Annotated in this window: 44 protein-coding genes and 9 pseudogenes (1 of these 53 running past the window's edge); 20 read left to right on the top strand and 33 right to left on the bottom strand. The window is 58.1% G+C overall.

The window, feature by feature from the left end:
- Positions 1-1079, bottom strand: partial view of an asparagine synthase B gene (gene asnB / locus IVB22_RS04075; protein ID WP_247516036.1) — the 5' portion only. The gene continues 589 nt to the left of window position 1, outside the view; the window shows 1079 of its 1668 coding nt (coding positions 1-1079); the start codon lies at positions 1077-1079; its stop codon lies beyond the left edge, outside the window.
- Positions 1080-1322: 243 nt separating this feature from the next.
- On the opposite strand from asnB (IVB22_RS04075), the gene IVB22_RS04070 reads away from it, so the two are divergent.
- From IVB22_RS04070 to IVB22_RS04055, 6 genes are all read left to right on the top strand, one after another.
- Positions 1323-1937: a hypothetical protein gene (locus tag IVB22_RS04070; protein ID WP_247516035.1), complete on the top strand. Its 615-nt coding sequence runs from the start codon at positions 1323-1325 to the stop codon at positions 1935-1937.
- Between the two features lie 55 nt (positions 1938-1992).
- The gene (locus IVB22_RS41850; protein WP_374207462.1) at positions 1993-2358 is read left to right on the top strand and encodes a hypothetical protein; all 366 of its coding nucleotides are present in this window, start codon (positions 1993-1995) and stop codon (positions 2356-2358) included.
- A gap of 74 nt (positions 2359-2432) precedes the next feature.
- Complete coding sequence (gene tnpB / locus IVB22_RS41845; RefSeq protein WP_374207488.1) at positions 2433-2636, top strand: IS66 family insertion sequence element accessory protein TnpB; 204 nt, start codon at positions 2433-2435, stop codon at positions 2634-2636.
- Between the two features lie 193 nt (positions 2637-2829).
- On the top strand, positions 2830-4689 hold the full coding sequence (locus IVB22_RS04060; RefSeq protein ID WP_247516034.1) for a choice-of-anchor D domain-containing protein: 1860 nt from the start codon (positions 2830-2832) through the stop codon (positions 4687-4689).
- Between the two features lie 162 nt (positions 4690-4851).
- Positions 4852-5262, top strand: coding sequence for a glycosyltransferase (locus IVB22_RS41840; RefSeq protein ID WP_374207461.1), 411 nt, complete (start codon positions 4852-4854; stop codon positions 5260-5262).
- Positions 5259-5630, top strand: coding sequence for a hypothetical protein (locus tag IVB22_RS04055; protein ID WP_247516033.1), 372 nt, complete (start codon positions 5259-5261; stop codon positions 5628-5630). Before IVB22_RS41840 ends, IVB22_RS04055 begins: the two co-directional genes overlap by 4 nt.
- On the opposite strand, the gene IVB22_RS04050 is transcribed toward IVB22_RS04055, so the two are convergent.
- From IVB22_RS04050 to IVB22_RS41540, 6 genes are all read right to left on the bottom strand, one after another.
- Positions 5621-5773 carry a hypothetical protein gene (locus tag IVB22_RS04050; RefSeq protein ID WP_247516032.1) on the bottom strand — a complete coding sequence of 51 codons (153 nt, stop codon included), beginning with the start codon at positions 5771-5773 and terminating at the stop codon, positions 5621-5623. The genes IVB22_RS04055 and IVB22_RS04050 overlap by 10 nt on opposite strands.
- 330 nt (positions 5774-6103) lie before the next feature.
- Entirely contained in the window at positions 6104-7231 is a 1128-nt protein-coding gene (locus tag IVB22_RS04045; RefSeq protein WP_247516031.1) for a glycosyltransferase, read from the bottom strand.
- 1272 nt (positions 7232-8503) lie between these two features.
- The gene (locus tag IVB22_RS04040; RefSeq protein WP_247516030.1) at positions 8504-9367 is read right to left on the bottom strand and encodes a hypothetical protein; all 864 of its coding nucleotides are present in this window, start codon (positions 9365-9367) and stop codon (positions 8504-8506) included.
- A gap of 36 nt (positions 9368-9403) precedes the next feature.
- Entirely contained in the window at positions 9404-10507 is a 1104-nt protein-coding gene (locus IVB22_RS04035) for a Gfo/Idh/MocA family protein (RefSeq protein ID WP_247516029.1), read from the bottom strand.
- Between the two features lie 29 nt (positions 10508-10536).
- Complete coding sequence (locus IVB22_RS04030; RefSeq protein ID WP_247516028.1) at positions 10537-11070, bottom strand: glycosyltransferase; 534 nt, start codon at positions 11068-11070, stop codon at positions 10537-10539.
- On the bottom strand, positions 11016-11468 hold the full coding sequence (locus IVB22_RS41540; protein ID WP_247516027.1) for a UDP-N-acetylglucosamine--LPS N-acetylglucosamine transferase: 453 nt from the start codon (positions 11466-11468) through the stop codon (positions 11016-11018). Before IVB22_RS41540 ends, IVB22_RS04030 begins: the two co-directional genes overlap by 55 nt.
- Positions 11469-12166: 698 nt before the next feature.
- On the opposite strand from IVB22_RS41540, the pseudogene IVB22_RS04020 reads away from it, so the two are divergent.
- Both IVB22_RS04020 and IVB22_RS04015 read left to right on the top strand, forming a co-directional pair.
- A pseudogene (locus tag IVB22_RS04020) lies at positions 12167-13145 on the top strand (helix-turn-helix domain-containing protein).
- A 68-nt stretch (positions 13146-13213) separates the two neighbouring features.
- Positions 13214-13649, top strand: a pseudogene (locus IVB22_RS04015) (transposase); the annotation flags it as partial.
- Positions 13650-14125: 476 nt separating this feature from the next.
- On the opposite strand, the gene asnB (IVB22_RS04010) reads toward IVB22_RS04015, so the two are convergent.
- From asnB (IVB22_RS04010) to IVB22_RS04000, 3 genes are all read right to left on the bottom strand, one after another.
- On the bottom strand, positions 14126-16027 hold the full coding sequence (asnB, locus tag IVB22_RS04010; protein ID WP_247516026.1) for an asparagine synthase (glutamine-hydrolyzing): 1902 nt from the start codon (positions 16025-16027) through the stop codon (positions 14126-14128).
- Positions 16028-16359: 332 nt separating this feature from the next.
- Positions 16360-17385: an aldo/keto reductase gene (locus IVB22_RS04005; protein WP_247516025.1), complete on the bottom strand. Its 1026-nt coding sequence runs from the start codon at positions 17383-17385 to the stop codon at positions 16360-16362.
- The gene (locus IVB22_RS04000; protein ID WP_308200352.1) at positions 17366-19018 is read right to left on the bottom strand and encodes a GMC oxidoreductase; all 1653 of its coding nucleotides are present in this window, start codon (positions 19016-19018) and stop codon (positions 17366-17368) included. The genes IVB22_RS04005 and IVB22_RS04000 overlap by 20 nt, the downstream gene beginning before the upstream one ends.
- A gap of 845 nt (positions 19019-19863) precedes the next feature.
- Here IVB22_RS04000 and IVB22_RS03995 point away from each other — a divergent pair.
- The gene (locus tag IVB22_RS03995) at positions 19864-20892 is read left to right on the top strand and encodes a glycosyltransferase family 4 protein (protein ID WP_247516023.1); all 1029 of its coding nucleotides are present in this window, start codon (positions 19864-19866) and stop codon (positions 20890-20892) included.
- 285 nt (positions 20893-21177) lie between these two features.
- On the opposite strand, the gene IVB22_RS03990 is transcribed toward IVB22_RS03995, so the two are convergent.
- Positions 21178-22173, bottom strand: a complete 996-nt coding sequence (locus IVB22_RS03990; RefSeq protein WP_247516022.1) for a class I SAM-dependent methyltransferase — start codon at positions 22171-22173, stop codon at positions 21178-21180.
- 461 nt (positions 22174-22634) lie between these two features.
- Here IVB22_RS03990 and IVB22_RS03985 point away from each other — a divergent pair, with 461 nt between their 5' ends.
- Both IVB22_RS03985 and IVB22_RS41835 read left to right on the top strand, forming a co-directional pair.
- The gene (locus IVB22_RS03985; protein WP_247516021.1) at positions 22635-23354 is read left to right on the top strand and encodes a hypothetical protein; all 720 of its coding nucleotides are present in this window, start codon (positions 22635-22637) and stop codon (positions 23352-23354) included.
- A gap of 24 nt (positions 23355-23378) precedes the next feature.
- Positions 23379-23843, top strand: a pseudogene (locus tag IVB22_RS41835) (heparin lyase I family protein); the annotation flags it as partial.
- Here IVB22_RS41835 and IVB22_RS03980 read toward each other — a convergent pair.
- Together IVB22_RS03980 and IVB22_RS03975 are read right to left on the bottom strand one after the other, a co-directional pair.
- Positions 23772-24782 (bottom strand): polysaccharide deacetylase family protein, encoded by a 1011-nt coding sequence (locus IVB22_RS03980; protein ID WP_247516020.1) that lies wholly within the window; start codon positions 24780-24782, stop codon positions 23772-23774. The pseudogene IVB22_RS41835 and the gene IVB22_RS03980 overlap by 72 nt on opposite strands.
- 435 nt (positions 24783-25217) lie before the next feature.
- A complete protein-coding gene (locus tag IVB22_RS03975) occupies positions 25218-26363 on the bottom strand; it encodes an IS630 family transposase (protein WP_247516019.1) in 1146 nt (381 codons plus the stop codon).
- Between the two features lie 867 nt (positions 26364-27230).
- On the opposite strand from IVB22_RS03975, the gene IVB22_RS03970 reads away from it, so the two are divergent.
- The 3 genes from IVB22_RS03970 to IVB22_RS03960 all read left to right on the top strand — a co-directional run bounded on the left by IVB22_RS03970 (position 27231) and on the right by IVB22_RS03960 (position 33094).
- Positions 27231-28871 (top strand): heparin lyase I family protein, encoded by a 1641-nt coding sequence (locus IVB22_RS03970; protein WP_247516018.1) that lies wholly within the window; start codon positions 27231-27233, stop codon positions 28869-28871.
- A gap of 115 nt (positions 28872-28986) precedes the next feature.
- A complete protein-coding gene (locus tag IVB22_RS03965; protein ID WP_247516017.1) occupies positions 28987-31674 on the top strand; it encodes a type I secretion system permease/ATPase in 2688 nt (895 codons plus the stop codon).
- On the top strand, positions 31661-33094 hold the full coding sequence (locus tag IVB22_RS03960) for an HlyD family type I secretion periplasmic adaptor subunit (protein WP_247516016.1): 1434 nt from the start codon (positions 31661-31663) through the stop codon (positions 33092-33094). Before IVB22_RS03965 ends, IVB22_RS03960 begins: the two co-directional genes overlap by 14 nt.
- Before the next feature lie 39 nt (positions 33095-33133).
- Here IVB22_RS03960 and IVB22_RS03955 read toward each other — a convergent pair whose 3' ends face one another.
- On the bottom strand, positions 33134-33304 hold the full coding sequence (locus tag IVB22_RS03955; protein WP_247516015.1) for a hypothetical protein: 171 nt from the start codon (positions 33302-33304) through the stop codon (positions 33134-33136).
- Positions 33305-33958: 654 nt separating this feature from the next.
- Here IVB22_RS03955 and IVB22_RS03950 point away from each other — a divergent pair.
- Positions 33959-34738: a methyltransferase domain-containing protein gene (locus IVB22_RS03950; protein WP_247516014.1), complete on the top strand. Its 780-nt coding sequence runs from the start codon at positions 33959-33961 to the stop codon at positions 34736-34738.
- 232 nt (positions 34739-34970) lie between these two features.
- On the opposite strand, the pseudogene IVB22_RS03945 reads toward IVB22_RS03950, so the two are convergent.
- Positions 34971-35271, bottom strand: a pseudogene (locus IVB22_RS03945) (transposase); the annotation flags it as partial.
- Between IVB22_RS03945 and IVB22_RS03940 the strand changes: the two are divergent.
- Positions 35218-35445: pseudogene (locus IVB22_RS03940) on the top strand (transposase); the annotation flags it as partial. The pseudogenes IVB22_RS03945 and IVB22_RS03940 sit on opposite strands and share 54 nt — an antisense overlap.
- Positions 35446-35469: 24 nt before the next feature.
- On the opposite strand, the gene IVB22_RS03935 reads toward IVB22_RS03940, so the two are convergent.
- The 4 genes from IVB22_RS03935 to IVB22_RS03920 all read right to left on the bottom strand — a co-directional run bounded on the left by IVB22_RS03935 (position 35470) and on the right by IVB22_RS03920 (position 38500).
- Positions 35470-36075, bottom strand: a complete 606-nt coding sequence (locus IVB22_RS03935) for a plasmid pRiA4b ORF-3 family protein (RefSeq protein ID WP_247516013.1) — start codon at positions 36073-36075, stop codon at positions 35470-35472.
- Positions 36072-37680 (bottom strand): IS66 family transposase gene (locus tag IVB22_RS03930; protein ID WP_374207459.1). Its coding sequence is split into 2 segments (ribosomal slippage): positions 36072-36144 and positions 36143-37680, totalling 1611 coding nucleotides; the frame shifts between segments, so codons are not numbered across the junction. Before IVB22_RS03930 ends, IVB22_RS03935 begins: the two co-directional genes overlap by 4 nt.
- Positions 37681-37772: 92 nt before the next feature.
- Positions 37773-38120 carry an IS66 family insertion sequence element accessory protein TnpB gene (gene tnpB / locus IVB22_RS03925; protein ID WP_247516011.1) on the bottom strand — a complete coding sequence of 116 codons (348 nt, stop codon included), beginning with the start codon at positions 38118-38120 and terminating at the stop codon, positions 37773-37775.
- Positions 38117-38500, bottom strand: coding sequence for a transposase (locus tag IVB22_RS03920; protein WP_247516010.1), 384 nt, complete (start codon positions 38498-38500; stop codon positions 38117-38119). Before IVB22_RS03920 ends, tnpB (IVB22_RS03925) begins: the two co-directional genes overlap by 4 nt.
- Positions 38501-38558: 58 nt before the next feature.
- Here IVB22_RS03920 and IVB22_RS03915 point away from each other — a divergent pair.
- A pseudogene (locus IVB22_RS03915) lies at positions 38559-38732 on the top strand (transposase domain-containing protein); the annotation flags it as partial.
- A gap of 78 nt (positions 38733-38810) precedes the next feature.
- Here IVB22_RS03915 and IVB22_RS03910 read toward each other — a convergent pair.
- The 4 genes and pseudogenes from IVB22_RS03910 to asnB (IVB22_RS03900) form a co-directional block, all read right to left on the bottom strand.
- The gene (locus IVB22_RS03910; protein WP_247516009.1) at positions 38811-40178 is read right to left on the bottom strand and encodes an O-antigen ligase; all 1368 of its coding nucleotides are present in this window, start codon (positions 40176-40178) and stop codon (positions 38811-38813) included.
- On the bottom strand, positions 40175-41350 hold the full coding sequence (locus IVB22_RS03905) for a glycosyltransferase family 4 protein (RefSeq protein WP_247516008.1): 1176 nt from the start codon (positions 41348-41350) through the stop codon (positions 40175-40177). Before IVB22_RS03905 ends, IVB22_RS03910 begins: the two co-directional genes overlap by 4 nt.
- Positions 41301-41522, bottom strand: a pseudogene (locus tag IVB22_RS41830) (hypothetical protein); the annotation flags it as partial. The gene IVB22_RS03905 and the pseudogene IVB22_RS41830, both read right to left, overlap by 50 nt.
- Positions 41523-41632: 110 nt before the next feature.
- Positions 41633-43615, bottom strand: coding sequence for an asparagine synthase (glutamine-hydrolyzing) (gene asnB / locus IVB22_RS03900; RefSeq protein ID WP_247516007.1), 1983 nt, complete (start codon positions 43613-43615; stop codon positions 41633-41635).
- Positions 43616-44174: 559 nt separating this feature from the next.
- Between asnB (IVB22_RS03900) and IVB22_RS41825 the strand changes: the two are divergent.
- Positions 44175-44315 (top strand): annotated as a pseudogene (locus IVB22_RS41825) (integrase core domain-containing protein); the annotation flags it as partial.
- 549 nt (positions 44316-44864) lie between these two features.
- Here IVB22_RS41825 and IVB22_RS03890 read toward each other — a convergent pair.
- A complete protein-coding gene (locus tag IVB22_RS03890; protein WP_247516006.1) occupies positions 44865-45317 on the bottom strand; it encodes an ATP-binding protein in 453 nt (150 codons plus the stop codon).
- 235 nt (positions 45318-45552) lie between these two features.
- A complete protein-coding gene (locus tag IVB22_RS03885; protein ID WP_247516005.1) occupies positions 45553-45732 on the bottom strand; it encodes a hypothetical protein in 180 nt (59 codons plus the stop codon).
- Positions 45733-45897: 165 nt separating this feature from the next.
- On the opposite strand from IVB22_RS03885, the gene IVB22_RS03880 reads away from it, so the two are divergent.
- A complete protein-coding gene (locus tag IVB22_RS03880) occupies positions 45898-46710 on the top strand; it encodes a bifunctional 2-polyprenyl-6-hydroxyphenol methylase/3-demethylubiquinol 3-O-methyltransferase UbiG (protein WP_247516004.1) in 813 nt (270 codons plus the stop codon).
- Positions 46711-46946: 236 nt separating this feature from the next.
- On the opposite strand, the gene IVB22_RS03875 is transcribed toward IVB22_RS03880, so the two are convergent.
- The 7 genes and pseudogenes from IVB22_RS03875 to IVB22_RS03845 form a co-directional block, all read right to left on the bottom strand.
- The gene (locus IVB22_RS03875) at positions 46947-47765 is read right to left on the bottom strand and encodes a bifunctional 2-polyprenyl-6-hydroxyphenol methylase/3-demethylubiquinol 3-O-methyltransferase UbiG (protein ID WP_247516003.1); all 819 of its coding nucleotides are present in this window, start codon (positions 47763-47765) and stop codon (positions 46947-46949) included.
- Between the two features lie 1051 nt (positions 47766-48816).
- Positions 48817-49140: a hypothetical protein gene (locus IVB22_RS03870; RefSeq protein ID WP_247516002.1), complete on the bottom strand. Its 324-nt coding sequence runs from the start codon at positions 49138-49140 to the stop codon at positions 48817-48819.
- Between the two features lie 226 nt (positions 49141-49366).
- Positions 49367-50056 carry an FkbM family methyltransferase gene (locus IVB22_RS03865; protein WP_247516001.1) on the bottom strand — a complete coding sequence of 230 codons (690 nt, stop codon included), beginning with the start codon at positions 50054-50056 and terminating at the stop codon, positions 49367-49369.
- 127 nt (positions 50057-50183) lie between these two features.
- Positions 50184-51803 (bottom strand): murein biosynthesis integral membrane protein MurJ, encoded by a 1620-nt coding sequence (murJ, locus tag IVB22_RS03860; RefSeq protein WP_247516000.1) that lies wholly within the window; start codon positions 51801-51803, stop codon positions 50184-50186.
- Between the two features lie 133 nt (positions 51804-51936).
- Positions 51937-53043 (bottom strand): Wzz/FepE/Etk N-terminal domain-containing protein, encoded by a 1107-nt coding sequence (locus IVB22_RS03855; protein WP_247515999.1) that lies wholly within the window; start codon positions 53041-53043, stop codon positions 51937-51939.
- Between the two features lie 515 nt (positions 53044-53558).
- Positions 53559-53725: pseudogene (locus tag IVB22_RS03850) on the bottom strand (IS5/IS1182 family transposase); the annotation flags it as partial.
- 320 nt (positions 53726-54045) lie between these two features.
- Positions 54046-55530 carry an undecaprenyl-phosphate glucose phosphotransferase gene (locus tag IVB22_RS03845; RefSeq protein WP_247515998.1) on the bottom strand — a complete coding sequence of 495 codons (1485 nt, stop codon included), beginning with the start codon at positions 55528-55530 and terminating at the stop codon, positions 54046-54048.
- A gap of 336 nt (positions 55531-55866) precedes the next feature.
- On the opposite strand from IVB22_RS03845, the gene IVB22_RS03840 reads away from it, so the two are divergent.
- The gene (locus tag IVB22_RS03840; protein ID WP_247515997.1) at positions 55867-57231 is read left to right on the top strand and encodes a polysaccharide biosynthesis/export family protein; all 1365 of its coding nucleotides are present in this window, start codon (positions 55867-55869) and stop codon (positions 57229-57231) included.
- Positions 57232-57352: 121 nt separating this feature from the next.
- Here the strand turns inward: IVB22_RS03840 and IVB22_RS03835 are convergent.
- Positions 57353-57671 (bottom strand): hypothetical protein (locus tag IVB22_RS03835; RefSeq protein ID WP_247515996.1); only part of this gene is annotated, 319 nt, incomplete at its 5' end.

Raw genomic sequence — 57671 nt, 5'->3', positions numbered from 1 at the left:
TGGAAGTAGAGATAGCCGCCAAATACTTCGTCAGCGCCTTCTCCGGACAACACCATTTTGATGCCCATTGATTTAATTTTACGCGCCATGAGATACATCGGCGTGCCGGCACGAATGGTGGTAACATCAAAGGTCTCCAGGTGCCGGATCACATCTGGCAACGCGTCCAATCCCTCCTGTACAGTGAAAACAACCTCATGATGGACCGTGCCGATGTGAGCCGCCACGTTTCGCGCATACTTCATGTCAGGTGAGTTTTCCAGGCCGACGGAGAACGAGTGTAGTCTTGGCCACCATGCTTCTTCGGTCTCTCCGGACTCGATCCGCTTGAAGCGGTGGCGTGCCGCGAGCGCCGCGATGATGGAAGAATCGAGCCCACCAGAAATAAGCACCCCGTAAGGCACGTCGCACATCATTTGCTGCATGACCGCAGCTTCGAGCGAAGTTCGGAGCTCGTGCAAGGACACCTTCTTGGTTGGGAGTGTATGCGCCCACTGTGGATCATACCACTTAACGAACTGTCCGGCTTTGCCGCTGTAGTAATGTCCCGGCGGAAACTCCCGGATCGTCTCGCATACGCGATCGAGAGCTTTCATTTCACTCGCGACGTAAATTGCGCCGTCGCTGCCCCATCCGATGTAAAGCGGAACTATGCCGATGTGGTCTCGGGCGACGAAGAAATCGCCACTGCGTTCGTCGAAGAGGGCAAATGCAAAAATGCCACTCAGCATATTGCATAAGGCTGATCCGTACTCGTCGTAGAGATACAGGATAATTTCGCAGTCTGATTTCGTTCTCCAGACGTGCGGCAGCTTCAATGCGTCGCGCAAAGCGACATGATTGTAGATCTCTCCGTTCACAGCCAAGGCCCGACCCGCGGTAACGTCGAGAAGGGGTTGGGCGCCGTGCTCCACGTCGACAATGGAAAGGCGTTCGTGCGCGAGTATTGCGCATTCGCTGGAGTAAATGCCGCTCCAGTCTGGCCCGCGGTGTCTGACTGTCTTTGCCAGCTCGAGAGCCCGGCTACGTGCCGACTCAAGCGGTTCGGTAAATCCGAAGATGCCGACGAAGCCGCACAAGGTGGTTACCCTCCCTATGAGTTCAGATCGTAGCCCTAACGCTGCTAAAATACCGATGATCAGCGCTAGCATTGAACAAGAATATCAGACAGTGCATTAAATCCACAAGCTGAACAGCGATCCGAATTAACGAAAATGCGTTAAGAGGTGCCTAGGGCAGATTTCGCATATCGCAATGGCAAGACAGCGCTCGTCTGCAACGTCTCGTCCTGGGCCGTTCACCCGAAGTACCGCGGCTGGGGCATGGCCCTGCTCGCCGAGGTGCTGCGGGACGAGAGTCTCACCTACACGGCTTTCACCCCGAACCCGACCGCCTGGGCTGCCCTCCTGGCGCAGCGTTTCACGCCCCTGGACTCGCACAGGATCGTCATGCCGCCAATGCTGCAGGCCGAGACGCTGTTTGGGCCGAGCCGGCCGGTCATCGACTTCGATCCGGTCACAGTCCGCAAGAGACTGACTGGTCAGCAACGACAAATCTTCGACGATCACGCGCCCTATGATTGCCTGCAACTCACCGTCAGCGACGGGTCCGATCATGCCTATCTGGTGGTCAAGCGCCGTACGTACCGGCTCAATACGAGCCGACTGGGAGGACTGGCGGGAGTTCTGCCCGTGCGGATCCCCTATTCGGACATCCTGCATTGCAGTGCACCGGAGCTGCTGTCGCGGCATCTCGAGCGCGTCAAGCTGGCGATCCTGCGCCGACAGCGGACGGCGGCGCTGGTCGCGGAGATGGGCCTCTTTCTGGTCCGGCCACGAGGCCTGATGCGCTCGATGCGCACCTGTTATCGCTCCCCGCAGCTCGCGCCCGGCGAATTCGACAGGCTGTACTCGGAAATCGTGCTCCTGCCGATCTGAGCCTGGGATTATTGCATCGCACCGGCGCTTGGATGAAAGTCGTTACCGGGTGCCGATGAGCCGCCAGGAGCGCGGCTGGCCGGTGGACGGGCTTTTGAAGGACGCAACCCGGCCTTCGCGCGTCAAGCCGTTGAGCCCTGAGACGATCACGCAAGTGGTGCAGATGACGCTGCCCGAGAAGCCTCCGAAGGCAACGCATTGGAGCGGGCGCAGCATGGCGGCGGCGGCAGGCATTTCCTACAGCAGCGTCCAACGGATCTGGCGTGTGCACGGGCTGAAGCCGCATCTGGTCAAGACGTTCAAGGTCTCGCGCGATAAGCACCTCGCCGCGAAAGTCGAGGATGTGGTCGGGCACTATCTCGATCCGCCGACAAGGCGCTTCTCTGCGTCGATGAAACGAGATCCCACGGGGAGTGGATAGCGACCGACGCTCTGGCAGAGTGAGGTTGCTGACCCACCTACTCTGGAGGCGACCATGCAAATTATCACTGATCGATCCCAAGCGCTGACCGCTATCGGCACCGATCTTGGCGCGATCAGGTAGTTTGGTGGGACAGCAGCGGGATATGCCTGTTTGCCAAGACGCTCGAGGAGACGCGGTTCTGCTGGCCGAAGATTGCGCCGACTCCGGGTGCAGCTGAGCCAAGGATCGACTGGCGGCTGCCGCAGCGAACGTGGCGGCCGGAGGCGGCAGGCTGAACGTGGGATTGTGAATCGGGCACGATGAAGATGCGCACAAGTCGCGCAGATCGAGAATGGGTAATCCGAAAGGGTCGAGCCGCGGACCGGTTGAAAAGATTATGCTCGTGGTGTGAGTACATTGCGCATCTCGGTTTCTTGGAGATTGTCGGATCCGACACCCGACGACCGCCGCCATACCGGAGAGGCAAAAGTGCCTCAGAAAGCATGCTTTATTTTCAGTAAGCCTCCTGCCATGAAAACGTTTATATGGGGGCTATTTGCGCTCCTTTTGGCAGGCTGCGGCCAGGGCTTTCAATCGGCATCTTTAGAAGAAAACTCACCGGACTTTTCTTCAGCAGCATTGGCATCACAGATTGTGACTAACGGAGCGAGTTTTAACTTTAAGTCGTTTTCGGCGGCACCAGCTCCAGCTCCGATCGAAACCTATTCTCCGACTTCGGTGAATTTCGGAACGGTCAACGTCGGCCAATCGAGCGCCATTCAGACTCTGACGTTTAAAAACACCGGCAGCAGCAACCTGGTTCTCTCTTCTGTTGCGTTGAACGAAAATTTTGGATGGGGTCCTGCGACTTCAACCATATGTTCGATGAATACCGCTTATGCACCAGGTTCGAGTTGCACGATGGCAATCTTCTTTTCGCCGCAAAGTGCGGGAAGTCTTTCTGGATCGCTAACTGTGATGGACAATACGTCCAATTCCACAAAGGTGATTCAACTGGCAGGGGTAGGTGCTTCGGTATCTCCTAGTCCGAGCCCCGCTCCGGCTCCAGCACCTGCGCCCGCTCCATCACCCTCTCCAAGCCCATCATCAATCTTGCTAACGAACGACTCCTTCGAGACAGCGCTCTCTTCATGGTCCATGTATCTAAACAACAGCGCCATGGGCACCTTTTTACGGGATTCGTCGTCGGCAGCACCAAACAAAGGAATCGCATCAGGGCTAATTAGCGTCACTCACAGTTTTGGAAACATCTGGGACGTCGGCATTGTTTCGGAAAGTATGCATCCGACTGTGGGTCAGCAGTACTCGGTTAGCTTCTATGCAAAAGCGGACACCTCGGGTCGGCAGCTCATGGCCAGTATCTCGCAAAGCTATTCACCGTTTGGGCAATATTTCACTAAGCAGTTTACGCTTTCTACCACTTGGCAGCAGTACACTTTCACGTTCACGCAACCTGTGAACGACAGCGTGGCTCTGGTATTCGCATCTGGAGCGCAAAACGGCAAGGTCTCTTTGGACGCGATTAGTTTCACAGCTGGCGCAAGCACTCCTAGTCCCACTCCGACTCCGAGCCCGGCTCCACCGCCTTCTGCGGTTCCTGCTCCGACCGGCGGTTTGATCACCAATTTTACGTCCGAGCGGTATAACCAATTTCAAATCGACGGCGTCCCTTACAGCGTCTTGACGGTGAACAAGAGTTATAACCTCGAGCAAATCGATAACCACACTATCCGCTTCGGAATTCAACAGGGCGATTCAGTTTGGTGTTGCAACAATGAAACCTCTCTAATTGAACGCGGTCAAAAGTGGGAACCTGGAACTCCTTTGACCATCGCATATCAGTTCATGCTGGAGCCCGGAGCTGCAAATACGGCTAACTGGTTTGTGCTCGCTGAAATTCAAACTGATCTTTCTAATAGCCCGTTCCCCAAAGCAGGGGCTTCGGCTTCTCCTGTCGTCACGATCGGGCTTGGAGGACCGACGACCGCACCGTGGTCAGGCGGCGAGCACTTACAAGTTTGGTCTCAGTGGTGCCCAACAAACCTAAGTCCCGCGAACGGTGCCGGAAACGTCAAGAATCAAATTCTATGGAGCCAGCCGACTGATATCGTTCGTGGCAAGTGGTACGATATTAGAATTCAGACTACCATCATTAATAGCAGCGCGGGGCACTTGAATGTTTGGATCGATGGCACTCAAGTTGTGAACTACAGTGGTCCCGTTGGCTTCGGATACCCGAATTATTTTCTATACGGAGTTTATCGGCATACCTCACCTCAGAATACGGCCGCCCAGTTCAAAAATATGACGATTTCTCCGTCGCCATAATTTTTTCTGCCAGGCTCATTCGAGAGCCTGGCAGATGGTACGTTAGCAAAAAGGTGACACAGAACGAACCACAAAAAAAGCGACCTGTTGGTCGCTTTTTATTTGGTGGCTCCTCTTTGGTGGCTCCTCCGAGACTCGAACTCGGACAACAGGCTAACTTGCATGGACTCGCTCCTTGTCCGGCGGGCAGACGTTCAACAATTTCTATCAGAAGCGACGATGCTTCTCTGCACATCGGATCTCGAGGGCTTCTCGAACGTGCTCCTGGAGGCTCTGGCTACGGGGACCCCTGTTGTAACTCGGCGACCTGTCGACCCAGATCTGATCGTTCTGCGCCATGCCCTTGGCGCATCGGCTGAGGACGAGTTGGCACTTTCCAAATCCGTGAGCGAAATTTGGGACATGGACGCGAACGAATACAACGCGATCGCGACACGATGTCAGATCTATGTTAAGGCCAATCACTCGCCGACGGCAAAAGCTCGCGAGTTAATTGCGGCTTTGACGCCTCTTGTCGCTAAGTCAAAGCGCCCAGGGCAACCACTAGAGCAACCAATTCCGATAGGCCGATGAGTACATCTTTGAGTCATAGCGGCCGAGCGCCTTATCGTCTCACGTTGCCGCATTCAGGCGCGCAAGCTGGAACCTTTTTCTTTCTGTTGTTCGTTTTCGTGTTGCCCTTCCAGCGAGTGCCATTCCTGACGGACAATCTGTTCGGCATCCAAGGGTTCAAACCCTTCAACTTATTATCAGCAGTAGTCTTGGCTTATCTGGTGTTTGACACTGCGTGCCTGCACGCGACCGACAAAATCGAACGAACATCCATCAGAATTTTTCTCATGTACTTCGCAACTCTTGCCATCGCCCTCATTCGATCAGTTCCAAACGCGCCCCTTTTGCATAGTCGCTTCCCTGATTCATTTCCAGAGTCCTACTCGTAGACCGCGCCGAACCGTTCCTCCAGGAACGTCCAGTCGATCGTCCGCGCCAGCTTCGCCGACGCATGCACCATGTCGACGATCCCGTCCAACCGCGACCGCAAAAGATCGCCCTGGCCCGTATCTCGTCGTTCCTTGGGTCGCATCGTCCCCTCCGACGCGACGACGGGATCACGACTCACGATTTGAGGGAAATCCAAAAATGAAATTGCAACTTTCCGGGCATCGAGCCCCAAAAGCTTGCAATCTCAAACGTCGCTTCAAACCGAAAATCGACTCCCGCTCAATGGCTTGGGAGATTTTCACGGCCGACTCACTCCGGCCCACTCGCCCTGAGCCACCTACTTTTGCAGGCAAAGCAGCCGAGAGCTTCGCATGCCTAGCGCGCAGCTGGCGCCGCTATCACTTCGCATTTCGACCCCCCTCGCGTCTAAGCCTTATCATGGCAGACCTCCACGCCCGCATTTGTGGCTCTGTTAATCACTCAAAGTCGCGCGTGCCCTCCTATCCGCCACCCTCCGATACAGGCCGAGATACGCATTGGTCATCGCGTCGAGCGAAAATGTTGTTTCAATACGCCGACGCGCTTCCCTGCCGAATTCGTTAGCAAGCTTACGATCATCGAGGAGTCTGAGCACACGATCGGTCAAAATTCCAGCGTCGTGGCTCGGCACAAGAAATCCTGTGTGTCCGTCCAGGACCAATTCAGGAGTGCCCCCTTCGTTCGTTGCTACGATTGGCTTACCCAACGCCATGCATTCGGTTATTGCGTTGGAAATACCCTCACCGTGTAGGCGGCTGTTGGTAACGAGAACTCCGACAGTGAAAAGATTAGCGATACTTTCTACATCGTTCCGCTCACCTAGAAATTTTATGCGCGGCGAATGTTCTGGTGGGACGCTATCGCGCACTCGCTGCAACGTTTCTCCGGCGCCGACCGCCAGAAACGTAACATCGTGCCTAAGATGGCAAATGCGGCATGCCATTTCGACAAAGGTTGCGTAATCTTTTCTGGGAGCGAAGTTCGCAACCATCCCCACGATGTGGGGTGTCGTCACTCCCAGAATGCTGCGAAGCTCTGCCTCGTCCGTCAGGTTAGAGACTCTCTCAGGATTGAACCCATTGTAGATACATAAACCTTTGCGCTCGGGAATATGGTAGGCAGCTAGCCCCGCGCGCGAATTGGCGACAACAATGTCTGAAAATGGGATAGTCAGCTTGCCGCTGAAATACTGTTTATTCCACAGCGCCAAATGCGGCGGCGCGTCTCGCACAAAGCCATTAACGAAGGCTGCGCCGCACAGTCTTGCAACCGGAGCTGCATAAATGGAGCACATCGAGCTCCAAGAGTGAACGACATCTATTTTCAAATTGGAGACCAGCTCGTACAAACTCCTGAAAAGGCGCAAATCTCTCTTGCCTCTCCGAACGAGCTGGATGACTTGCGCGTGGTCGCGGTCAATGTCGTAACGAACCGTCTCCTCGTCCATAACTGCGACGAATGACTTTATGTCACGGTGAGCGAAAAGTCCCCTCAACAGTTCGACGATTTGCCGTTCTTTCCCTCCCCGACCTAGACGGTCGGTAAGGTGCAATATACGCATCTCAACGCTCTCCTGAGTGGACTGATTCAGTTACGAGGCGTTCTGGGCACGCTTCAATGTCCGACCGCGTTCTATGTAAAGCCCTCCCATCTTCTCCTAGACGCCATTTCAAATCTGGACCGTCAATGGGGCGACCCAGTGCAGAAGCGAATCCCTCGACATCACCTGGTTTGACAATCAGTCTAGTCCTCTCGTGCTCAATAATATCTGGAAGCGCCCCACCGGAGTACAAATGACGTTTTATGTTTGCGAAGCGATCTATTTGTAGCGCGCCGCGCAATTCGTCCATCATACGATCGATCCCCCGTTAACCCCTGCGTCCAGGGGAGTAAAAATGACAACTTGAAGCGGACGAGCCATCTTCATTGTATTTCGTTTCGCTTTCATGAGCCTTGTCTGTTTGTTTCCGTTGCAAGCCAACGTGGGAGTCATACGTGTCCTGCACGAAATCACGGTAAGGGAGTCTGTACCATTCCCCGACCGGCTGGTCTGGGCTTCTCCTGTGATCGAGAATGAGTAATCCGAAAGGGTCGAGCCGCGAACCGGTTCAAAAGACTATGCTCGTGGGTGTGAGTACATTGCGCATCTCGGTTTCTGGAGATTCTTGATCGAATGGTTTTATCCTGCTGGCGACCACAAGATGCTTAATTGATCAATGAATTTCCATTCCGAGTGATCCTGTATGGAAGACTCGAGCCGAGCAGAAGGTGCAGTACATGACGGTCCTGACGCGCCTCTCCGAAGGTTAAGCAGTTCAAGTATCCCATTAGGGACAGGTCTGACCGACGAGACCGCGGACGATTCGTCGAGACGAGGTGACGAGGGCTGCCGCAGCTCCAGAACTTAATTCGTCGGTGAGCAGTCCACACGTTCAACGGACACGCGCCCGAAGCCGGTGAACAATCTCCGCCGCAACTCATCGCCGCCAGACGGTCAGGGTACCAAGCTAATCGGCCCAAAGCCAAAAGTGCCTCACATCATCGATGTAATTACGCCTTTAAGCATAGCGACAAACGAAAAAAGAGCAGCGGCGCCGCCGGCCCGTCTCAACCACCTCTCGGCGTCCCTCGGCAAGGGGGCCCCGGCCGGATGAATCTCCACGCAACGTGAAGTTATTCGCCTCGCCTCCGTTGACGGCCAACTCGCGCCGGGAATCGGCGCCCGCTTGTGTGTGAGGTGTCTGACCTCGACACGCTATAAGGTGCTGTCCGAGGTGCACACAAACTCCAACAGATCCTAGCGGCTATGATTGAGAGCTTGGCCGTACGGAGCCTACGCGACGCTATACTCCTCGATGAGACGTTTCGTGTTCAGAATATTGCTCTTGCTTGAAGCTCCGAACACAATTGATTTGATGTCCTTCTGGCGGCAGACGTACTCGATAGCCTCACGCGGGTTGATCGCTCCCGAAGCCAGGACGGACATCGCCACCGGCCTGAACTTGCGGGATGCAATGGCTTTCTCGTAAAGCTCGATACCGCCACACATCCGAAAGCCCAGCTTATTTATGTTCGCGCATACGATTGGGTTCTCTATGCCAACTTCCTCCAGAACATCGAGAAGACGCGGCATGTTCATCGTTATAAAGCCCGGCTCGGCCTTGTAGCGGTCCCGCACGTGGTCGGCAAAAATGCGAAACCCGTCCTTGATCCCCATCCCAAGCAACAGGTCGGTGACCACGTTCTGGAGAAAGATAACCGGCGTCTTCAGCCCACTGAACATTTTCATCTCAGCGTCGATCAGGAGCCGCGCCATACCCTCCACATCGCGCCTGGCTACAGATACACCACCCCTCACCAGCGCAGAAAGGGCACCCTCCGCGGGCAAAAACCGCTTCAATGCCTCCATCGTTCCGTGCTCGGTCACGGCATTTGCGTATTTGTGGGCGTACGGCATGCAGGGATAGAATTCGAGCTTCGAATATCGCTCCGGGTGCAAACGGACATGCGCGCAGACCTCAGCGATTCGATCATGCGTCGTGCACATGAAGACATGGATTCCGCTGTCATAGGCGGCATCCAGCAAATCAATGATTTCCTGGATATCCGCAAAGCGGATGGCCTGCGCACGCGCCTTCTCCTCGGACATGTGATTGATGCCGAAGAACTGATTATCGCCGAACAATACTCGATCCACTGGCCCCTCCTCCCTTGATGGGAGAGCATATCTATCTCAGCGCCCCATGACCGCAGACAAGAAGCCTCCAGACCCGTTCGGGCTCAGAGTTGGGCTCCTGGATCCGGAATCCACTTGCCGCCACGCTTCTCCCGCATTCTGCAACATCGCGGACACGACACAATCAGTCTGAACCGCAGACTCGAAGGACGAGATATTCTCCCGGCGACCTTCTACGATGCATTGGAAGAAGTGGTCGAGCTGCGCAGAGTATTCCTCGCCCCGCAGGTAATACCAGACATCGCTATGAAAGTCGGTTGTATGACGAATATCCCAACCCTCTTTCGCCGCAACAGCGCCGCCCGCCGCGTTTCGAATGAATGTCTTCACTTCCTGACGGTCGACGACCATACGTCCATTCGTGCCCCAGAGCGTGACCTGCGTCGACATTCTGCGCAAACTGTCGTCGCTCCAGTTGGCCGCAATCATCCCCGTCATGCCGTCGGCAAAATGCATCGTCGCGTAGACCTCGTCGTCAACGTCCCGGGAAAATATCCTGTTGAGCACCGTCCCGGACACAGCATCGGGCCTGCCAACAAGATAGTTCACGATATCGATTGCATGGCATGCGTAGTCATAGAGGCAGCCGCCGCCCTCATTGCCCTTCGATCGCCATGTCGCCCCTTTGGGTCGCAACACCACCGGGCCATAGGCTTCAACTCTGACGTGATGAAGCCGGCCTAGCGCGTGCGCATCGAGTAAACGCTTGGCCTCGTTGAACGCCCCGACGAATCGGTAGTGATACCCCACTTGGTTGACGACACCTTTCCTTTCAGCCAGCTCCGCCAGATCGAGACCGTCGGACACATCGAGGCAAAATGGCTTTTCGCAAAACACGTGGAGGCCTCTATTGAGGGCCTCGCGGACCATTTCCCCATGAAATCGCGAAGGCGTCGCAATGATGACCGCATCGAGCGATTTCTTATCGAGCATTTCCCGATAGTTGGAGAAGACCTCGATGCCCGTATATTTGTGGAGGATGCTGCACAAATAACTCGCGCTATCACAAATTCCGACCAGCTTGACCGCAGGATGCGTGTTGACGATCGCGAGATGGGAAAGTCCCATCTTGCCAAGCCCGATCAAACCAACATTGACCATGGAAGTCTCCCCAAAATAATCAACGGCTCTCAATCGACCAAAAATTCTCGCACCCGCCTGACAAACGGCTCCGGCGCAAAGCTCGTGAACCCGGCGCCGGCAACACTTCCGCCTGTCATGGCCTTGGCGATCGCAAGCTCGAGCTCTTCGTCCGACATGGCAGCATAAACGCCCGGCCTCTCGCGAAGCCACTTGAGGGTGTGGAGCTGATGGTCCGTTGTGTGCTCCCGATTCACTGCGAGCCGCGGCAGCATCACGATAGGCTTGCGCATTTCAGCGGCGACGAAGTAGCTGCCCATTCCGGCATGGGCGACCATAATCACGGCATTGCGGACGACTTCCTGAAATTTGCTCGGCGGAAGCATCCGCGTCCAGCGCATGTGGCTTGGCCGGTAAGTGCCGTCGCCAATCTGAGCCAGGACTTCACTATCGGCATGCGCCTGCGCCCATTTGTCCATCGAAAGGATCAGGCGATCAAACGCCATCATCGAGCCAACAGTCACAAAAATCAAAGGACTGCTCCCCAGTAATCCGGACCGCCTGTCCGCCGCAGGTGTGGCCACTGGGTAAGCCACACATCGCAAAAACGTCTCGCGCGTGATCCCGACAGCGACATCTGTTCACAATTGGCAATGCTGTCGATCCACATCGTTCTGGCACGCAACAGGCATTTGGCAAGCGCCAGGGCGATCATGCCGGGACCCGACCCCGTCGTGACGACCACATGCGGACGCTCACGCATCAGGATAAACGTCAGCTGAGCGACCAGTATCGCCAACCCAATTCGGTCCCAGCGGGTTACATCGCGGACGGCATGGAAGCGATGGCCGGGGACCTCCTCGGCATACGCCGACCGAACACCTACAAACACTACGTCCAATCCATCGAATGCCGGTTGTAGCCGACGCATTTGCATCCAGTGTCCCCCTCCGGATGCCACGACGAGGACCTTGTTGGACACGATGGCACTCCAAGCCCTGATACGATGCCGCTCGCTAGCTGCCTATCTATCGGCAAAGCCACCACGGCTATGCTTGATAAGCGCCAGCAGAAAGCGCGCGCTCTCAATTCTCCTCCGCCAAAGCGGTCTGCGGACGAAAATTGACCGTGCCACTACACTAATAGCAAAACTCCCCGCGCGGGATTGCGAATCAGGATTACCCAAATCGTGACACGGGTGTTCGTAGATATAGCTGGCACATCAAATGGGCTGGATTGGTCAGATTGGCGCGCCGTCCATGCCTCGGAGCGAGGTGTCGGTCATTGATCAGCGACAGAGTTTGTGATTGCCTTGCAAGAAGGAGCTCACCTGAGGGAGGCTGGCCAACGTTCGGGATCAGTCCTGACTTGGGCTATAAGTGGCTGAGGCGGTGGCAGCCCGGTGATCGGGATTACAGTCGTCGCCCGAAGAGGATGCCCAAGCGCAGCCACGCTTCGGTGGAAGGCGCAAGTGGGTGGCTGTCCACTACAAGCATCCAGCATAGGAATTCGCAAGACCGCCAGGCGTCTGGTTCCAATGGAAGATGTATTGGCGCCAGACCGCTCGACTTAATCTAAGTTTGGATTGGTGGGCCAACGAGCCGGCGGGGCGAGCGGGGGCGTTCACCCCAGATGGCGCTCCCGCGCTGCCCCGCCGGCTCCTGCACAGGAGCTTACCTCATGACGCAAGAACAGAAGGTCATCCGGGCCAAGGTCGGCGTGCTGGAACTCGCCGAGCAGCTGGGCAATGTCAGCCAGGCCTGCAAGATGATGGGATATAGTCGCGACAGCTTCTACCGATTCAAGGAGCTGTATAAGGTGGCGAGCTGGCACTGCAGGAGATCAGCCGCAAGAAGCCAATCCTCAAGAATCGGGTCGCGCCCGAGGTCGAGGCGGCCGTGAGCAGCCGACCTGAGGTCCAGGAGCGGGTTGCCAACGAACTGAAGAAACAGGGCTTGTCGATCTCGCCGTTCGGGGTGCGGACCGTCTGGTTGCGTTTGGCGAACACCAAGAAACGCCTCAAGGTGCTCGAAGCCAGGACGGCTTTGTCCTCACCGAAGCCCAGGTCGTGGCGCTGGAGAAGGCCAAGACCGAGAAGGAGGTCCGCGCGAGTTCGAGAGAGCGAATGTCCCGGCTATTGCGGTCCAGGACACCTTCTATGTCGGCCACATGAAAGGCATCGGCCGCATCTATCAGCAGACCCTTCGTCGATACCTACGCCAAGGTGGCTTCGCCAAGCTCTACGACCGCAAGACGCCGATCGCGGCGGCGGAGATTCGAGGAGCACGGCATTGCCGTGCGCCGGGTGCTGACCGATCGGGGCACCGAGTATTGCGGCAATCCCGAGCATCACGACTACGAGCTCTAGCTCGCCGTCGAGGACATCGATCACACCCGCACCAAGACCAAGAGCCCCGCAGACCAACGGCATCTGCGCGCGGTTCCATCGAACCGTGCTCGACGAGTTCTATCGCGCGTGGCGTTCCGCAAGAAAATCTATCGGACCATCGACGAACTGCAAAGCGATCTCGATGGTTGGGTGGCGGCCTGCAACGAAACGCGTCCGCATCAGGGACGATGGTGCTATGGAAAAACGCCGCTGCAAACCTTCCTTGACGCGCTGCACATTGCGAGGGAGAAATTGCTGCCGGCCGCGTAACGCCGGACACAATCTTCGTCGGACACCCGCCACGACGAAGCGCCATTTGTCAGGTCAAGTACCGACGTTTACACTTTGCGGCCTGCATGCGCGACCTCGTCGACATCCATTATCCCTGAGCCGAGCACATCCGCCTCGTGCTCGACGATCTTTCAACCCATTCGGCCGGGCGCTCTACCAGGCCTTTCCGGCCGACGAAGCACGGCGAGTCCTGCGCCGATTGGAGTTCCACTACGTCCCAAAGCACGCCAGCTGGCTGAACATGGTCGAGATCGAGATCGGTGTCCTCGCCCGCCGACGCCTCGATCGGCGCATCGACAGTTCGCCCGCCCCGTCGCCGAGACCGCCGCCTGGGAGAAACGGCGCAATGCCGACCGCGCCCGCGTCAAATGGATGTTCACAACCGAAAAGGCCCGCGCCAAAAAGCGCCTATCCAAAGCCCTCAGCCAAATCAGGCCAATTTCAACGAGTCAAAACCTCTGTGCCGAGGTACTAGTAGATTGAGCTTGAATGATTGTGTACGTCACTGGCGACGCTGACTCTGAAGTTTTCAGCACCGATCGGCGGCTCTCGCCCACCACAACAACCCGCTCCCGCAAGCCAAGAATCGCCCATCGGATGCTGAGTTCCAGCATCAGCCAGCATGGACCCTGCTGATTTGGTAGTCCCCAATCGGTTCAGGCCCGTCACATCTAGAGCATGACGGTTGATTCAGAACCGATGCTTTGACGCGTTTTCGTCGTGCGAACAGGCCCTCGAAAGCGCTTTAGCCAATCGATGCGGTATCGTTTTTCCACGAGCACGCGTCAAAACAGTTCATCACTTCCCTCCTGACGCATCGCTCAAATTGGAGCTGGGGAAGCCGTTTCGATGCAGGCATTCAGACTGAAGTTTCACGACCGATATGAGTTTGTCGATGTCTTCGCGCGCGGTGCGCCCAGCGAAACTACAAGCAGATCGAGCGGTGCATGGCATGATCATCATGCGCGCCCGATTGCTAGATTTTCCAGACCTGACGGCTTGAAGGTACGCAGAAACATCTCAAGGTTGAGCAGAGACCAAAGCATCTTTTCATGGTTTTGACGGCGGGCGAGATGCTCGTGGACAAGGCGCTTCAAGATATTTCTGTTGCAGAAGGTTGCCACACGCGCACCATCGCAGAGCAACAAATCGGCAACAAATTCGTGATACGGACCGCGAAACCACTCCTCAATCGGCACGCGAAATCCGATTTTTTTGCGCGTCAGAATCCCTGGCGGCAGCGTGTGCTCCATCGCGGTTCGCAATACTGACTTGCCGCCCTTCCGGCCGACTAAGAAGTTGTCCGGAAACCGCGCAACAAGCTTGGCGAGAATAGTGTCCATGAATGGCATCCTGCCCTCAATCGAGGCTGCCATCATCATGCGATCGCCACGCTCAAGGAGATTGTCGGGTAGCCACGACGTCTGATCGAAGAACAGCGTGCGCCGAACGTTGGAGCCGATGCGCATCGAAAACGGATGGGAATCCGGAGGTATCACAGGTAGTGGACGCCCGAAAATCCTGTCCCGGTCGTTCATGGAGACCCCGCCAAACCAGAGTTGCATGCGACTCGGCCAATCCCGCTCGCCCGCCGCGGTGGTGAGGGTTTTGACGCGACGCATATCGTACGGAAGTGCGTGCATGAAGGGCGATATGATGCCTTCGTGAATGATCCGTGGCACTAATCGCTGATAGAGCTCGATCCACAACTCGGCTCGGTGCTTGGGATAGCCGCCCAATAGTTCGTCCGATCCTTCTCCGGTGAGGACCATTTTCACCTTGCTTGCCGCCATATGCGACAGCATCATGATTGGAATGTCCGCCGTTTCGGAAACAGGAGCGCCGCGACGCAGTATGGCGGTCGGCCAGCTTTTCAGAAAGTCGTGCGGCTCCAGCACGAGTTCCTCGTGATTCGTGTCGAATTGGCGAGCGATGGTGCGGGCGTGATCGAGCTCGGAGTAGGCAGCTTCACGAAAGCCCACTGAGAAGGTGCGCACGCGCTCAGAGCTATGGCGGACCATTGCAGCGACAACCGCAGACGAATCGATGCCGCCGGATAGGTAGGCTCCAAACGCAACGTCGCTTCGCATGCGGATGCGTACGGCCTCATCGAAGGTCTCCTTGAACATCCGAACCGCTTCGTCGAAATTTGTGATGTCGGGCTCTCCCGACGCCAACGGTGGTGTGAAATACCGGGTAATGTTTGTGCGACCATCGCGCCACACCAAATAGCAGCCGGGTGGAAGCTTGCGAACAGCGCGAAAAAATGTCCCGGGGCCCGGCACATAGCGATTGAGGATATAATGCTCGACGGCATGTGGATCGATGCGGCGATCCATGCCTGGAAACTGGAGGAGTGGCTCGATTTCTGAGGCGAACAGGAGACCTGATTTCTCGGCTATGAACAGCGGCTTCTTGCCGAACGGGTCGCGCGCCAGGACGAGGTGTTGAGCCGTCGCATCCCACAATCCGAAAGCGAACATGCCGCGGAAACGTCTAATCGAATCGAGTCCCCAAGCGCGGTAGGCTTCGATTAGCACTTCCGTGTCGGAGGACGTGCGAAAAACATGGCCGAGCGCGATGAGCTCATCGCGCAGCTCAACATAATTGTAGATCTCTCCGTTGAAGATGAGAGCGATGGAGCCATCAGCGCTCCACATGGGCTGGGTTCCGCCCTCGACATCGATGATGGAGAGGCGCCGATGCCCAAAGCTGATTTGATGGCGCCCGCCCGCAGTATCGGCCTGCCAATATCCCGAGCCGTCGGGGCCCCTATGATTCACAAGGTTGGTGAGGCGAGCAAGAGTTTCGTAATCTTGCCGGTGCTCTCCTCGGAGTATCCAGCCAAAAATCCCGCACATCGCTCATCACCAGCTTCTGCGTTCCGAACAGTGCTGGAGCTACGAACGACCCTCAACGGGTAAAACGGATTACCCTATTTGTGCTCACGCAGCCGATCAGCACGCTCCCTGCACGACAAGGCTGGCCCATGCGCTCCCGTTGGACATCGCCTTAAAAACCACCGCCAGACGGATCGAAGACCAAGCCATCCGACTATTTGATGCGCGGGTGCACATATCCTGACTGGCATCGAATGTGGGAGCCGGCAAGCAGCAGCAGAGTGAGGACCATCGCCACAGTTCTTGCGCCGATGGAAAGTTCTAACTCTCTCTGCATTTGCACCCACCCATGTTCAAGTTGCGGCTAGCCCCTTTGCCAACTCTTGCAACCGTGCCTTTGCGGGCATCTGCTCCAGACGGCGGAGGTTGAACTCCAGATGCTCTTTCTTAAACATCGAAAAAAGCGTGATTCCATCTTTGTTGGTCGCAAGCGCGTAATCCGCCAGGAACGCCGCGGCAATCTCCTCGCTGCTTCCGCGATAGCCGGCTTCGTGCAACACCTGCAGCCTGATCGCGTTCGACTCGATCAGTTCGCGCAAGCGATCGAGAGCCCCAAATGCGCCGTAAGCGCTATGCGTTACAAACGTGATGGGTCGTCCCGACGGCTGTCGTCTGGCTGCCTCCGCCAGGGACGGCTCGAAAGGGTTATTCGCAACTTGAATGATTTGATAGATGCTCGAGTGTGCAACACCGAGCAAGCCAGCCTCTAAAGAAGAGGCAATGGAGATCGTTTTTGCCTTGCCGCTTCTGACGATTCGTTCCAGCACCGTCAGAATATCGTCACGCACCACCTCATTCTCATCGGCTTCGTGTAAGGCGAGAACTTCGACGTGATCCGTCCGCAGCCGCTGCAGGCTTTCGTCGAGACTAGCCGAGATTAGCTCCGCGGTGATCGGCAGACTCTTCGCCTTCGGACGCGCGCTGGTTATGTATTTTCGAGCCATTGGAACGGAGTCGACGATAGCGCGTACCACTGGCTTTGCCGCGCGCAGCAGTAGCGGCGTTCGTGCCGGCCGGATCCCCACCTTCGTGCAGATCCTCAACTTGTCTCGTCTTCCTTGCACAAAGTCCCCAAGTATCGCCTCGGCTCCAGCATCGCCGTATGACGGTGCCACATCAAACCACGTGATCCCGGCATCGCACGCGCGAGCAAGCGCGTTGAGACCCTCCCGGCGACCGACGCGCGAGCCGAGGGAGGCGCATCCCATGCCGATTTCGGATCTAGGACCGGCATCCTTTACACTGAGCTGCATCACTATTTGTCCGTATTGCTTGCTTCCAGGATGGCGCACTTTGACTTCATCGGCACGGTAAACCATGAACTTTCCAACGTTCCGCAAGGCGCATGCCAAGGGCAACCGCTGTTAAGGTGGGATTGGCTTGTCCCGACGTCGGCAGCACTGCTGTGCTGACTACGAAGAGATTGGCGGAATCGAATGCGCGCAGGTTTTTATCGACCACGCCGTCATTCCTATTGGTCCCCATTCGAATTGTGCCAATCTGATGTGCGCCGTGCTTAGCCTGGCTGAGAATTGCGCCCACGCGCTGGTCAGCAGGGACATTCCATTCCAGGTAACCGAAACCAGTTCTGGTCAACCAATCAGAAAGCAGCTCATGCGTACGCACCATGGAGCGCGCATCGGTTTCGTCAAATCGAAGGTCTACGCAAATCTTTGCGAGGCCGGTGCGATCGGTATCATTTGAAAGCGTCACTCGGCTATTCGGTTGCGGCGTCTGTTCCGCATGATACGCAAGCCGGTAGCGGAAATCCTTGTTGCGAATGAAAAAGCCAGGCAGCCGCGACTTCGTCATGTAACGGCGCCAGACGAAGTCGGTCGAAACGGCTATCGCGCTCGGGAATCCCTTCAAGACATTGAGCATATGGGCGGGGATGTCGACCGGCTCCGGCGAAATGTGCAACTTCCTGATCACCTCTGAGACGATAAGGCGGCCCACAGGAGGGTAAGCCAGAGCTAAGTAGGCCAAGGACAAAATTGCACTGCCATGTCGGGGATCGTATACAGCAGGCACTACCGGATACATTGCGCTGTTTAGGATTCCTTCGCGGAGCTGCGTTGCTTCGCTAGGAACAAACCGGCGCCTGACATAGGAACCATGCGAGTCGATAAAGAAGTCGAATGCGCCAGCGAGTGCCGGATTGCGAAAGACGATCTCGCCAGTGTGGCCAGTTACGTGGGCCATGTAATAGCGGCCAAGCGGACCATTGCTGCCGCCGAACCGATCGGGCGAATTGCGTTTGGCGGCAAGGAGCAGCCGGGTGCTCTCTAAGCCGCCAGCCGCGATCACGAGATGACGCACCGGTAGTCGCAGCCGCTGCGAACCGTCGGAACGGACGATCTCAAGCGCTGTGACGAGACCGTTCGGGGCGAAATCAATGCCCGCCACCGTTGCGCAGAGGCGAACATCGATGCGGCGGCTGGTTGCCAGGTTTTTCCCATGAACCTGCTGCAACTTCTGGCGGTTGACTGCGCGCTCCAAGGTATGAAAACTGAACGTGCCGTCGTTGGTCGTAACGCCGGGAACCCGCAGTTCAAAAATCGGCTCGCCCGATTGAGTGTACCGGCAGGCCTTGCCGTAGTGCGGAAGCAGTTCCTCGTAGGTGATCGGCCAGCGCGCCCCAACCAGCCCCGGTCGCTCGGCGAAATCGATCGGGTCAAATCTTACACAGATACCCCCCCATATATTCGATGTTCCGCCGAGTTGGCGTGATATCGCAATGCCCATGTCATCGTGGATGTCGGGTCTGACAATATCGGCGTCGGAAAGTTGTTGGATGTAAGGATCCGCCGCTCTACGACCCGATTCAAGAACCAGGACCCTGAACCCCAGGTTCTCGAGCTCCACCGCGAGACATATTCCGACGGGGCCAGCGCCAATGATACAGACGTCATGCGATGCGTCGGCCAATCCATCAAAGGTTGTGCAGATCACCTTGGCTAACCCTTATATCCAAGCGAGATCCCCATCGAGCCGGAGGGAGATGAGCTATCTAAAAACATAGTCCAACAGAGAATGGCTAAGCGAAAAAGCAAAATGCAGCGACATCCAGTGACGCCGCACCGGTGCCGAACGAGCTCAACGTTGGACGAGGGCACGAGGTACCATCGTTGGGGCGGAAGACTGACGGATTGCCGCGCAGCATGCTCCGTTACTTCGGAGGGGAATCTGTGCATCCACCCGTCGCCCTGCTTGCGAAATTCCACCGTATCGGCCATCGTCAGGACATCAATGGGGCATCCTGGAATGACGCATCGCCGCCCGCGGCATGTCGACTTAGCCAAGTCCAAATAGCCAAGTCCGAACACCGCAATATTTCATCCTGCTACAATAGCCTCGGGAGAGCTGAGCAGGTAGGGTAAAAGGGCTGTTACCCTGGACTGAGTGGCTAGCCAATTGTGAGTAACTCGGTGATGAACCGAGTTTCGTTCGCTTCCGTCCACGTAATCCCGCAACGTGAACGCCGTCCCCACCACATCCGCAATCTCTCGGACCGTAGCTATAACGCAGGCGGTCTGTCATCTCGATCCACGCTTGTGATAGAGAGGGGATTACGACCTTCAGGCCATCCACCGCCACGGAAACTATCGCGCGTCGGTGCGCCGCGTCTCGAGCGTCGGATTGATCTTCGCCACCAAAGCCCGCAATGTTAGGCGGGAATTGCCGGCGATGGCTCCGCCTCAGCGTCATGACGGATTTCGGTGTATTTGATGAGTACGACCCAGAATGCCCTTCGCTTGTTGGTAGCTACACCCCACGGCGCGCATGGGGAGGGAGGAATGGATCGCGTAACGGATCTCATCATTGATACAATCGACCGACGCGAAGATCTTGGCGTCAAGGCCGAGCGACTGATAACAAGGGGACAGAAGAGCACTTATTGGGCACTGCTGGTCTTTGTGCGGGCGCTGGTCCAATTCTGTGTCGCCGCAGCGCGCGGTAACGTTGACCTAATCCACTGTCAACTCGCATGGCGCGGGAGCGCGTACCGCAAGCTGATCATCGCGGCTATAGCGCGCTATTTTGGAGTGCCTTACGTCGTTCATCTTCACGCCGGCCAGTTTGACGAATTCTGGGCAGGTGCCGGCACATGTTTGCGTCGAAGCATCAACCGATTGTTTGCGGATAGTGCGGCGATTATTGTGCTGGGCGATTATGGTGCGCGCGTCATTCTCGATCGGCTTCCCAGCCTTCGAGATAAAATTTCGATCCTTCCGAATGCGAGCACGACCCCGAGCCAACAAAATCGGAGCCGGTCGGAATCCGGGCAAGTGCGCATCACCTTCCTCGGTTACGTTCGTCCAGAGAAGGGTGTGCCACAACTCGTTGATGCACTCGGAAAACTGGCGTGTCGCACCGATTGGACGGCGACCATAGCTGGAAGCGGAGAAGTAGAGCAAACCCGCGATCAGGCTCGACGGCTGGGAATCGTCGATCGAGTGGAGTTGCCGGGCTGGCTTGGTCCTTCAGAAACCGCCGCGTTGCTGCAGCGGACAGATATTCTTGCGCTGCCATCCTTTGTCGAAAATCTTCCAATGGTAATCATCGAGGCCTTCGCTTACGGCGTAGCTGTGGTCGCAACACCTGTTGGTGCGGTTCCCGAAGTCATTGCTCATGAACGCAACGGGCTCCTCGTGCCTGTTGGGGACGCCGATGCTCTTGCCAAAGCGCTCAGTCAATTACTCGAAAATGGAGGGTTGAGACGAAGTCTGGGCGACGCCGCCCGTCGTGACCATGCAGAGCGATATGAAATCAACACCTACATCACGCGCCTCGCATCGATCTGGCGAAAGGCGGCACGATGTTGAGACGCCAGAATTTCGAGGACAATGTTGCCGGCAGCGACGACGTCGTCGATCTTGGTCCGGGCCACGGCGGTCACGGCGGGCGGCCCTCATCGGACCTCACCGGGGCTTAAATACGCGGCGACAATATCGGGCCTGTACTGGGCGAGGTGCGCGGCCAGCAAGGCGCGCAATGACCGACGGACTGATGAAAGCACACGAGGTGCTGAAAAAGCCGGATGACGAATAAGCTAATTGTTGTTCTGCCTCAGCTCAACGCGGTCCCGATTTGGCGTGAACCAGCTGGCCCTATGGTTTCCGGATCGCAAGCTGAAGATAGGATTCATAAAATGCATTGCCTACTCGCGGACCGTGGCGTCGCAGCCATTTCTCGAACGAGCGATCGACAGCGAACCATTTTGCAAATTGGAGCAGATTGCCGCGGTTCCAGCGATTCAAGCTGCTGATCTGGAGCGCGGAAAGACCCCCCAATGACAACTCAAATTCATGGTAACTGGCTGCCCGGCCTGTTCTGGTCAAACTTAGGAGCGTTTGCGCGGTTACCGGTGGCCTCAATCGCTCATTGAAGGGGAAGCGCGGACTGAACCGTGAATAGTGCGTGGCCAGGTCATCTGGCAGCCACATATAGAAAGGCAGCAACGCGGTATGTGAATCGAACCACCAAAGGCGATTGGGAGTTTCCACCACAATCAAATAGGCGCCACTGTGCAGGGAGCCCCAGACAGCGGAGAATGAAGACAGCTTTTCGTCAAGGGTCATATGTTCCGCTGTTGCAAAATATATAACAGCGTTGACCTCCGCTATCTGCGCCGCGGGAATCTCAGTAGCGTTCCCCTTTATCAGGTCTGCTTTAACACCGTAGATGGAAAGACGCTCGCTGCCAACGGCCAGACTAGCCTCGTCTATATCATAACCAAATACCTCGGCTCCCTGTTCGGCAAGGGCGACAGTTGAGCTGCAGGTACCGCACCCGATCTCTATAATCTTAGCGCCATCTAAACGAAACAGCGTATCAAGCCAAGGAACGATGGTTCTGCGATCTACATAAGTTCGGCCAATAACATGGTCGTCGAGGTCTTTCTTACCCGCCTGTGTGCTGAGATAGTCTGGTGGATCGCGAAAGTAGTGCTTTGTCAAAGCAGCTACGAGACGCTCCTTGCCAGGAGGTGAAAGAGGACGCTGGCGCGCTCTCAAGTGCCGGCTTAGGTGGCGATACCTCAGAACGCTGACAATCCGACCAACTCGTCCCGCCCGCGCGAGGTTCAGAATAGACTCCATGGTCATCGCATCGACTTCCAGCCCTTTTGCATGAACTATCGCGTTGCAGTCATCCACGACGACGGGTGGGTCATTGGATCATCCAAACTAACCTCGAACTCAGCAAACTTCCGAAGCGGGGGCAACTGTGAGTTTCCGCTCTTTCGAGTTAATCAGAAATGGAAACAGCAGCTTGTTGTTCATCGCACGCGCAATCCTCCTTGCGGAGAAGCCGAGCGATGCTTAGGGACTTGCAGTCATCGAACCCTGGTGCGGTTCCGAAGTCATTGCTCGTTAACGCAACGGGCTCCTCGTGCATGTTGGGGAAGTGTGAGACACCAGAATTGTGAGGACACTGCTTAGCGACAGAAATGTGTGATAGCAGGCACTATGCTGGCATCCTGCGCTTCTGGCGCCGTGCCCGACCTGGTTTCAAGCCATGACGCTGTGAACATGCGTGCGGACATGATTGGTGGAGGAAGACTAGCTTGATAGTCGCGCGGGTGATTGTGCCATTCTTGATCACCTCACTCTCAGCCAATGCGGGTATCATTGGCGACGGACTCGCCAAACCCCCGATATTGCTGGTGCCCAGCATGGATAGGGCGAACAGCCCGATGAGTGAGTCCGATGCCACGCCGCCACTCGAATCGGAAACAATAAGCGACAGGGGTTGGTGGACCCCCGCCACCAGCAGATTGTCGGGCGGCGCCCACTGGTTCAGTTCGGCGGACGCCGCTTCCGGAGGCACACGCCGACCGTCGGTACTCTCGGGCGCGACGGGTGCACCGAACATCACCTCGTTTTCAGGTGCCAATGGCGCTAGATTCACCGTCGATGGAATTGGCGCGCAAGCCCAGAATGCGAACCAGCCGTGGAGCCTGACACAGCGCGATGCCAACACGCTCCAATTCTCGGTTCGGTCCGGGGATCGTTGGAGTGTCGGCAATTACAGTGATAATGGGGCGAACCGTTCCGAGATTCAGTTTTCGCCGCTCTATGCAGCGGGCACTCAGATCAACATGTCTGAGACGATTACGATTCAACCGGGCCCTACGAATACTGCATCGTGGCTGCGCCTTACCCAGTTGCACGCGACCACCAATGTGGCGCCAACATATGCTCCGTTCTCGGTCGGGCTGGACGGATCCGACCACTTGGTGGTCATTCTCCAGCATCCGAATCAATCATCGGATACTCTTGTCTAGCGTTCCCCGCATCCCGTTGTACGGGGTCAACCGATGGACCTGAACTTCCAGGTGAAAATGGGCCCGAGCGGGGGTGGCTACGTCGGTGTCTGGCTAGATGGAACTCAGATCGTCAACTATAACGGCCCGGTCGGAGCGACCAACTCCGAGTACTACTGGAAGATAGGCCTTTACCGCGGGTCGGCGGGGGAAACAATGACGGCAGATTTCAGTAATTTGCGGATAACGACCGGTCCGCAAGCTGCGCCCACGAGTGGCACGAGTTCATCGGGGACCACCACCTCGGGCGGCACGACATCCCGCGTACCCCCGCCCCATCCAACGGGACGTCCTCGGGCAGCACCTCCTTTAGCGGAAGTACCGGTTATCGCCTCAACGGTGACGAATGAATTGACGGTTGCTCTTCAGGATCCCGGTCTACGCCCGGCCGAGCCGGGCGCCCAGAGTGAGCATTGCCGACTGAACACCGCTCATTCGTGCCGCGAATGACGTTTCTGAGTCAAATGAACTACTAACGCCAATGCGGGGAAGCGCGAATTCATTTGGCTGATGGTCGCTTAGCTGAGCGTGTCGCGTTGTCACGGCGCTCACATACCCCACTTCATTGGCAAGATGCTCTTCTCGTGGGCCGTAGTCGCCGTACGGATAGGCGAGATGCCGAACGGACAACTGAAGTAAATTCTCCAGATAGTTGCGGTTATCGGCCAACTCGTCTCGCGCTGAAGTCGCATCCAGGGTTGCTAGCGCCGCGTGTGAAGTTGTATGCCCGCCAATTGATGCGAGGGGGTGACGCGACAGACCCTGGAGCGCGCGCACGTCCAGGAAGTATCGGTCGTTCAACGCAGACATTGAAATACCAGCCTTATTGAACGTCATCGTGAGCGTTGCGACACGTTTGAAATCCTGGTGCACCCACTGCTCCACTTTTCTCAGCGCGTATCGCTTGCTCCGAGGGTCAGGACAGCGAAACCGAAACCCCATTGAATCGATTGTGACATCTTCTCTTGAGCGAATTAGTTCGCGCAATCCCAACCACCACGACTGCATGGTCCGCGTTAAGGCGGCGGTAGGCACGTACACCATGAATGGAGCGTTGTGGCGCTCGAGGATGGGAAGCGCTACCGAGACATTATCTCGATATCCATCGTCAAACGTGAGGACCGCATAGCGGCGCGATCGGTCATTCCTGGCCAGTTGCGCAAGGCACTCCTCAAGGCTGACAATCGCCCATCCTTCTCGCTGCAGCCAACTGAGCGAATATTCAAAAAGATCAACCGAAGTGCCGGTCATCAATTCTGACCGACAATCCCGCTGAATTTCGTGGAACATCACGATGGCTGCCCTACCAGCGAAGAATCTGCGAAACACTGGAAACAGTCCAGCGGACCCGATCCCATAGAACAGGCTATTTTTCAACAGCTGCTTCACTTAAGGCCACCTCCGCAGCAGAAATCCGTCCAGCCAAGGGTCTGAAGCCATGCTGCAAAACCGCCTCTCCCAGATTTCCGACGCAAGTTCTGGCGGGTGCCACTTCGCCGCAAGTGTAGGCAAAAGGGTTGAGGAGTTCACCGGGGGCATAGTGGCTACCCAATGGTGAGTATTCAGCCCGCCGGGCGATTCCGTTTGCCGAAATGCTCCGGTCGAGCCGATATCAGACGACGGTTTTTCGAAACCGACGACGGAGATCCTGCTGCGCGATGTCATTCGCCGTAATGGCTTGCGAGACGTTTGCGCTGTTTCGATGTTTCGGGGCCGCTGCGGTGGTCTACTCTGCGGCGGCGCGCATGTCATCAAGATCACGATCGCGAGCGCCGGGCCAGCTTGCGCACCAACTAGATCAGCGTTTTCTTGGTTCGAATCATATCAGGCGGCCTCGGCGAGTTTGTAGGACCACGTGTGGATGACCGGATGGCGATTGACGTCGTCGATACCGGCCATGATGCGCTCCTTGGGTTCGTATTTTGAGGCCACCCGGATATGGCGCAGGACTGAACGGGCGAACTTGGAGAAGAACCCCTCAATGAGATTGAGCCACGAGCCGTGCTTGGGGGTGAAGGTGAGCTCGAAGCGCCCAACCGGTCGAGTGGCGAGCCAAGCTCTGGTTTCTCTCGAGATGTGCGCGGAATGATTGTCGAGGATCAATTTGATCGCAGTGTTCGGCGGATAGGCGGCATCGATAAGCCTGAGGAGTTCGATGAACTCTCGACTGCGGTGACGATCTTTGACAAGGGCGTGGACCTTGCCGGTGAGCAGATCGATCCCAGCCAACAGGCTGAGCGTGCCATGGCGTTTGTATTCATGATCGCGCGCAAAGGTGGCGTGGACGCCAGGCTTGGGCGGCAAATCCGGCGCCGTCGTTGCGATAGCCTGGATTCCCGGCTTCTCGTCGCAGGAGACGATCGTCACCGGCTTTCCCCGCCTCCTTCCTTTGGCAGAGGCTTTCTTCAGGACCTGGACTTCACGATAGACGCACAGGATCTCCGCCATCTTCTGTTCGAACTCGGCGTCGCGATTTTCAAGATAGTAGCGCACCTTGTGCGGCTTGATTTCCTCTTGACCGAGGATCTTGCACACCGTTCCCTGGACCAAATTGGCCAAACACGCATGTCCTGCCGCCGGCCCGTGCTCGCGTGCATGGCGTGCCAGCAACCGCGTCGTCCACAACTCATGTGGATAGCCGTGGTCCTTGGCCTTGTCGCATGCCAACGACACCAACCAGGCTTTGGCCTCAGGCGTGATCGTTGGCTCCTTGCCCGGTCGCGGACGATCGTCGAGGGCTGCCAGCGGGCCATCGGCCAGTGCTCGCTCGACACAGCGCTGCACCGTCTGATGATGGACCCCAAGTCTCTGGCCCACCGCGCAGAACGAAGGATTTTCCCGATACGCCAGCAGCATCTGCGCGCGCGATACCCGGCTCGCCGGCTCAGTTCTCGACCGCGAAAGCGCCGCCAAGGTCGCTATCTCTTCATCACTCATTGCCAATTCGACCGCTCGCCGCCATCCTGCCATGATACAGCTCCTCGTTTCGCCGACCGCAAACGAGGAATCCGCCAACAACCCGTCCGTTCCACCAATTCAGCCTGCTCCAGCAGCGCAGGTTTCATGGAATCGGTCGTCTAGGGCCGGGCCGCCTTGGCTTTCGAAGGTCCGTTACTTCCTGGATTTCTGGATCTACTTGGGCGCCCAGCACATGTGGGCTTCGGTCGCGCCGTTGGCGCCATTGAGCTCGCAAGGACCTCGAACTCGATAAGACCGACTCGGTTATCTGCCGCTCGCCCGGTCCCGTATGTTCTCATCAGTCACGAGCGCAGCTCGGCGCTCGTGAGCCAGCAACCTGGCCTTCGCGGAATGGCGGGCGTCTTCACAGACGTCACGATGATGACCGGGCGGCTGCATCGCCAGCCCCATCACTGTGACGGACGCGAAACGACAGCTTGCTCTCCCGAAGTGGGGAAGACTGATCGCGCACTCGTCGCAATCGCGACTTCGGCGAGACACGAACCAGCTCCGGTGCTGCGAGCGCTGGCGCCAAACGCTCGCCAGAGCGTCAAAACTGAGGGCCAACCAACTCAATTTTGGCCGAGACGAATAGGAGGTTCCGCGCCATACGTGGGGCACGTATTGGGCCGACATACGTAAGTATAAATCATATTTTGAAAGTTTTTTCGCCATTTTTGCTCTCTAACCAACCCAGCACCAGCAGTCGGGGGGGCCAATCCCACTGCTTTGAAATGTGCTCGCGGTCCGTGACTGCGATGTATTGGAATCTGCTCGCGGTCCGCTGCGAAGCATTGAAATGCATTGGAATCTGCTCGCAGTCCGAGACTGCGAAGCATTGAAATGTGTTTGCGGCGGAAGACGCTGCGAGCATCGAGTATGTCGCGCGTCATCGCATGCGCGGCACTGGAACTCCTTTCGCAACTTCAAGAGGATCATCGAATGGCGATATCTAATGGCTCTCAGCTAACGATCGACGGAATTACGGCGTATACGGACAACGCGGGTAAGCCGTGGAGCCTGAATCAACTCGATGCCAATACCTATGAATTTTCAGTCCGCTCCGGGGATCACTGGATCAACTCGAGTTACAATGATGGGACGGCGGAGCGTAACGAACTTTCATTTTCACCACGCTATTCTGCTGGCACGCAGATCAACCTGTCTGAGACGATTACGATTCAGCCGGGCCCGACGAATACTGCATCGTGGCTGGTCCTCACCCAGTTGCACGCGACCACCAATGTGGCGCCAACATATGCTCCGTTCTCTATCCAGCTGGACAAATCCGACCACTTGGTGGTCTGTCTCCAGAACCCGAGCGCCGGTAATATTTATGTCTACCGTTCCCCGAATCCCGTTGTACGGGGTCAACCGATGGACCTGGACATCCAGGTGAAAATGAGCCCGAGCGGGGGCGGCTATGTCGGTGTTTGGCTAGATGGAGCTCAGATCGTCAACTATAATGGCGCGGTCGGGGCGACTAATTCCGAGTACTACTGGAAGACAGGCGTCTACCGCGGGCCGGCGGCGGAAACGTTTACGGCGACTTTCAACAATGTGGACTTCTCGACCGGGGCGGCACCGGCTCCTAGCGCACCGACGACGCCAACCACGCCCACGTCGCCAACCACGCCCACGTCGCCAATCACGCCCCCCTCGCCAGTCACCCCTCCGAGGGGAACCACGCCGACGACCCCAACCGCGCCGACGACCCCAACCGCGCCAACGACCCCCACTACGCCAACGAACCCTAGGTCATCCGTGACCACGCCAGTCCTCACCGTTGCGGATCCCACGCTGTCGGTAAGGGGCAGAGGCGGATCGGTCGGCTTGGGTGTCAATGTCTCAACGACCGATACCAACGATCGCGTGACGGTACGCGTCACCGGTCTGCCGAGTTACGAGACGATCACCAGCACTGTCGACGGTCGGACGCACAGGGGGAATAACATCACCTTGACGGCTGCGCAGGTCGATGGCGGATTGGTGCTGAACTCGTACGCGCGCAGGAGTCATGAATCTACGCTCACGCTGACCGCAAGCGCGAAGGACCCGGTCACCGGGGCCGTGACGTCGGCTGCGCCGCAGACCATCGACGTGGCAACTTCGCGATACGCGGCTACGAGGACAACTGCGTCGCAGACCACCAGTGTGACAAGTGCCCCCGCGACCGGCGCGACCACGACCTCGCAGGTGGACCGGGCCCTGAGCTCGCTGAACCAGAATCAGGACCAGGCCAGCACGGCCGTGGCGAACGCCGCGCCTGCTCTGATGAGCCAACTCAGGGGCGTCCTCGGGGGCGGCGTTGCTACCTCGGCGCCGCAGGCGATTACCGCGACGAGTGATGCGCGCTCGACCGGCACGTCCACCGCAAGCCTGGCAAACCAGAGCTTTGCGCTACTGAACCAGTATCTGGCCGGTAGCACGGGCCGGGGAGATTCCGGTCAGATCGTGGCAAGCCTGTCGAACGGAGCTAGTGCGGGTCAAGCATCGTTCCTGACCAGACCGCAACATTGATCAGCTTCCGCACCCAGGCGCATCAGCGCCTGGGTGCGGCATCATCAAAGTTTGGGAATGCAGAGAAGGAACATCAAGCGCGGCCGGTAGCCGCGAAGGGTTGAGTTAAAACATTATGGCGAACCAGAACGGGAATGCCCACGCCGCAGACCACGGGCTTCGAGCCTTGGCTCTGTTCCTGCGCCTTCATGGCGTCCACGCCGAGCCCGACCAGCTCCGCGATCGCTGCGGAAGCAGCACAGTAGGTATCCGCGGCCTGCTTCGTTGCGCGCGCCAGTTTGGACTCGAGGTCCGTTCGCGAACGACGCGCTGGACCCAACTTGCGGGCCTCCAGCTGCCCGGGATCGCATCGCTGCGTGACGGCGGGTTTCTACTTCTCGGTAAGGTCGACGACAACGGAGCACTCGTGCTGCATCCGACAGCGTCGCGTCCGGAACTGATGACGCGCACGGAATTCGAGGAGATCTGGGACGGTCGTTTGATCCTCACGGGGTCGCAAAACGTTGCCAATCGGATACTTCGTATCGCCACCGACGTGGCTGCCCGCGGACGTGAGCTGGTCGGACGTGGCAGCAAAGCCTTGGTGCACGCCCGCGATACATTGGTGGGTGCGCGCTTCGGCGAACGAAAAGATATGGCCGTCGAGCCGGCCAGCAACATCGAGGTTGTGAGCGCCGAACCTGAGAGCGGCGACGAATCCGGGCTTGTGGCCGTGGCAATTTTGCTGCGTTGCCATGGCATTGCGGCCGACCCGGCCCAGATCCGGCATCGCGTGGGCGCGGCTCGGCTCGGCGTTACCGAGATCCTGCGCGTTGCCAAGGAATTCGGGCTCAAGGCGCGGGCACAGAAGACGAGTTGGGACAGGCTCGCAGTTACTCCGCTGCCGGGAATCGCCCTGCTGCGCGACGGCGGCTTCCTGATCCTGGGCAAGGTCGTCGACGACAAGCTTCTTGTTCAGCGCCCACTGTCTCCCCAACCCGACACAATCACGCAGGCCGAGCTCGAGGCGATCTGGGACGGCGACATCATCCTGATGACGCGGCGCGCATCCCTGACCGATCTCTCCCGCCGTTTCGATATCGGCTGGTTTGTCGGCGCGGTCCACAAGTATCGCCGCCTTCTCGGCGAAGTGCTGGTCGCATCATTCTTTCTGCAGATATTCGCCCTCATTTCACCGCTGTTTTTCCAGGTGGTCATCGACAAGGTGCTTGTGCATCGAAGCATGAGTACGCTCGACGTCCTGATCATAGGTCTTGTGGCGCTGACGTTGTTTGAGGCCGTTCTCGAGACGCTCCGGGTCTATCTGTTCGCGCACACCACGAACCGTATCGACGTCGAGCTCGGCGCCCGGCTGTTTCGTCACCTGATGGCATTGCCGATCGCATATTTCCAGGCCCGGCGGGTCGGCGATTCCGTCGCGCGCGTCCGCGAGCTGGAGAATATCCGTCAGTTCCTGACGAGCTCGGCGCTCACGCTCGTCATCGATCTGTTGTTCACCGTCGTCTTCATTGTGGTGATGTTCTACTACTCGACGACGTTGACGCTGATCGTTTTGGCCTCATTCCCGTTCTACATCGGCATTTCCGCGGGCGCTGCGCCGTTGTTTCGCCGGCGCCTCGATGAGAAATTCAACCGGGGATCCGAGAACCAGGCCTTTCTGGTCGAAAGCGTCACCGGTGTCGAGACGCTGAAGGCCATGGCGGTCGAGCCGCAGATGCAGCGCCGATGGGAGGAGCAACTCGCCGGCTATGTGGCCGCGAGCTTCCGCGTGCTTAGCCTGAACAATACGGCAAGCCAGGCGGTTCAGATGATCAACAAGCTGGTCACCGCGGCAACGCTTTACTTCGGCGCCCGACTTGTGATCGGCGGCGATCTCACCGTCGGCGAGCTCGTTGCGTTCAACATGCTGGCCGGGCGTGTGAGCATGCCGGTGCTGCGTCTCGCCCAGATGTGGCAGGATTTCCACCAGGCCCGTCTGTCGATCGATCGCCTCGGTGACATCCTCAACACGATGCCGGAGCCGAGCTTTAGTCCGGGCCGTGCCGCACTGCCGCCGATCCGCGGGCAGGTCACGTTCGAGCATGCGACGTTCCGCTATCGCATCGACGGTCCCGAGGTGCTCCACGACGTATCATTCAACGTCCAGCCCGGCCAGGTCATCGGCATCGTTGGCTCGTCCGGCTCGGGCAAGAGCACCATCACCAAGCTGGTCCAGCGCCTCTACGTACCGGGGAGCGGACGGGTGCTGATCGACGGCGTCGATCTCGCGATGGTCGACCTGACCTGGCTGCGGCGCCAGATCGGCGTCGTCCTGCAGGAGAACGTGCTGTTCAACCGTTCGATCCGCGAGAACATCGCACTGGCCGATCCGGCCATGCCGATGGAGCGCGTCATCGAGGCGGCATCGCTTGCCGGCGCTCACGACTTCATCCTGGAACTGCCCGAGGGTTACGACACCGTCGTCGGCGAACGCGGCAGCACCCTGTCCGGCGGGCAACGCCAGCGTGTCGCGATCGCGCGCGCGCTCATTACCGATCCGCGCATCCTCATCCTCGACGAGGCGACCAGCGCGCTCGACTACGAAAGCGAGCGTGCCATCCAGCAGAACATGAAGCGAATTGCCGCCGGCCGGACCGTGTTCGTCATCGCTCATCGGCTCTCGACGGTGCGCAATGCGAACCGGATCATTACGCTCGAGCATGGCCGCATCGTCGAGGACGGCAGCCATGATGAGCTGATCCGCACCAACGGGCGTTACGCAAACCTCCATTATCTGCAGGCCGGTATCCATGACGTCCGCTAGCCGAAATATCGTCCCGTTTCCGAAAACCCCGGCTCCGGCTCGCCGCCGCGAGCAGGAAATCGCGTTCCTCCCAGCGGCGCTCGAAATCACCGAGACGCCGCCGTCGCCGATCGGGCGTGCGATCGGCGCGAGCATCATCGCGGTCTTCTGCTTCGCGCTACTGTGGGCGACATTCGGCAGCGTCGATATCGTCGCGAGCGCGACCGGAAAGATCGTGCCGGGCGGGCGCACCAAGCTGATCCAGCCGTTCGAGACGGGCGTCGTCCGCGCCATCCACGTCCGCGACGGGCAGACCGTAAAAGCCGGCGACGTTCTCATCGAACTCGATCCGACGATGACGGAGGCCGACAACGAACGTCAGAAGAGCGATCTCATCGCGGTCGAACTCGACGTCGCCCGGCTGCGCGCTGCGCTCGCAGAGGATCCGCTGGCCGCCTTCCGGCCACCGCAGAGCGCGAGCGCCGCGGAGGTCGAAATGCATCGCCAGTTCCTGATCAGCCAGCGCGCCGAACAGAACGCCAAGCTCGCCGAGATCGAGCGTCAGCAGGGCCAGAAGGAAGCGGAGCGGGCTACCACTTCGGCAAGCGTCGCGAAGCTGCAGGCGACGATACCGGTGCTGCAGGAGCGCGTGGACATCCGCAAGACTCTGGTCGACAAGGCACTGGCTTCGAAGGTTGTCTATCTCTCCGAATACCAGGAACTGGTCAGCCTTCAGCAGGACCTCCTCCTGCAGCAGAGCCGGCTGCGCGAAGCCGATGCAGCCACTGCGCTGCTGAAGGAAACGAAGGAGAGGACCGCCGCGGAGTATCGGCGCATGACCTATGACGCACTCGCGAAAGCCGAGCAGAAAACTGCGAGCGCTGCACAGGAGGTGATCAAGGCAGAACGGCGCACGAAACTCCAGCGTTTGACCGCGCCCGTCGATGGCGTCGTGCAGCAGCTCGCCGTTCATACCGTGGGAGGCGTGGTGACGCCTGCTCAGGCGCTCGCCGTGCTGGTACCGAGCGAGAGCCAGCTTGAGATAGAGGCCATGCTTTCCAACCGCGACATCGGATTCGTGCATCCGGGACAAAAAGCGGAGATCAAGATCGATACATTCAACTTCACGCGCTACGGGCTGCTTCATGGCGACGTGCTCAGCGTCTCGTCCGACGCTATCACCCGCGACAGGCAACAGGGCACTTCGAATGACCGGGCTATGGGCGCGGCGACGAACAGCAGCGAGCCCAAAGGTCAGGAGCTGGAGTATGCCGCTCGCATCTCGCTCGACCGCGCGGCCATGCAGGTAGACGAGAAACTCGTCAAACTTGGGCCCGGAATGGCCGTGACGGTCGAGATCAAGACAGGCTCGCGAACAATAATCAGCTACCTGCTCTCGCCGCTGGCAAGGTACAAGCAGGAGTCTATGCGGGAGCGGTAGGACGCCGTCTTCCTTCCGGCGAGCCCTAGCAGCGTAGCGTCAGAAGGCTCCCACGGCCGCCACAATCGCTTCCGCCGTCAGCCCGTCGTTGGCCAAAAGCACGATCCGCGCTCTCCAAACCACCTTCTGGGGCGTGTTCCCGTTTCGGACCAGCCCCTCCAATCCTTCACGATCAGCGCTGCTGATCGAAATCCATTCGATCGTCCTCATCGGCACAGACTCGCAGGTCTGAGCCGATTTGTGAATCGTTCGTCAGCATCGGAACACTAGCATGATGCTCCTGGCAGATCGCTTCCTGCTCCGGCGGACTCCGACGCCTGACCCGATACGTCGCGTTCAATCGGTCGTCACTCGGCCTCCCGCGCGCCCCGTCGGATCTAACATTGGGACGGAAAATTGATGTTGCGTCGGTGGAATGGTATCGTCTCCCGCATGGCGGCACCGCGGATCAGGCATTGTGTTGCGGAAAGGTCGAACGGCGATCGAGGTACAAGATGTGTAACCTCGCTGGAGGGTGGCCGCGAAGCCAGCAAGCGCCTGTGGCGCGAAAGAGATTATGCAATGAAGACTGGGCGCTGCTCTGGTCTCGAAAGGGCATTGCTGCCGCCCCTTGGCGCGCTGGTCCGCGCAATTATGCGCACGCAGGCGGCGGTTTTGCGCGCCGCCGGGAGCACGTGTCAGAGAAGTCAAAAGGACTACCCCCAATTCGCAGAGTCCACGCAGTATTGGACGCTTGCATATGAAGCATGAGACGGCGAATCTCGCGCACTATCTCAATCTGGTCACGAATTTTGATCCCGATGGACTTGTCAAGCGATGGCTTCCTACCTCCTGATGGATCCGAAGCGTGCGCACCACTACAAGGTGGAAATCGCGCTCGCGGATCGGTTGCGCAATTCTACGCGCGCGGAGCGCAAGCATCTTTACAGCTCGGTGTACGAAGAGCTGTTTCGCGAGGTGCCGCACCACCCGGGGCTCGTGCGAAAGAGCCAGGGGGCGGAGATGCGGGCCTTGGGCTTGCGGGACCTGTTGGAGACGCTCCGTCCATTCCTGAATCCTGACACGGTCTATGCGGAGATCGGAGCTGGCGACTGCGCACTTACGATGCTCGTCGCGCCGCAGGTGCGGAAGGCCTACGCGATCGATGTCTCCGAGACGGTGACGCGCGGGGCGAGCGCACCGAACCTTGAAGTCGTGCTCTCCGACGGCATCAGCATTCCAGTAAAGGCGACGCTGATCGTCTCGAACCAGCTGATGGAGCATCTCCATCCGGATGACGCTCGCGATCAGCTCGCGAACGTGTTCGCCGCGCTAGAGCCCGGCGGAAAATACTTCTGCATCACGCCGAACCGTTTGAGCGGTCCGCATGACGTCTCGGGCGGCATCGATGAAGTGGCGCGCGGCTTTCACCTGCGCGAGTACACGAATGGTGAACTGGCGGGCCTGCTCCGCTCCGCGGGTTTCGCGCGGGTGCAGGCTTTCGTGCGCATCCGCAATTTCCAGACGACGATGCTGCCGCTGGGCGTCGTGATCGCGCTCGAAACCGTCATCGGCTGCCTGGGGCGGACCCTCGGAAGGCGCGTTTCGAACCTGCCGATACTGCGCCGCATCCTCGAAGTCCAGCTCATCGCGACGCGTCGCTGAGGACACGTCCCAGACGCTCCGATGCAGTCCTGCCAGGCGTGATAATCAGCACCAAGTGACGCACACTCAAACTCCCAGCCGGCGCGCGAACCTAGCCCAATGGGCTTGATGCGGAGCATACGACCTGTTTATCGACGGGATAAGACGCCTTTGTCATCTCATCATAGGAGGGCACGCGCGTCGTTCGTGAAGAATCCGGGTTCCAACTTGGGACGAGCTGAAGCCGGAGAATGAGCTGGGCGAGGATTTGGCGCAACAGGAGCTGCAGCCGGCGGAGGAGACGCCGGAAGTTGTAGCCGGCGGCGGCAAGGACGGCATTGGTGGCGTTGCCTTGACGGTGCCAGAGATAATTGCGGCCCATCCGGTGTTCGGATTTGAGATGGCCGATGACCGGCTCGACGGCCGAGCGGCGGCGCAGACGCGTTTGATCTTGCGCGTCACCCGCCGCTTCTGGCCTGAGCGAACACCCTGAACTTGTAATCGGGCGGAGCATTAATGGTCCTGCTCCCAAGAGCGCCTGCGTGCGCCAGGAGCGGAGCCGCCCTCTGGTCATCGAGCTGGAGGCGTGGTTACGCGAGCAGCGCACCTAGCTCTCCAGAAACAACGACACGACCAAGGCGATCAATTACTGCCTCAACCGCGGGCACGCATTCACTCGCTTCCTCGACGATGGGCGCCTGTGCATGTCGAGCAACGCCGCCGAACGGTAACCATCCGGCGAGGGCCGCGGGTTAGCGAGGTTTGGGGCGCTTGCCGGCGGGTTTTCGTGACCATTTTTTTGCGAGGTCGGCGACCTCCGCGGTGAGCCACTCGGCCTCGTCTGCGGCGGGATCGAAGTCGTCGCCGATCCATTCGGGGAGGTCGGCGTGGCGTTCGTGCGTTGGGTCCTTGATGGCGTCAAGAAGTTCGGCATAGCCCCAGGGGCCACCGCAGTCCTCGGGAGGACAGCGTCCGCTGACCTCGATCAGGCGCGGATAGAGCACACCCGGCTCGGGATCGGCGAGACGCTCGATTTTGATCGTGTGCTCCCAGCCGTCGCCGAAATCGTAGAGGTACACGAGCTTCTTCGTGCCGATGTCTGCAAGGACGTCGCCGAGCCGGGCTTTGCGGGCGTCGAGGAAGTCGCTGGACCAATCAACATCGGGAAGTGGCGTACTCCAGCCGACGTCGCCGGCGCGGAGCTCGTAGAGATGGCTGTTGGTCCAGCCCATGGCGGCCTGGATGATCAGGTGCAGCCGATCGAGCCGGATGTCGAACGGCACGTCAACGCGGCGCAGGACCGCGGGCTTGACGTGGTCGAGCGTGATCTTGAGTCGGGCCAAGGTGGCGGCACTCATGCCGCCACCTTACGACGCTCCATCTTGATGGCCCAGTTCCATGGCAAGAGTTCGTCGAGCCTGGATAGCATGTTCGTTGATGCGACCGAGCACGTCGGCCAGCCATGCTTGCGGATCGATGTCGTTGAGCTTTGCGGTCTGGATCAGTGTCGCCATGACGGCGGCGCGATCGGCGCCGCGCTCTGAACCTGCGAACAACCACGACTTTCTGCCGAGCGCAAAGCCTCGAAGTGCGCGCTCTGCGGCGTTGTTCGTGAGGCAGATCCGCCCGTCGTCGATGAAGCGGGCAAACCGGTCCCAGCGCTTGAGCATGTAGTCGATCGGTGCTGCGACCGAGGACGAGTTCGACAGCCGAGAGCGCTGGTCGCGCAGCCAGGCTTCCAGTTCCGCCAGCAACGGTGCACTCTGTTCTTGGCGCACCCGCAGTCGCTCTTCGGCGCTTTGGCCGTTGATGCCGCGCTCGATATCGAACAGCGCGTCGATGCGCCTGACCGCCTCCAGCGCAACCGGAGAGATCGCCGCGGCGTTCCTGCCGCGCCGGGCGTTGGCCGCGATATCCGCCAGCTCGAAGAACTGCCTGCGGGCGTGCGCCCAGCACAAGGCCGGCGTGATCGCCCCGGCCGCGCGAGCGGGGTCATAGAGCGGATTGTAGCCGCCATAGGCGTCCGCCTGCAGGATGCCGCTGAAGCCTTGAAGGTGCCGCGCGGGATGCTCATGCCGCCGATCGCGCGAGGCGTAGTAGAGCGCCGTTGGCGGGGCACGGCCACCGAACGGCCGGTCGTCCCGGACATAGGTCCAGATGTGCCCCCTGATCGTCCGGCCCCTGGCCAGGATCGGCACCGTGGTGTCGTCGCCGTGCAGCCGCTCGGCGGCCAGCACATGGGCCTCGATCAGTGCATGCAGCGGCTGCAGGATCGTGGTGCAGGCGCCGACCTGATCGGCCAGCGTCGATACACTGAGATCGATGCCCTCCCGGGCACAGCGCTCGCTCTGCCGGTTCAGCGGCTGGTGCTGCCCGAACTTCTCGAACAGGATCATCGCCAGCAGATTGGGGCCGGCAAAGCCACGCGGCGTCACATGGAACGGCGCCGGCGGCTGGGCGATCGTCTCGCAGTCCCGGCACGAGAACTTCTCCCGCACCGTTTGGATCACCTTCCATTGGCGGGGAACCACCTCCAGCGTCTCGGTGACATCCTCGCCCAGCTTCGACAGCTTGGCCGACCCGCAGCAGGGACAGCTCGCGGGCGCCGCGATCACGACGCGCTCGCGCGGCAGATGATCGGGGAACGGCTTGCGGGAGGGCCGCTTGCGCGCGAACGATTTGCCCGTTTGCGTCCGCGCCGCCGCTTGTTCGGCGGCCAGCTCGTCCTCGGTCGCGGAAGCCTCCAGCTCTTCGAGCTGCAGCTCCATCTGCTCCAGCAACCGCGCCGTGCGCTCCGAACGGCTGCCAAACAGCTGGCGGCGCAGCTTCTCGATCTCGAGCTTGAGATGGCTGATCAGTGCCTGCGTGCTCGACAGGTCTGCTCTCGCATTGGCGGCTTCGGCGCGAGCCTCGACGAGCCGGGCCTCCACCTCAACCCGCGCGGCGCGCTCGGTGAGCAGCATCGCATGCGCGGCAGCAAGATCGGTGGGCAGCGATTCAGAGGCGGTCACGTGGCGATGGAATCACATCCATCGCCATCCGCAAGCAAAAAGCATCAACCGACCGATGTCGGCCGCCAAGTCTGCTGTGGATGTCGCCAATCAATGCCGGATAAAAGGTAGCCGAGCTGCGCGGAAGAGATCGTCACCACCCCGTCGGCGGCGTCGGGCCACAGGAAGCGGCCCCGCTCCAGGCGCTTTGTGAACAGACATGCGCCCTGGCCATCGTGCCAAATCACCTTCAACAGGTTGCCGCGGCGCCCCCGGAAGCAGAACAGATGACCGCCCAGCGGATCGCGATGCAGGATCTCCTGCACCTGCAAGGCCAATGACGGAAAGCCCTTGCGCATGTCGGTGTGACCCGTCGCAAGCCACACCCGGACGCCGGTCGGAAACGGGATCATGGCAGGGCTTCGAGCCCGCGCATGATCCGCGCCAGCGCCGCCACATCCACCGCGCCATCGACAATGAAGCGCAGGCCGTTGGCGCTCACGATCTCGAGCCGGCCGCAGCCGGAGCCGGCCGCTTCACCTGGCTCCGGCGCGATCGTCGCCGGCACAAATCCGGCAACTATCCCGAGCCGCCCCTCGCGATACGCCTTGCGCCATGCAAACAGCAGCTGATTGGAAATCCCGTGCCGGCGCGCCGTCGCCGATACCAGCCGCGGAGCTGACAGGCTCTCTTCGACGATCCGAAGCTTCGCCGCATCCGCCCAGCGACGCCGCCGACCCGTGTCAACAACGTCAAGCCGGCTGATAAGCCGAGTGTCAGTAAGGCTATCCATACCGACAGTCAGCTACCGCCAGAACTCTTATGCAAGACGGCCTACGCCGGAGGGTTACGCCGAACGCGAGCTACAGGCGGTCGCAGTAGGCAGAAGAAACTGGATCTTCGCCACCGATGAGGGCGGCCGGCGTGCGGCTGCGGTCTACACCCTTATTGCCAACGCCAAGCTCAACGATATCGATCCACAGGCTTGGCTCGCCGACGTGCGGCCCCGCCTGCCGGACCACCCCGCCTCAATCGGCAAGACGGCCTCGCCGGACGGATACAATCGTCTTGGAGTTCACGTCAGACCAATTTTGTCGACTGGATCAACTGTGACAGGCATCCAGATAGCGCAACCGCGCCAAGTTGATCATCATCGCAATGATCGGAAATACGTACATGTTTTCATATGTTGGCAGGATGTCACGGCCAGTCGCCATACTAATCCCATAACCAAAGATGCTCGCGAACAGAGCCCAATATAGGTCACTATTCAACCTTCGCCCAACTCGCCAGGCGGTAGCTATTCCAACGAGAAGGAAAATTAGAAGCACACCGGTTAAAATCACCCCGCAATCAAGAAAGAATTCGACAATTGCATTATGCGCTACATTGGCCTGTATCAGGGTTCCTGTGTCCCAAAGTTGGCTCGTCGCCATTCCGTGGCGACCAGCGCCAAACAGGAACAGGCCGATATTGCTCGTCCACTCCTCTAGCAGCGGACCCCAAATGGAATCAACCCGGCCCGTCAGCACGGCATCGGCCGAGAAGCCGGCACTGCTACCAAGCCCGACCGAAAGAACAGCGTCAATGGTTGGTCCGATCCAAAAGAACGATGTGACGCCAGCCGCCGCAGCACCAAGAATTAAAATGTCAAACCTGCGCCGCAAGATCAGAAACAGGGAACACGAAGCTACTACCGTGACAAGCGTGGTTCGTGACCCGAGGAGAAGAACCGCCAGGAGCGATAGACACAGGGGTGTGATCCAGAGAGCGCCGCGCGTAAGAGCTCGATAGAGCAACAAGGGTACGGTAGAAACGTACATGCTTCCAATCACATTGTAATGGGTTCCAAAATACGCTGCGCACAACTTGGCCATTTCGTCCCGGCTAGCTAGATCCAGCCCAGTCATTCCGCTCGAGCGTTCTGAAAGCAGAACGGACGGATTCATCAGGACGAGCGAGACGACAGCGATCGATAGCAATAGCATCGAAAGGCAGATCACGGTCGTGATCCTCTCGAGCTCCTGAAAGGAGCACATACGCTTAAGGATAAACAGGAAGGATAGAGTGAAAAAGGTCGGCACAATACAAGCCGAAAGTACAAAGTCAAAGTAGGACTCTGGAAATGAATCAGGGAAGCGACTATGCAAAAGTGGCGTGTTTGGAACTGATCGAATGAGGGCGATGGCAAGAATTGCGAAGTACAGGAGAAAAATTCTGATGGATATTCGTTCGATTTTGTCGGTCGCGTGCAGGCACGCAGTGTTAAACACCAGATAAGCCAAGACTACTGCTGATAATAAGTTGAAGGGTTTGAACCCTTGGATGCCGAACAGATTTTCCGTGAGGAATGGCACACGCTGGAAGGGCAACATGAAAACGAACAACAGAAAGAAAAAGGTTCCAGCTTGCGCGACTGGCAAGGTGAGATGATAAGGCGCTTGGCCGCTATGACTCAAAGATGTACTCATCGGCCTATCGGAATTGGTTGCTCTAGTGGTTGCCCTGGGCGCTTTGACTTAGCGACAAGAGGCGTCAAAGCCGCAATTAACTCGCGAGCTTTTGCCGTCGGCGAGTGATTGGCCTTAACATAGATCTGACATCGTGTCGCGATCGCGTTGTATTCGTTCGCGTCCATGTCCCAAATTTCGCTCACGGATTTGGAAAGTGCCAACTCGTCCTCAGCCGATGCGCCAAGGGCATGGCGCAGAACGATCAGATCTGGGTCGACAGGTCGCCGAGTTACAACAGGGGTCCCCGTAGCCAGAGCCTCCAGGAGCACGTTCGAGAAGCCCTCGAGATCCGATGTGCAGAGAAGCATCGTCGCTTCTGATAGAAATTCTTGAACGTCTGCCCGCCGGACATAGCCAACCATTTCCACGTTTGGCAGATGGCGCAGGCCATTCACGGCTTCCAGCGTCGATTGATCAGCATCTCGCTCTGGCATCCCTGCCACGCGGAATTTGACGGTCGGATGTTCCTGGGCGATTCGAAGCAGCAATGGCAAGTTCTTTCCATCGCGGAAGACACCAAGCCAGGCAACATATCTGCGTTCTGCGCGCGGCAAAGGAGCGGCCGCCTCCTCTGCTACTACAACGGCGTTATGAATGACGTGAATCGGCTTGCCCGGAAAAAACGCTGCCAATTTTTCGCGTTGATACTCATTTTGACAGAGAAATGCGGCTGCTCGATGCCGAGCCCAAGAATAAGCTAGCCATTCATAAAATCGAAAACCGATTTTGCATCGTTCATCGACGAGTGCGTCGTTGACAATGCGGTGAACGAACGGAATCCCTAGTTGGCCGGCGACGAAAGCCATGATGGCGGTATGGACCCCAGCTACGCCTTGGATCACAATATCTGGATTATAGGCACGGGCGGCTGCCAATACTTTTGGGATATATGAGTAGAAATACTTCGCAACCCGCACCCCATGCGCGGGATCATAGGTTTCGATAAGTTTGATTTGCTGGCCCGAACCTACATGGGCCAAAGCACCCTTCCAGGTAAGGAGAGCGGCTTCGTGACCGGCGTTTTCAAATGCGCGAAGCCATATTGAAAGTTGGACGGCAAAGCCGCCGATCGGATGGTCATCATCCTTCAATAGATAGGGAATGGTAAAATCTATCGAGAGAATTCGCACGTGACACCCCAAGCTTGATGGGACCGCAATATGAATGGCAGTTCGGCGACTTTCGAGTAGATATGCCAGTATATCCGAGAAGGCTGGTCTCGCCAGGAAGTACCATTTCGGTAGCACGATCGACGTCGCTGACAACGACTGGCAGCCCCATCGCCATCATTTCCAATGCGGCAAGAGGGCTCCCAAGAGACTACAGAGGACGCCAACGTCAAAAGCGCTCGTGTAAGGCCGCACGCCCTCCTGGAGTCAGGCAAAAACGATAAAGGTGTCATCGCCATATCTTCAATTCAAAAGGGATACCAAGCGTCTTGTTCCGGTGTCCGCCACCGACGCATCGCCCCACCGACGATGCCACGCCTGAAATATTAGAACATTCCAAATGAGGAAATACCGCTCATTATCTCCGCTCAAGAATTCGGCCCAGAGCGAGCGAATGGCCTCGACGTGAAAAATACCACCGGCGCTCAGGCCAGCTTCGCTCATCAGGTCTTCCGCCCAATCCCGCAACGGACCGCGCAACCAATCTGCGAGCGGAACCCCGAAGCCCATTTTCGGGCGCTCGACCAAACGATCGGGCACATGGCGGGCAAGAACACGTCGGAGCAAGTGTTTGGGGCGCCGGGCACGCGCATTCTGAAGTGACGGCAGCTTCCAGACCCATTCGACCACGCGATGGTCGAGCAATGGAACGCGTACCTCAAGAGCGACAGCCATGGAGGCCCGGTCAACCTTAGTCAGGATGTCATCGGGCAAATACGTGCACATGTCCAGGTAACGCATACGGTCCACCGGATCGGGCAAGAAGATCTTGAGGTCTTGACCCCAGCAGGCCGTCCGTACCTCTCGTGACCCCTTCACAAGACTCTCTGGAGCTCGGTGGTGCGAGATAAGGTGATAGTACATGGAATCGATCGATGAATCAGAGAGGATTTGCGCCAACCGGTGGGCCTTTTGGCCAACACGTGGCACGCGCCGAAAGTATGGTACATAGCGCGCTATGCTGTTGTAAGTGCTAGGCGGCACAGTGCGAATGCTTGAAGACGCGAGGCGGCGGAGCGCAAGCGGCATCTTCGCACCCGGTCGCCAAACGTTCTCCGACCATCGATACCGGTCGTACCCGGTGAACAATTCGTCTCCACCATCTCCTGACAGAGCCACCGTGACCCGTTCTCGCGTCAATGCGGAAACAATATGGGTCGGGATCTGCGAGGGGTCGGCGAATGGCTCGTCATACATCTCGGCCAACTTCGGCACCACATCGAGAGCGTCAGCGCCGCTGACGGGAAACGTTGTATGCTCCGTCCCAAGATGCCGAGCGACAGCCTCAGCGTGTTTCGATTCGTCGAATGCCGCGTTCTCAAAGCTGATGGTAAACGTCTTGACTGGTCTCCGAGAAGCCCTTTGCATCAGTGCGACGACAGTAGATGAGTCATAGCCGCCCGACAGAAAGGCGCCAAGCGGAACATCCGCTATCATGCGGCGCGATACTGCATCATGCAGTAACGCCTCGAGGTCATCGACCAGTCCCTCTTCGTCGGCTCGAAGCGTATTGCGTTGCCCCTGCGAAACAACACCGGCCAGATCCCAGTACACGCCCACTTCGGGGCTGCCGCCGCTCGCAATTTTGACGAACCCGGCGGGCGGCAGTTTGTAGACACCTTCATAGATCGTGAATGGACCCGGCACATAACCATGCCGAAGAAAGGCGGCGATCGCTCCACGATTGAGGCTTGGCCTCCAACCAGGATGAGCGCGCAGCGCCTTCAATTCTGATCCGAACAAAACTAGTCCATCGAAGATCGCCCAATAAAGCGGCTTTTCGCCCATTCGATCACGAGCTAGGAACAGTTGACGCTCTCCGGCGTCCCACGCTGCAATTGCGAACATCCCGTTCAAGCGGGCGATGGTCGATTTGACGCCCCATTGGGCGAATCCTTCGACAATAACTTCTGTATCTGAATGCCCACGAAACCGAACTCCGCAACGCTCCAATTCGGTCCTCAGCTCTTGGAAATTATAGATTTCACCGTTGAACGTTATTGTATATTGCCCGTTGGCCGAGACCATTGGTTGATGTCCCATTGGGGACAAGTCGATAATTGCCAGGCGACGCTGCCCGAAGGCAATGCTGGCTTGCTCGCTTAACCAAACTCCGCTGTCGTCCGGCCCGCGGTGGCTCAGCGTTTGCGTCATTGCAGACGCCCGGCTTTTCAGATCTTGCAGGCTGCAACCATTACGCTCCCAAATACCGGAAATTCCGCACATGCTTGAAAAGAGCTCCCTAATGAGAGGACGTCAACGCATGGCATCCAAACTCACACGCTAGCAGCATAGTATTTTGAACCGGTCCGCGGCTCGACCCTTTCGGGTTACCCATCCTCGATCACCAGAAGCCCAGACCAGCAGATCGCGGAATCTGGTAAGCACTCAGCCGGGACGTCAATCGGCATGGAGAGCTTTGGATCGCCGAGCGAGGGAAGTGGCTCTCCGCCGAACGGCCCCGGAGCTCGTGCCGAGTCGCGTGTTCGCCAAGGAATACGAGCGAGCGGCCAAGCTGAGCGCTCTTGGGAATGCAGTCGATCCACGCGATCGAATCGGTTGAACTGTCGCCGGCGCCGAGGGCCGCCATGGGCGCCGCGAGATCGCGCGCCACGGGTCCAGCCGGTCTCGACCCAGCGGAGCCGAATGGTACGCTTGAAGAATGGTGTGCCTGTCAGCCCATGCCGCCGACAGGGGCCAGAGGAGCTCGGGTGCTCCTCTGGCGAGGCACCCATGATGCCGTCGGCACCCGTCAGCAGGGTCAGACCCACTGCGTATTCTCCGCCTAGTGTTGTCCCGGCCTGGCAAGCCCACCGACAATGCGTTCATCGAAGCCTTCGACGGTCGCTTCCGGGCCGAATGCCTCAACGCCCATTGGTTCCTGCCCCTTGCGGACACCCCCAGGAAAAAGTGGAGAATACACCATCTTTCTATATTGTTGAACAGAAGAGACTTTGCTGATTGGGATGCGATCCCGTGGGGTATCTTGGGTTCTGTCGCGCTCGTTCGGCGATAGATTGAGCGGCAGTTGTTATCCGTGTGCGGGCGATGATCCACGGGCCGTCCGAGAGCGGATGATGGCTTTCGATCTCGCCGGCTTCGGCGGCTAGCCGCAGCGTCTTGGGCGCGATCTTGAGGAGCTTTGCGGCATTGCTGAGGTTTAGCCAGCGCTCGATCCCCGTCCTCGGCGGTCTTGAACACCGGGATGCGATAGTTCGAGCGCATCGAGGTGACACGCTCGCGCGTCCAGCGATTGCCGTTACCTGTCTTGAGGCCGTTGCGGTTGAGCAGGCGGGCGATCAAATCGTCGCTGGCGATCAGCACCAGTTGGCGCACAGCCTCGATGATGTTGGCGGAGGTGCTGTTACGCTGCCCGCGCCGGCGCTTGGGCAGGCGTATCTCGCTGTGAACGCGGCCGACCCAGTGGACGATGAGGACGATCTCGGAGGCCGCATCGTCGATATCGGCCACGACCTCATGGATGAGGGTGCGCACAATGCGCTTCTTGAGGCGCGCATCCGTCGTCGGCGCATCCCAGACCGTTTTGAGGTTCGAGGCCAAAACGCCGAGAGGCTGAATCAGCAATGGGGGCGTGCGTCGCCGCATCATGCGTGGCGATCTTGCCCTCGACCTCCACCGCGTGAGCGAGCGCCCTGTTCCAGCGCGCTTCCAGCTCGCCCGCCACCAGCCGGTTCGCGGGGTCAGCGACATCGTATTGCCGGAAAGCCCGGTCGGCGGCATAGCGCGCCGCTTCGAGGTCGCGACTGAGGGCCTCGCGCACCTGATCCCGCCGTTCCCCGGCTTCCCTAGCGGCAGCGGTTGCCGCGGTGATAGTGCCCGGACCGACGACGCCGAGCAGCGCCTCCTCGATTGCATCATCGACGCGCAGTCCGCCGAAGCCAATGCAGTGGGGACCGCCATTGTCCATCCAGGCGTTAGCGCGGAGTACCGGAGTGTGAGCTTGCGACCGCAGCGCTTGCACCGGATCAGACCGGCCAGCAGCGCCTCACCATGCTTGGGCGCGCCGTGATGCCGACCGGTGGGAACGTTGCTGCTGACCATGGTGCGGATCGCCCCGAACCTCTCCCAGCTCACGTACCCTTCGTGGGTGTTGGGCTTCAGCACCAACCATTCGTTCCGTGCCTTGCGGCGAATCTTCACGCTCATACCATCGGCGCTGTATCCCGCCGCGACAGCCGTCGGGCATAGGTGCCGCCGTAGACCCGGTTCTCAATGATCCGGTGGATGGCGGAGTAGCTCGGTCGCCGCCAGGCCGTGTCGCCGTTGATCTGCTTCACCGGCAAATCGAGATTGTACTCGTGTAGCCAGCAGAGAGAGCCCATACGGCTTCTATGTGGAGGGAACTAATCCAAAACTCGCGCCCCATGGGCGCTCTTTGGGATTACCCACATCGGCTACCCTGGCAGGCCGCCTCAAGCGATTGATAATTTGCGCCCGGAACATTTTTGCGCTTGGATGACGCATGCGCCATCGGATGGGGTCGCACCATGAGCCTTACTGAGCGTTCACAACATTTCGAATTTGGTGAGAACTGGCGCGAATACGCCAAGACAATCGACGACCGGCGTATTGCTGACGCGATTGCCGGACTGGAGAAACTTTTTCCCGATGGCGTGAGGGGTAAGAGCTTTCTCGATATTGGGTCTGGTTCCGGGTTGCATTCGCTTGCGGCTCTTTCGCTCGGCGCCGAACGTGTCCTCGCCGTCGATATCGACGAGAATTCGGTAGCGACGACGCGCCAATTGCTCTCTGCTCGCGCGCCATCTAAAAACTGGAATGCAAGAATTGTTTCGGTTTTCGAGACTTCCCCTCAAGAGACCGGAACGTTTGACATCGTCTACGCTTGGGGAGTTTTGCACCACACTGGCGAGATGTGGCGGGCGATCGAGAAAGCGGCTTCGCTTGTAAAGCCTGACGGACAGTTTGCTCTCGCGATCTATGGCAAGACGCCATTCGATGCAGTTTGGCGAGCGGAGAAGCGGATCTACAAGTCCTCGCCTCACGCGGTTCAATGGCTCATGCGCAAAGGTTTTGTCACTACAATGATCGTAGCGAAGCTCGCTCGCGGCAAAAATCCGATGTCTTTGTTTCGCGACCGTATTGCTGCGCGCGGGATGAACTCTTCCCATGACCTCCACGACTGGCTCGGCGGGTATCCATACGAGACGGCTACAGTCGACCAGCTCTCGACCAGAATTGGCGCGATGGGTTTTAGACAGACTCGCGCATTTCCTATGCGTGTTGCAGCTAAGGGACTTTTTGGCTCTGGTTGCCATGAGATCGTATTTGCGAGGGGGTAAGAAAACGCCGCGCATTGCTGGAAGACGCGGCCAAAGTAGATGAAACCAACGCAGTCCTCATTTCGCACATCTCGAACAAGGCGTTGAACGGACTGTCCAACTAGCGCCGTCGCAGCTCCGAGAGAGCATATGACTATTAAATCGCTACGCTCCTCACGGGCATTGTATGAAAAATATCGTTACCTTACCTAAAGACACGAGTGATGATAAGAGAGCACCCCACTCATGACTTGCCCTCACTTAGGCGATGCCAACCTTATGAACAAAAACTCCGTGTTCGCCTCACCGGTCGCGATCCTCTGCAAGCTGAAACCGAGCTCCTTGCAAAAGGAGACGGCATCTTTGTCATAGACAAATTCCATCGGCCAACCGCCAAGCCAATCACGAATATCCGTAAACATATTCATGCCGCGACTCTTTTTGTATTTGTGCATCCTCCACAGAAACAGAGGTAGCCGCAGCGGATTATAGCGCATCTGAAAGCGCCAGACGTACCAAAGATCCATGTAGCGTCGCTTCAGCCATCCCGCCGTAACATACTTTTGCTTAACGTCGAGCCAGAATTCCGGCGGCGGGTTGACTTGAGCATCCGCTGAATAGAGAGCAACATAAAGCATACCACCGGGCCTAACGCACGCTGCGGCATTGCGAATTGCTTGCCAGACGTCTCCGGTGTGATGCAGAACCCCCCATGAATAGACGAGGTCGTATGTCCCCAAGTTCTTCACAAATGTGTCGTCAAGAACGGAGCCTTGCTCGACGGTCCAATTAGAGGGATTGCCTAGCTGAGCCTGCACGTATCGGCTCGTAGCGACTGAATTTGCGTCGTAATCAAAGCCACGAACTGACACTGCGCCTGCTTCCAGGGCGGCAACGGAGTGAAGTCCGCTTCCGCATCCAATATCGAGGAACGTTAGCCCCTTCAGATCGTCCCGTTCGATAAAATCGAGAAGGTGTTTCTTGGAAATCCGCACCCTCTCGGGTCCGAAATTCTTTTGAATGAAGTGGTACCAATTATTCCCAAACTCGAATCTCTGCCTCTCTTCATCAACCATGCTACTCACCACCCACTCCTCCTGACGCAAACCCTGAGCTACCGCGGGCCGGACGACAGAGCAGTTTGGTTGAGCAAGCAAGCATTGCAGACGCCCGTTTTCAGATCTTGCAAGCTGCAACCGTTACGCTCCCAAATACCGGAAATTCCGCACATGCTTGACAAGAACTCCCTAATGAGAGGACGTCAATGCATGGCATCCAAACTCACACCCTCTCGCATCATACTATTTGAACCGGTCCGCGGCTCGACCCTTTCGGATTACCCTTTCTCGACCACCAGAAGCCCAGACCAGCAGGTCGCGCAATGGCCAGGCGTAAGCAGGGAAGTTAATCGGCTTGGAGAGCTTTGGATTGCCGAGCGAGGGAACTGCTTCTCCGCCTGGTCCCGAAGAGCTTCGCATGCGTCCCACGCGCCTGGCGCCCGCTATCACTGAGCGTTTCGATCCGCCTCTCGCATCCGATCCTTATCGTCACAGATCCCCGTAAGCGTCGATACTGCCTTTTTGGAGTTGACCGTCTCGTCCACGCGGCTCTTGATCGTTTGCGGCAAACTGCTGAAGGTATGATTCGTGTTACCGCTTTTTGGGCGCCTCCAAGTACATCGCGGCCCTCACTGGCCCTCCCCGGCTTTCAATTACCCACAAATTCTCCTCCGACCACGGCGCCTAGCGGGATGTCGGTGAGCCGTGACAGCCCGCGCCACATGACGTATTGGCGGGCGGCGGATCGCTGGCGCGCGCGAGATAACCGCCGAGCCGGGCGATCTTGATCAGATAGTGCGAGAGTGTTTTCTGTCGTGCTTTTGGTTGTCGTTCACAAGACGATCGAGCACGCCGATTTCAGTCGCCGATCCTGCTTTCCGATCAGCGGCAAGACGCCAATCTTGCGATCTCTGAACTCAAGAAGAGGATCCGGTCGACCAGGCGACTGAGTTTGTGTCCTGCGTCGGTATTTTCAAACGTTCCTAAGGCGCTTCTTCACTCGCGCCGCGAACGAGAGATATCACGGAGCGATGGACTTTTGTGAGCACGAACCCAAGCAGCACGGTCATCAAGCCGAAGACTTGGCCACGCGTCGCAGAAAAACGGATGCGTCTAGCTCGGCGGAGATGATGTGAGTGACCACCACACCGACCGCGACCACAAAGGCGACTTTCCAGGTCTGATCGATCGGTATCACTTTAGCGATGCCCGTTCCAAGCGCCGTGGCGGCTTTGGTCAACGACCAGCACTCCCAAAGGGAGACTGCCGATACTTCCTGCCAGCGCACCGGCGAGGCCGAATAACTGTAGGCCGAGGTCAAGGCAATTGACAGCAAAAGCGATGTCGCGCCGATCGTCGCGGCCTGCCAACCGAATCCAAACGCCCAAAGCACCAGCGAAGCCGGGTGAGCAGCTCGGCGAGTTCGCTAAATAGGTTGCAGTCACGTGTCACCATCCCGATGAAGCTGAACGATGTCCTCTTCTTCGCTCATGGCAAGATGCGGTCCGAATCCCTACACACGCCAAGCATAGAGCCAGACGAGATATTTCGCGCTCGGTGCCGAGAAAAACGGCGTGGGCATGGGTGGCCCTGGCAGTGCATCACACACCCTCGCCTCCCTAACCGTGATGCGGAAGCCCGCTTGCGAAAGCGCCGTCCACAGTTCCGCAACCTGGTCTTGCACAGCAGGACTGCAGTGCAATTCGCACGAAAGATACTTGACCAACCCCATTTTGCCTGTGGCGCACAGGTCTTTTAGCACGCCAAATTCGCTGCTCGACCTTGAGATAATCCACCGGCTCGGTAATCAGGTCACTTAAACGCACCGCGTCCACCAGCACCCCTGGCCCATCGCCGACATGGCCGCCCAGCGATCCCTCAGGCACAAACGATACCTTGCCAGCGGCATCGCTGACGGCGGCGCGAACCACCGTGACCGAGGTGAGGCCCAGCGCGCGCGCATTCTCTTCCAGAAGGTCGGCGGTTTGCGGGTCGGCTTCAAAGACGGTGATGCGGGCACGCGGATAGCGCTGCTTGAACCAGATCACACCCATGCCAATATTCCCACCGCAATCAAGGATCACGGGCGCGTCGCCTAATCCGACGACCTCATAGCCGCAGTCCAGAAAAATCTCACGATAGAGCGACAGCATCACCCCGGCGCCCATACAGCGCACCGGCCCGAAAGGAAAGCGAAACGCGCCGGGGACGCGGCGAGGGTTGCGCTCGCCCAACCAGAAGAGGCGCACGCAGGCCCACGAGCGTTTTTGTCTGATGACATGGACCATACCACTGATGACATGGACCATACCACGCGCCTGCCTCACCAGGTCTGCCAGGGTAAGGCCTTTGGGTGGGGAGCTAGCCGGCTTGAACACTCATGGAAGTTCTTCCTTCCTCGCAGGGTACGCAAACATCGATACGCTCATCTGCGGCCTATGCTGGTTTTGCCCGCGCGCGGCCCCAGGGCAGCCGACTGCACAGCATGCCCCAGAGCAGGCTGACCTCTGGCACGCGCAAGGCCAGCAGCAGCGCAGCATAGATCACCAGACCCGCGGCGCTCAGCAAGACGATCTGTACCAGCAGCGGCAGCGCGGCCACCTGGGGCAGCATCGCCAGCAGCGCGCATGTCAGCCACAGGAACGCCGCCGCCACCGCGGTTTTGCCCAGCGAAAGGCAAAGCTGCGGCAGGCGTAGCCCTTGCAGCCGCTTGTTAAGAATGAGCAGCAGCATCAGCGCGCCAATCAGATAGGTCAGCGTGGTAGCGAACGCTATACCTGCCACGCCCCAGATTTGCATCAGCAGATAGTCAAGGACGGCGTTGAGCCCCAGTTGAAGTACGGCAATGTTGCGCAGCGTGCGATTATCTTGCAGGGCGTTAAAGATCCGTCCGTTGATAAAGCCGTAGGTGACGATGAATATACTCGGCGCGAGAAACATCACGGCGGACGCCACCACATCCGTAGCCTGCGCGCTAAAATTGCCATGGTGATAGAAAATCTCCACCACCGGGCGCGACAACGAGCTCAGCAGCGCGCCAGCGGGCAAGAGGATGATTGCGGAAAAAATGACCACCTGGCGGAAGGTGGTGGTTAAGAGCGTAAATTCGCGGCGGGCCACTTGCAGCGCGAAGACCGGCAAGAGCGCCGTGGAGAGCGCCGTATAAAAAATCCCCGAGGGCATATCCACCAGCTTGATCGCGTAGCTGAGCGAGGCAATGCTGCCCGGCGGCAAGAGCGAAGCCATAAACTGATCGACCAGACTGTTGCCGTTGACCATCAGCGCCCCAATCAGCGCGGGCGTGCAAAGCGCGGCAATGCGCCGAATGCCAGGATGCCGCCAGGAAAAATCGAAATGAAAGCGCAGCCCCAAGCGCAGATAGGCAACGACGAGCAGCAAGAAATTCAGCGAATAACCCACAATCGTGGCCCAGCCCAGTGCATAGATGCCCCAGGAACGCGCAAACAGCAGAAACGCGATAATGCTCAGCGTAATCGTGACGGGAGCCAGCGCTGGCAGAGCAAACCGCCCATAGGCATTCAGAACGGAGCCAACCAGCGTCACCAGCACTTGCAACAAGAGCACGGGCATCAAGAAGCGCAGGAGGATGACCGCCAGCGTCTGCGTGGGGGCATCCATCTGCCGGGCGAAGACCGTCACTACCAGCGGCGCGCCCGCGACCAGCGCCACCGTCACCACCAGCGCAATCAGCGTGCCCAGCGTCATCGCTGCCCAGAGCAGGCGCATGGACTCCGCCTCGCCTTTGTTTTCGCGGTAGTCCACAAAGACCGGAATCAATGCCGCGCCTACCGCCGTGGTCAAGATGGCAGAAATGGTCGTGGGCACGATCAGCGCCACCGTATAGGCGTCCATGGTTGGGCCAACGCCAAAGGCCGAAGCCGTCAGCACCTGGCTGACGATGCTCAGCAGCCGGGCGGCAACGGTGACATACAAGACGACCGAGATGGCGCGGCCAGTGTGAATCACGGTCCCCTGGCTTTTGGGCGCGCCATCGCGCGGGGGAGCCGTTTCCAGAAGGTTTGTGGATGTACTCATGCTTAAATTGTCTCATCTGATGCCGCGCGCGCCTGTCGGCCGTCAATGAGACGCTGCCTAAACGCAACGCCTTGGTGTTCAGTACGAATCGACCGGTCGGGCGGATGCCGATCGTCGCTGAAGATGGCGCTCTTCACCCAGAACCCGTGAGGCGTACTGGCGTTGCCTTTGCCGATGCTTGGGATTGATGATCTGGTCGAACCGCGTCCGGAAGCGGTCGATCGATCCTGTCATCTGGAGCACTTAGACGAGATTCCTGCCCGCTGGTGCGGATGCCTCGATCTAAGAGATCGCGCAGAAATGCGATAGCGATGCCAACAAGTAGCCCTCCAACGATCGCTATTCCAAGCACGATTCTAGCTTTTGGCGAACTTGGTCTCAAGGGTGGCGACGCCGCAGAGACGAGACTCGCCTCGAACACCGGCGAGGATTGTTGTTGCGTCGCTACTGTCTTACGCAGCACGTAGCGAAAATTATCATAGGCGTTTTTGGATGATTCCGCAGCGGCTGCCAATTTATCGATGGTAGCAGCGGAATCCGCTGGCTCTTTCCTATTCTTACTATAGTCCTCCAATGCCGTTTGGGCAGCTAATGCTTGAGTGCTCAATTCGTTCAGTCGGTCCTTAACCCATTGATCGTCTTGCAAGCTGCCCTTGTCCATTTGATGGGTAATATATTTTTCTGCAACGGCGTTTGCGATCTGCGCCGCTCGATCAGGATCTCTGGAACCGAAGGTAATCTCGACAAGATACGTAGGGCCGACACGCTTGGCCGAAAGCTTGCGTTCGAACGGTTCCAAGGCATAGCGCGCGGCGCTAGCTTCCGTCGCCGGTTTACTCCAACCGAGCAGCCGGGATATCATGCCGCTACCTTGGCCGGTCGTAAATTCCAGGTCTTGAGCAAGGCCGAGCTTCTCGATCACGGCGCTAGCGATGCTCTCAGACTTTATGATTCCGATCTGGCTTTCCACGGCCGTTGACACCGACGCAGCGTCCGCAAAGGTCGCTTTCGCGTTTACGATGAGTAGCGCCTTGGCGGTGAACGTAGGTCCCACGGTGATGAGGTAAAGTGTAGCAACGCCAAGCGCCGCGAAACATGTCAGCGATATGATCGGTACATGTCGTCGTATGAAGGCCAGCACGGCCAGCACGTCTGCCAGCGACACGACCGGCCCTGGACGAAATTCAGGCGGCCCATTGTCGCGATTTATCCAATTATCGGTCCTGCTGTTCTGCAACATTTCCTACCAGCCTGATAGTGGATGCTCAATCACGTGCGCAATTTAATAACGAAGAGGTCGGTTAAGATGCAGGAAACGAAGGCGCGTCAATAAACATTGCAACTAGCCTTTATGTTAAGGAAGTACTTGGCCGCCGGGACGGTGAGTACAGCAGGGACGAAACGATGATCGAGGACCGCCAAAGCCGAAGGAGCCGACGCAAGCCGCTACTGACAACGCATCTAAATGCCTTCTAGCAACGCTCGCTGGGGCCGCGCTGCCGCCATTGACAAAATGTGCCTGGAACTTGGTAGGGCGCGGCAAAAAAGTGGACAACGCATAACTCATGGTACTCTACGACCCAGTCGCTCATCTCCAGCGAGAACAGTACAATCCGGATCACTGGATGGGAATGGATGGGAATTGGCAATAAGTGGGTAACTACGACGGTCCATTGAGCCGCGGCACTGCCGGATCAAAGCTCGAGCCGCAATCCGCTTGCGTGCCATCCCAATGGGTCTGGCGGTGGCCTGCCAGCCGGACCGGCCGTTCTCGCTGTAGAGCGGTGCGATCTCGCGGTCGATCCAGTCCCAATCGATCTTCCCGGCAAGCAGAACCAGCTCGTGCTTCAGATTGATGATCTGCTCCAGCGGCACCCGAACAGATCGTTCGATCCCGTCGTCTTGCGCTTCTTCGGCCGCATCGTCCCCTCCGATGCACCACAGAATCATGGTTCGCAGCGAAGGCGAATCGACAAACGAAATTGCGAGGTTTGGGGTTCTCAAGCTCCATATCCCTGCAATCTCAAATGCCTCCGCATCCGAAAAACAGACTCCCGCTCAATCGCTTAGAGGCTTGTTCACGGACGACGAGTTAGAGTCCGGCCCGAAGAAGGACGGACAGATGAAGCGGCAGGGTTCAGATTGACTTCGACCACTACACTCGGGTGGACCTTCCGGAGAGACAACAAGTATTTGCGAATTGCATCGCCTTCGGCTGACGGAGGATTGGCCTTTCAAATCCTCAAAAGGCGTTCGCGTAGACCTCTCTGGAGAAAAACGTGAGCAGAATGATTCGCAGGTCGAAAAGAAGCGACCAGTTATCGATGTAGTACAGATCGTGCTCCACACGACGCTGCATTTTCTCGAGCGTATCGGTGTCGCCGCGATAGCCGTTGACCTGAGCCCAGCCCGTAATGCCGGGCTTGACGTTGTGGCGACGGAAAAACGACGAAATCAGCTCAGCGAACGCCTCGTTTTGCGACGTCGCGTGTGGACGGGGCCCGACGAGTGACATGTTACCGGCCAGGACATTGAACAACTGCGGAAGCTCATCGATATTGGTACGGCGCAAGAAGCGTCCCAGACGGGTCACTCGTGGATCATGTCTGACGACAGGTTTGAAATTGTCGCCATTCTCCATCACTGTCATCGTTCGGAATTTCAGGACGCTAATGGGCTCATTGTTGTAGCCATGCCGTGTCTGGCGAAATAGCACCGGACCGCGAGAATCGAGCTTGATTGCGAGCGAAACGATGACGAAAAGGGGACTAACCAGAATAAGGCCAGCGATTGAGGCGGCAACGTCGAATGCTCGCTTGATTGCTCGGTTGAAAGGAGTGAGCGGGCACTGGCAGACCCGCATTGTCACCATGTTGCCGAACTGAGTGATCCGCGACACGGCCATGAGATCGACGGATCCAATAGGGACGACGTGAACGTCAACTGGCAGGTCTGATAGAGCGCTGGCAAGCGCGAGAGCAGATCGAACATCCAGCTCCGAAGTCAAAATGACAATGTCATCCGCTCGGAGGGGCCGGCAATTTGCGACCAGTTGGCGGATATCAGGTAGCGCTTGCACCGCGCCGGGACGAGCCACTACTGAGGTGTCGGTGCGAGCCGTCGGAAAGTCGAACGAGCGGATAGTCCGAAGTCCCGTGACGAATGCTCGAGCAGAAAAACGGGAGCAGTGACTTGGATCCCCTATAAGTATGATGCGCCTGGCGTCGATCAACCCTGATGCAATGGCAGGCTGTAGTAGTGAGAACCATATTGCCCGCGTGCAAAGTACCGTAATGAAAACACTCACGGCTTGGGCTATGATAGTAGCGCGCGAGTAGTCTCCCGAGACTTTCAGGAGGAATATCGTCGAGATGAAGAAGGCGAATACGAAGAGAACGCTGCTGGCGCCGCTCCAGATGAAAACGTGTCGAGGCTGCGTCTGGATCCGCGAATATTGCCGGAGCCCTACAGAAACGAGCAAAAGCATTGTGGAAATCAGAAGTGATTCCGGAATGTACTTGGCGTCGTCCGAATTCAGCAGGATCAGCCGATGATAGAGGACGGCTGCGAAATAGGCCGCGACGGCTACGAGCACGAATTCGGTACTTGCTACCAGTACCAATAGCGCAGCTAATCGGCCGCCCTTGCCCGCTGAGACGGCCCTGCTGCCAGCGATCAACTGGGTCGGAAGCTGGGTAGAGGCCGGCGAATTGGTAACATAACTCACCAGTCACTCCCAATCGTTCCCAGTCATCCGCCTCCCAGCAAATCATTAGCAGTCGGGTAACTGGGGTGAAATTGGCTATAAATGGGTAGAGAGAGGTAACCACGATGGCCGGTTGAGCCGGGGCAGTGCGGAGTTAAATTGCCGAATAATCAAGAGGACAGATCTGGCGAACATGGCGAGGAAGGCGGTGAGCGGCCGCAGCGCCAATGAGGAAACAGAACGTTGGTTTTGCGGATGGTCTGTTGGGACGGCTTGCTCCAACGGGAGACAAGATTTGAACGATTTCACGGGATGAGCACGTTGGTGATGAGCACGTTAGTACAGAGAGTTTCCGCCATGACGAACTCCATGCTGCGCAATTGTTCCCAGTTCGACGTGTTTGGCAGTAAGTCCGGTCGTTGCATCAAATGGGGCCTGGTGGCTATTGCCGTGGCAATCTCTACCCAAGCAAAGGCCGAATATCGAGTAAACATCGGAGATGTCCTGGAGGTGGCCGTGGCGGGCGTACCGGAGCTACGGCATCGTGCAACCGTCCAAATGGATGGCAACATCTCGTTGCCGCTGGTCGGAATGCTTCCAGTAGCCGGCCTTCCCGTACCGCAGATTCGAGCCAAAATCGGCACCGCACTGGCCGGCAAGGTGTATCGACAGAGGACTCCGGATGGCCGTGAGGCCGTCATCGTGATAGACGCGAATGAGGTCACGACGACCGTGGCGGAATACAGGCCCATATACATAAATGGCGACGTATCGAGGCCGGGTGAATATCCTTATCGTCCAGCAACTACCGCACGCCAACTCGTCGCAGTTGCGGGCGGCTACGACATCATGCGTATCAGAATGAACAACCCGTATCTCGAATCAGCAGACCTGAGAGCCGAGTATGGATCGCTTTGGACGGAGTTCGCCAAAGAGCAGGCGCACTTGTGGCGTATCAAGACGGAACTCGGAGAGGCGACCCAGATCAGTCCAAGCGCTGTGACGGACGCACCGATAGCTCGATCGGCGATTTCGGAAATCGTCAATGCAGAAACGGAGTATTTGAAGACGAAGCAGAGTGATTATCAGAAGGAAAAGACGTTCCTTCAGCGCGGCGTCCAACAGGGAGAGAACCAGGTCCGCGTGCTCTCAGAGCAGCAGAAGAAAGAGGAGGAGGGATTTCAGGCAGACCTCGAAGAACTGCAGAAAGCGTCCGACCTCTACGGCAAGGGTTCATTGACCAGCCCTCGCGTGACGGATGCGCGGCGCGCGGTGCTGCTGTCATCAACTCGGAAGCTGCAGACCTCCGCGCAGCTCATGCAGGTAAAGACGCAACAGGACGAGCTCACCAGAAGGCTGGGAAGGCTCGACGACCAGCGGAGGCTCGACTTGCTCCGTGAGCTGCAAGGCACCAGCTTGAGGCTCAACCAAATCCGCGAAAGGCTGCAGAGCGTCGGCGAGAAGCTTCAGTACACTGCGATGGTTCGATCACAACTCGTACGAGGAGCCGGCAGTAAGCCCGACATCGCCATCATTAGAAAAGGCGAGAAAGGGCCGGAACGGATTATCGCGAGCGAAGATACCGAGTTGCAGCCGGGTGACGCCATCGAGGTCAGCCTGCGATACCAGGACGGTCCTGACGCGCCTCCCCGAAAGCTGAGCAATTCAAAAGACCCACCGGCGCTGACCACGGCCGATTCGCTGCGCGTCGGCAGCAGGTGATGAGGACCAGAAGCGGCGCGATCGTCGGGACTCGCAGATCCTCGTCACCGTTTATCACGCGCACGACAACAAGATCGACAAGCTCGCCGAAATCACCGGTCGGGATTTCCATCGGCATCCTCTATTCTACTCTCACGCTGCACCTTGACTTCGATTTCAACTCTGACGAGTACAAAATCATTAGACTCACCCGCACGGGAATCCCGCTCGCTATCATCATTTCTTTGAGCAAACCGTAGAGCTGCTCGACAACGGCCTGATCAAGATTCCGCTTTTTCGCCTGAACAACGAGCGTCTTGATCGCGAAACCTACGGTGCGACGCGCCGCACCTCGAAGAACACCTTGTATCTGCCCATTGAGCAAAATGTGCGATGGAAGCGACTGAGCGCTTTGGCCGGTGGCCACCGGCCAAAGCGCGCGGCGATGTCGCCCGATACCC

Source organism: Bradyrhizobium sp. 190 (assembly GCF_023073415.1).
Lineage (GTDB): Bacteria > Pseudomonadota > Alphaproteobacteria > Rhizobiales > Xanthobacteraceae > Bradyrhizobium.
Note: the sequence above shows the minus strand (reverse complement) of the source record. Positions and strands in the feature narration are given on the sequence as shown.

Coding starts and splice junctions, on each gene's coding strand:
- IVB22_RS03885 (WP_247516005.1), bottom strand. CDS start 45,732: ATGGGCTCTCTCTGCTGGCTACACGAGTACAATCTCGATTTGCCGGTG.
- IVB22_RS04050 (WP_247516032.1), bottom strand. CDS start 5,773: ATGCGACCCAAGGAACGACGAGATACGGGCCAGGGCGATCTTTTGCGG.
- IVB22_RS41840 (WP_374207461.1), top strand. CDS start 4,852: ATGGACTCGCTCCTTGTCCGGCGGGCAGACGTTCAACAATTTCTATCA.
- IVB22_RS03970 (WP_247516018.1), top strand. CDS start 27,231: ATGTCGCGCGTCATCGCATGCGCGGCACTGGAACTCCTTTCGCAACTT.
- IVB22_RS03880 (WP_247516004.1), top strand. CDS start 45,898: ATGAGCCTTACTGAGCGTTCACAACATTTCGAATTTGGTGAGAACTGG.
- IVB22_RS03890 (WP_247516006.1), bottom strand. CDS start 45,317: ATGGACAATGGCGGTCCCCACTGCATTGGCTTCGGCGGACTGCGCGTC.
- IVB22_RS41850 (WP_374207462.1), top strand. CDS start 1,993: ATGAGCCGCCAGGAGCGCGGCTGGCCGGTGGACGGGCTTTTGAAGGAC.
- IVB22_RS04005 (WP_247516025.1), bottom strand. CDS start 17,385: ATGGTTTACCGTGCCGATGAAGTCAAAGTGCGCCATCCTGGAAGCAAG.
- IVB22_RS04070 (WP_247516035.1), top strand. CDS start 1,323: ATGGCCCTGCTCGCCGAGGTGCTGCGGGACGAGAGTCTCACCTACACG.
- IVB22_RS04055 (WP_247516033.1), top strand. CDS start 5,259: ATGAGTACATCTTTGAGTCATAGCGGCCGAGCGCCTTATCGTCTCACG.
- IVB22_RS04045 (WP_247516031.1), bottom strand. CDS start 7,231: ATGCGTATATTGCACCTTACCGACCGTCTAGGTCGGGGAGGGAAAGAA.
- asnB (WP_247516007.1), bottom strand. CDS start 43,615: ATGTGCGGAATTTCCGGTATTTGGGAGCGTAATGGTTGCAGCCTGCAA.
- IVB22_RS03990 (WP_247516022.1), bottom strand. CDS start 22,173: ATGACCATGGAGTCTATTCTGAACCTCGCGCGGGCGGGACGAGTTGGT.
- IVB22_RS03920 (WP_247516010.1), bottom strand. CDS start 38,500: ATGGATAGCCTTACTGACACTCGGCTTATCAGCCGGCTTGACGTTGTT.
- IVB22_RS03840 (WP_247515997.1), top strand. CDS start 55,867: ATGACGAACTCCATGCTGCGCAATTGTTCCCAGTTCGACGTGTTTGGC.
- IVB22_RS03875 (WP_247516003.1), bottom strand. CDS start 47,765: ATGGTTGATGAAGAGAGGCAGAGATTCGAGTTTGGGAATAATTGGTAC.
- IVB22_RS03965 (WP_247516017.1), top strand. CDS start 28,987: ATGGCGAACCAGAACGGGAATGCCCACGCCGCAGACCACGGGCTTCGA.
- asnB (WP_247516026.1), bottom strand. CDS start 16,027: ATGTGCGGGATTTTTGGCTGGATACTCCGAGGAGAGCACCGGCAAGAT.
- tnpB (WP_247516011.1), bottom strand. CDS start 38,120: ATGATCCCGTTTCCGACCGGCGTCCGGGTGTGGCTTGCGACGGGTCAC.
- IVB22_RS03995 (WP_247516023.1), top strand. CDS start 19,864: ATGGATCGCGTAACGGATCTCATCATTGATACAATCGACCGACGCGAA.
- IVB22_RS03910 (WP_247516009.1), bottom strand. CDS start 40,178: ATGAGTACATCTTTGAGTCATAGCGGCCAAGCGCCTTATCATCTCACC.
- IVB22_RS03865 (WP_247516001.1), bottom strand. CDS start 50,056: ATGGTCCATGTCATCAGTGGTATGGTCCATGTCATCAGACAAAAACGC.
- IVB22_RS03935 (WP_247516013.1), bottom strand. CDS start 36,075: ATGAGTGCCGCCACCTTGGCCCGACTCAAGATCACGCTCGACCACGTC.
- IVB22_RS03960 (WP_247516016.1), top strand. CDS start 31,661: ATGACGTCCGCTAGCCGAAATATCGTCCCGTTTCCGAAAACCCCGGCT.
- murJ (WP_247516000.1), bottom strand. CDS start 51,803: ATGAGTACATCCACAAACCTTCTGGAAACGGCTCCCCCGCGCGATGGC.
- IVB22_RS03955 (WP_247516015.1), bottom strand. CDS start 33,304: ATGAGGACGATCGAATGGATTTCGATCAGCAGCGCTGATCGTGAAGGA.
- IVB22_RS03855 (WP_247515999.1), bottom strand. CDS start 53,043: ATGTTGCAGAACAGCAGGACCGATAATTGGATAAATCGCGACAATGGG.
- IVB22_RS03975 (WP_247516019.1), bottom strand. CDS start 26,363: ATGGCAGGATGGCGGCGAGCGGTCGAATTGGCAATGAGTGATGAAGAG.
- IVB22_RS04035 (WP_247516029.1), bottom strand. CDS start 10,507: ATGGTCAATGTTGGTTTGATCGGGCTTGGCAAGATGGGACTTTCCCAT.